This window comes from Verrucosispora sp. SN26_14.1, assembly GCF_004307965.1.
Taxonomy (GTDB): domain Bacteria; phylum Actinomycetota; class Actinomycetes; order Mycobacteriales; family Micromonosporaceae; genus Micromonospora.
In genome coordinates this window covers 1-57671 of the sequence record NZ_SISL01000004.1, presented here as the reverse complement: position 1 = coordinate 57671, position 57671 = coordinate 1, and the positions used below count along the sequence as shown (strand labels likewise).

Genomic DNA, 57671 nt, shown 5'->3' with positions numbered 1-57671 from the left:
CGACCTGGACGAAGCGGTTCTTCTGACCCGGGCCGCTGCTGCCGCTGAAACCGGTGTCAACGACCGGATCAGCTGCCTGGGCAACCTGTACGCCGCCCTGCAGCAGCTGTTCGCCCGGGACGGCGAACCAGCCCTGCTCGACGAAGCGGTGAACGCGGCCGCGGAAGCGGCACGACTGGCCGGTGGGACCGCGCACGCCGCTGTGACTCAGTCGAACCTGTCCGCCGCCCATGGACTGCGGCAGGAGGCGACAGGCGCACCGGCCGACGTAGAAGCGGCAGTGGACGCTGCGCAGCGCGCGGTCGCCGCGACAAGTCCTGGCGACCGCGCCCTGGCAGCCCGGTACGGCAACCTTAGTGCCGCCCGGCTAGCCCGGTTCACTCAGTTCGGTGCCCTGACCGACCTGGACGACGCGATCACCGCCGCCCGGCAGGCGGTCGCGGTCTCCACCGTTCCCGCCGTCCTGGCGACCTCCCGGTCGGGACTGGCAGCGGCCCTTTACCACCGGTTCACCGTCGTTCAGGACTGCGCAGACCTGGACGAGGCAGTGGACGCCGCCCGCGCCTCTGTCGCGGGTTCTCCCAAAGAGGCACCGGAGCGGCCTGGCCGTCGCGCCAACCTCGCCAGCGTGCTGATGGTCCGCGACCGCCCCGACGACCTGGATGAGGCCATCGAGCAATTCCAGGAAGCGGTCGCGGCGGTCTCCGGTGCGCCGGTCCTGCGGGCCGCGCTGCAGTCCAATCTCGCGCATGCGCTGAGCCGCCGGCACATGCTCACCGGCTCGGCTGCCGACCTGACCGCTGCGATCAGCGTGGGACGCGAGGCGCTGGAATCGGCGGGCAGCCGTCCAGTACCGGATCGGGCCACCTACCTGGTCAACCTCGCCCGCGCGCTGCACCTGTACGCCGAGCGGAACGATGACACCGCGGCCACCAGTGAAGCACTGAACCTACTGGCACAAGCGGAAGCGGCGGCTGAAACACCGGCCGAGGACCGACTGACCGCAGCCGTCGAACGGGGCCGCATCGCAGCCGTGGCCGGCAACTGCGAGCAGGCCCGCGCCGGATACTCGGCGGCAGCCCGATTGCTGCCCGACGCCGCCTGGACCGGACTGGACCGCCGCTCCCGGGAACGGCACCTGACCGCACCACCGCAATCGGTGCCGACGCTGCGGCCTGGCAGCTGACGGCGGCGGACATACCGGCTGCGATTGAGCTGCTGGAACTGGGCCGGTCGGTGCTGTGGACCAGCCTGCTTGATCAGCGGCCCGACCTGTCATTGCTGAAACACGAGCACCCAGAGTTGGTCCGGCGCCTGGTCGAGGTCGGTGCCCGCCGTCACCTACTGCACTGACGCCAGGACTGACCGTTTCCAGTTCGGCGTCGACCTGAGGCATCCGGTGGAACAGATGGGATGTTTGACTCTGTGGCGCGTCGTGGTTCACTTGGCTATCGAGCGCTTGGGGCAGAGACCCGCGCGACCGCGTTCGGGTAGCTCGGGCTGGTGCTCGGGCTTTGCCGCACCCAGCTCCAGGAGCATGGCCTCAGCTGCGTTGATGTCGTCGACTGTGAAGTCGAGGTGTGCTTGCTGGGGCACACTCTGTTCCGGCCAGCGTGGTGGCTGGTAGTCGCTAACTCGCTGGAAGCCGATGAACAACCCGTCTTCACGGGTGAGCCCGGCGAACTCGTCGTCGGACTTGGGATGCAGTGCGAGTCCGGTGGCCCGCTGGTAGAACGCGGCCAACTCCAGGGGGTCGGCGCAGTCGAGCGTGATCGCCGCGAGAGTCAGCGTCGAGCGCACGTGCCACTCCTTCATGACGATGTGCCGACAACGGGAAGGAGTGTAGGGCGGCGACAACGCACGGATCTGCCGCAGGTCGGGCGTCACGTTGCGTGAAAGGCGCCGGGGTGGGTCGGACGCTCCGTCGTGCCGTGTGTTCGGTCGGCCCATGCTGGCTGCTGGGGCTCGTCGTTGTGCAGGATGATGTCGGCGTGATCGGTCGGGCGGACCGTAGTGAAGTAGAACTTTTGGGAGGGGATGTACCGCTCGCGCCAGCGACGTTCGACCTCAGCCTGAGATGACACCCGGCTCTCTCGGATCACGGCACGATCCACCGTCGCGTCGAGGGCGGTCGACACGAAGATGCGCAGATCCCATCGGTCTATCAGTTCCGGACGCATGAGGAAGACGCCGTCGAAGACCAGCACGGCGTCGACGGGCGCGGTAATGACCGCTGGGGACAGGACCGAGTCCGAGGTGTGGTCGTAGACGGCGAGTTGGATGCGTCGATCTCCGTCCGGGCCGAGTGGATCGAGCAGAACCCGGTTCAGCGCGTCGTGGTCGTGGGTGTCGAAGTAGCAGCCTTCGGCCGAGTACTCGCCGCGCGGATAGCGCTGAGCCCGAGGGAAGAGGAAATCGTCGATTGTCGCCCGGATGACGTCCCGGCCCTGTGCGCGCAAGACGACGGCCAGCTCGTCGGCGAGCGTGGTCTTGCCGGCGGCGGGCGGTCCGTCGATGGCAACTCGCATCGGGTGTGCAGCCGTGACGGACCAGACTGCCGCGGCCAGGCGGCCGAGCATCTCGTCGCGGGAGCCTCGCTCCATGCCATTGCCCCGTCCTACCCGCGCGGTCGACAACCGCATCATCCTCTGCATCGTAGGATGCCGGTTGGTCAGGCTGACTGCCTTTGATCCGGTATCCGCACATGCCGCAGATCGTGCGGCGGGAGCTGTCGATCTGGCCGGATGAAGTGGCTGCCCGGTTTAGCGACGGTGGGCTGGCACGCCGTCGTCTGGTGTGCCAGGATCCTGCGGTGGTCGTGATCGAGATTGTGATGGGTGACATCACGCGGGAGCACGTGGACGCCATCGTCACGGCCGCGAACGAGTCACTGCTCGGTGGCGGGGGTGTGGACGGCGCGGTTCACCGCGCTGCTGGGCCTCGCCTGGCGCAGGCCGGGGGTGCGATCGGCCCCTGCGAGCCGGGCGACGCGGTGGCTACCCCGGCGTTCGACCTCGACCCGCCGGTGCGGCACATCATCCATGCTGTCGGGCCGATCTGGGAAGACGGCGGTCACGGTGAAGCCGACCTTCTCGCCTCCTGCTACCGCAGGAGCCTGCAGGCCGCCGACGAACTCGGCGCCCGTAGCGTCGCCTTCCCGGCAATCGCCACCGGCGTGTACGGCTTCCCCGCCGACCAGGCCGCCCGGATCGCCGTAGCAACGATCAGGTCCACTTCGACAAACGTCCAACTTGCAAGACTCGTCGCATTCGACGACGACACCCGCAAGCACCTACAAGCCGCAGTGACAGCCACGGGCTGACCGATCCGGCTCTGCCGCTGCCTGCCGCGGCACCAGATTCACGCCGTCAGGGAGGCTTCCAGATCGCGGCGTGTGAGGGCGGCGCGGAGCTGTAGCGCCGCGGCCGCCAAATTCTCACGGCCGCCCTGCTCGCGGTCGATAGCGCAAACCACCGTCTCCACCTGGGCTCCGATTACGCGTAGCTTCCGGCCCGACGCCAGTAGTGCACCTCCGGTGGTCACGACGTCCTCGATCAGTACGACACGCCGGCCGTCCACGGGGCCGCCCTCGGCGGCCTTGCTGGTGCCGTACTCCTTGGCTTGTTTCCGGACGAAGACGGTGGGCAGCCCGGTCAGCTGTGACATCACCGTGGCAAGGGGGATGCCGCCCATCTCCATCCCCGCCAGCACATCACACTCCGGCAGCAAGGCCACCATCGCTTCGGCGACCTCACGCAACAGATCCGGCTGTCCCTCGAACAGGTACTTGTCGAAGTACTCCTCGCTGACCTGGCCGGATCGGAGACGGAACCGTCCGGTCAGGTGGCAGGTGTCGTAGACGCGACGTGCAAGCGGGGAAGTCACCCGTTCAGCCTCGCATCTCGCCGGGATTGAGCCAGCATCCCCCTCAAGGGCATCCCCCTGGAGGTGCAGGAGGGTCTGCTCGGTGGGCTATAGCGCTTGGAGCCAGCGGGTGTGGATGTCCTGGTAGCGGAGCGGGTCGACGGCTGCCGGATCGAGCGCGGCTGTGGCGACGGCGGTTGTTCGGGCTCAGGTTGAAGGCTGCTTTTTCTATCGTCTCTGCTGTCGAGTCCGTACTGGCAGGTAGGCGGCAGTGGTCCCTGCGAGGCTGCCGAGGGACAGGGCGACGACCAGCGGCAAGAACACGTCCCACGGCGCCCGCAGCCCGCCTGCGACAACGATGCCGATCACCAGGCACGCTACCGCCGCGCCCACGAAGAAGAACGCCACTCGCAGTCGGTGTCCCCGGCGGACGCGGGGTGTCCCAGCGGCGGCCAGGCCGGCTATGCCCGCGTGTTCCGCCCACCCGAAGCCCACCGCCACCAGGCAGATCACCAAGCCGATGATGACGCCCAGCAACGAGTGGCACGCGGTACTGCGCAACGCCCTGGATAGCGGCGGATCAGGAATACCTGACCCCCCACTGAAGATGAGACGCCCGGCCCGGCCGTATGTCCAACCCTGCACCACCGAACCCGCAGGCTGCGACTCGCGTTGCCCGGGGGCACCTGCATTCATCAGCCCAGTGTCAGCCGCCCATCAGCCGATGTCGACCATGCCGACGCAACGGAAATCCGCCACACTCCCGTCATCCGCTCATGCCGCGATCCACATGCTTACCGGGATCATCGTGCGTCGTGCCTGTCCCGGCGTACGGAGCCGGACAGGAGGACGAAGTTCAGCCGATGATGGCGGCGAGATTTGGGTTCGCAGCTCGCGTCGTCGTCGACGGCTGCGGTGAGCAGTCTGGCGGTTGCTGAAAGAGCTGGGACTGCAGTTTCACCTGCCAGTTCGTCGGGAGCCGGGTCGCCGACCGCTACCCGTAGACCCAGAACTGCGGCGTCGGGTCGGCTGATCAGCCGGTCCGTCGACGGCACCGGGGCTGGAGAACGACACTGAAGGCGCTGCAGGACGGGAAGATTTCGGTGGCGGCCATTGCGACGCCGCGATCTGGGCTCCGGTGACCGGCAGGGTGGGCGAGATCTGGTCGAGTAAGCGCTGCGCCAGGGTGGCGTCGATCTCGACGTCTGCGCTGATGCGAACGTCGGCCTCGGTCGCCAGGTCCACGACGTCGTCGCTGGTGAACGCATCAGCTCCGAGAGTACTCAGCCGTCGCGCGAACTCCTGGACATTGATCATTTGCTGCCTCATCGTCGGATTGTTGATTGTTCACCGTAACCCCCGCTTCGGTCGGTGGATCCTGCGCCCGCCGTGCGGGCCACTGGGCCGACAGTCGGCGCCGACAACTGCGACCGCTGCGCGGAAGTCCGCAACTCTTCGGTGAGCTGATCGCGGGCCTGCAGGGTCGTCACGCTCTGTGTTGCCCATGCTGTCCCGCGACGCCCGGAAATGCCGCGACCGGCGTGCGGAGTGGTGCTCCACCGTTCACTGGCTGGTGGCGTGTGGCTCCATCGATGTGATCGCGCCCGCTGCGTCAGCTGCCTGGCGAGCAGCCGCATCTCGGCCGGCGTGCCGATGATCCCGCTGCTGGTGAGCATGTCGAATGCGCTGACGGCCTCACTGATCGAGGCTCCCTGCCTACGGAACTCATTGAGAAGACACCTTCGCGGCGAGCGGCTGGTATCCGGATCAGCTCGCAGCCGGACGAGACCAACGCGAGCTACCAACGCGGTCCGCAGCGTCGCAGGAACCTCGCCCCAGCCATTCGACTCTGTGGCGATGCCGCATCCGCTGCACCGAGTCGAGACCGCCCAGGCGACCCTGTGTTCGGCGACCGCCTTGTCAACGGCACCAACTGCCGCAGCACCGCACTCCGCACACGCCTCGACCAGCTCGCGTCCGATCGACTCTGCCCCGCGCCCCGACACGTCGGCGGCAACGGCTTCGGACTGCCGCAACGAGAGACTGGGACCTTTCGACGCCGGTGTGCCGCGACCCATGCAAGCGAGGGGCACCGGTGGGAGCAGACTGAGCAGCATGAACCTCGAAGAGTTCGACGCACTGGTTGAGCCGCTGCGTCAGAAATCGGCGGCCTCGATTGCCGCGTACGGTTTCACGCTCATCGAGGGACGCACCGCCACCACGGCCGAGATTGACGATCTAGAGAAGCGGCTCGGCGTGACGTTGCCCGAGAAATACAGGTCCTTCATGATGCGCTACGGCGGCGGCATGGTCGGCTGCGTCGAACTGTTCCCGATCGCCGGCGGCGACTCCGGTGACGACGTCAAGTCGGTCAACGACCGGGAGTTCCCTGAGCGGACATTCATCGCGATAGCGCCGGTGGGTTCTGGCGACTACTGGGGGTTCCCGGTCGATGATGGCAACTGCCGCGACGAGGTCTGGTTCCACTTCCACGACGGCGGCGACCCGGAGCTCGAGGCGCCCGACGTCCTGGGCTTCGTCGCGCGCCGTGGACTCAGGTTGTAGCCGCCGGCCCATACGCTTTTGCCCACTGGCACGTGGGAGTGCGGTGCGCCCGTCGTCGGCGACAGCCGAACTTCGCTGGCGCAGACGTTCGGCTTTGCTGGGGCAACGCGTGTCGGTGTTTCACGCGGAGGCGCCCGGAATCTTGCGGCGGCGTGGGTCGTGGCGGTTCGGGGTGGCTGGCGTGAGGTTACCGTTGCCGGTGTCGTCAAGGTGCGCTCAGCCATCGCTGAGCCCGGCGTACTTTGACGTCGGCGCCGGACCTCTGGGCTGTCGCCAGGAGGCGTCACCGCAGCTCTGCCGGGACTTTGGCGATGTCCATTTCCTGGTGGGTGCGGGCTTTCCAGCCGCACAGATGCCGTACCGCGCCAGCATCGATGTCGGTGTTCTCGGGCTTGACCGGCGGGTGAATCTGCGGAGACCAGTCCACTGGCGGATGATCGACGCAGACGCGACAGACGGGGACCGGAGATGACCGCTGAACGAAATTTCGCCGACGTTGAAACCCTGACCCCGGTGATACGGGAGGTCTTCGGCACCGACCGCCTCATCACCGCCGTCGACCGCCTGCTCAACGGCACCAAGAAGGGCGTCTACCGCATCATGCTGGACGACGCCACGAGCGTGGTGGTCTATGTCTGGAACGCCGACGAGGACTACTGGCACGGGCTGCTACCGGATGGCCACGACGACCCGTCGAACCTCTTCGCCCACGCCTCCGGCATCGACTACTTCGAGGCTGCCACCCGTCGACTGGCATCGATCGGAGTCCGTTCGCCGCGGCTGTTGCTCGCCGACCGTAGCAAGGACCTGTACCCGGCCGACATCGCCGTCGCGGAGGACGTCCGCGGCGGAACGCTGGAAACGCTGCTGGAACGCGACCCGGACGCCGGCCGGCACACGCTCGCCCACCTTGCGGACATGCTTCGGCGCATGCACACCTACCGCGCACCGGCGTTCGGGCGTGTCGCGTGGATCGACAGCGGAGGCGCACCGCCGGACACGACCTGCGAGCAGGCCTACCTGGAACGCGCGCTGGTGAACATCGCCACCGCCGTGTCTCGCGACGCCCGTGCGGCCGAAGCCGAGGCGATGCTGGAGGAGAAACTCCGCACTCTGCACGCCGCACTCGACCCACGGGCAGAGCACGGCGTGGTCCACGGCGAACTCTGCGCGGAACACACGCTCGTCGGACCGGACGGGGAGCCCGTCATCATCGACATCGAGGGCCTGATGTACACCGACATCGAAGTGGAGCACTGCTGGATGCGGATGCGCTTCGGCCCGCACTACGCGATGCTCCGAAACCCGGACCTCGACCCACTGCGGGTCAGGTACTACCAGTACGTCATGCATCTGGATCTGGTCGGCGGCCCGCTGCGTATCGCCGAGGGCGACTTCCCGAACCGGGAGTGGATGCTCGACGTCGCGCACTTCCACCTACAGAAGGCGCTCACCTACGAGACATGACCCGACGGTGAAGCCTTCCAGGATCGTGCCGAAGTCGCCACCAGGCCCACCGACAGCACACTCATCTGCCGCGAACCCTCCTCGCCTACGGGGCCGGTGCCGGCGTCGATGCAGACTCGGACTGACGATGGGTACGTGTTCAGCGAGGCGGTGTGAGATTTGGCAGGCTCCTCGTCATGCGCCTGATGGACAGTCGTGATGTCGACCAGGCCGTGGCCGAGATGGTACGGGTACTCGCACCGCACCAGTCCGAGGACTGGCGGCGCCCGGGCCGGCACGCTCGACGGGAACTACGGGGAACCGCCGCCCATGTCGCGCATGACCTTCTCGCGTACGCCGGACAACTCGCTGCCCGGCCCGACTCCGCCTACCTTCCCGCCGACCTGGTGATCCGCGATGATGCGTCTCTCCACGACCTGCTGCAGACAGCTGCCGGCGCAGGATGGTTGCTGAGCAGCGCGTTGGCCGCATCCGACCCTTCGGTACGAGCCTGGCACTGGGGCCCGACAGACCCGAGCGGTTTCGCGGCGCTGGGCGTGAACGACTCGTGAGGATCGAGAAAGAACCGTGGCACGAAGGTTGCTTCGGATACGGTCACGCACGGGTCGGTAATCCCCATGAAGCCCATCCTGCCGTCCGTGTGCGAGAGCATTTCCGGGCCCTGCGCGGCATCCACCCCTGCTGTTGAGCACACACGACCCTTAACCGCTGCGCGTGATCCCTGTACGGAGAGCATCGACGGCCAAGGGCGTGGCCCAGGTCCCGCAGAGGAGTGTCCAGCCGCGCGGCTTCCTCGACCGTGGGCGGGGTGATGGCCGCGCCAGCAGCGGTGTGCACTCCGGCCTCGTAGAACGCGGCGTACGGATCTTCCGCGGTTGCGCGGTCGAGCCGCAGAACGATGTCATCCCGCACGCGGAGATCCTCATCGCACGTCCCGCGGCATGAGTTGGACACGGCCGGATGCGCGGATCTGCCGCATCCGGTCGTGACGCCCTGCAACGTCGCGGTGGGTGAAGTCGGATGTTCCACTCGGTGTCCAGCCCGGCGTCCTGCGGTAGATTCGCTGCCGCGACGGCCGAGGATGGGGAGGGCCAGCGGGGGATGGACGCCAGTACCGAGGAGCTGCGGGACGCGCACAACGTGCTGTCGGAGTGGTATGCGGAGAACCTGGTCGGAGTGTTGGAGAGCATGCCGGTCGAGCGCGCCATGCTCGATCTGTTCGCCGAGTTGACCTTGACCGTGGGTGTAGAGGTCGCGGACGTGGGCTGCGGCACTGGGCGGCTTCTTCCGTACCTCGCGGGTCGGGGTCTGTCGCCGTGCGGGGTGGATCTGTCGCCGGGGATGGTGGAGGTGGCGCGGCGGGAGCATCCGGGTTTCGGCTACGAGGTCGCCGATCTGCGGGAGTTGCCGTTCGGGAACGCGTCGATGGCGGGGGTGGTGTGCTGGTTTTCGTTGATCTTCCTGGCACCGGACGCCCGGGTACGGGCGTTTGCCGAGCTGGCCCGGGTCGTGCGGCCGGGCGGCTATGTGGTGGCGGCGTTCAAGCACGGCGACGGGTCCGGGCATCGAAACGGTCCCGGGAGCCCCGTCGGGAGTCTTGGCGTCGACTTCGATCGGTACTGGCTCTCGGCCCGGGAGATGGAGGATCGCTTCACCGCCGCGGGGTTCGCCTCGGTCTTCCAGGGCAGCACGCCACCGGAAGGGACGGAGCCCCCGTACGGGTACTTGCTGGTCCGCAAGACCGGCTCCACGAACACGTAGGGCGCGCATTCGCCGCCGAGCGGACGCGCTGCCTGCCGGCTGCCACCGTCACGCTGTGTGTGGCCGGACGGTGGGTAGGGCCGAAGTCCCCGACGTGTGGTGGGGGCGGAGTTCGTTGAGTGAGTCATCGCAGTGCTGCGGCGAGGTCGGTGGCGTTGTCGAACGTGGGTGCCGCCCGTTCGGTTTCGTCTTTGGTGAGCGTGACGGACTGGGCGCGGGCCAGCATCTCGGCTGCGGTCTTCGGATCGTGCAGCACTATCGCGAGTTCGGCGCGGTAGACCAGGACCTCTACCTGCTCGACCGGGTCGTCGTCGGCCTGTGGCCGGGCCAACGCGCTGTCGAGGATCCGAACGGCCTGTCCGACGTTTCCCCGGGAGTCGGCCTGCACGACAGCATTCGCCAGCGCCTTGGCCAGCCGCCCGGCAGGCGTGGTGGCCGGCATGGGCGCGGTGGGGGCGTCGCGGAAGACGCGGATCCAGTTGCCGCCCGGGTCGATGACGCTGAATCCGCCCACCCCGTCGGCGTTCTTCCGCGCTCTCGGCCGGGTCATCCGTGGCGTTCCGGACACCAGCACCTTGCCGTACGCGGCGCGCATGCCGGCGGCGAATGCCCGGTGCAGCCCCTCGATGCCCGTGGTGAGTACGAGACACGAGCCGTAGGACTGCTCCGGGTCGAATCCGGGGATCTCGAAGAACTGTAGATGCAGGTCTTCCCGCTGCACCGCCACACACGGGTGGGGCTTGCGCTGCTTGTACGTGGTGCGGAAACCGAGAACTCCGTAGAAGGTCTCGATGTCGTCGATGGAGGCACACGGCAGCAGGGGAACGGTCCGCTCGTTGGTCATGCCTCCTTCCTAAGCGTCGCAGCGGGTCCGTCGCCCATGAAAATAGCCGATCATCGCCGTCAGCCATCCGATCGACCGATGACCCAGAACGCACCGCCGCCGCACCACGCCATCTTCGGTGCGTTCCTACCCGCCATACGACTCGCCACGATCAGGGTCAGGCGACGCCGAACAGCAGGGCGGCACCGATGGCCTCGATCCAGAAATACCACCAGATCGGATAGAACCCCGTTGCCCTGTCGCCGATCCGGGAGAACAACCGGCCCAGTGCCATCCCGGCAAGGGCCGCTGCGACGGTGATGACCGCGCCGGTCCGGATATCGCCGACATCGAGCGCCGCCGCAGCCAGTACGGCGGCGATCGCCAGGCCGAACCCGCCGTAGACCGCCCGGATCTCCGATCGGCTTTCTGCTGATTCAATGACGATGCGGAAGGGGCGGGCAAGTGCCGCAGGCGCGGCCAGCGCGTAGACGCCCATGCCGAGGAAGAACGTCCCGACGATGATGATGACCGTGGTCGTCATGCGCGCTCTCGAACCGGCGTCGTGCGGCGACCGCAGGGGCTGGACGCGAGCAGTGCCGTCCCCGCCGACAGGACGAGCAACGCGACGGCGTCGACCTGCGCCACCCGGACCACCTGCTGGTGCAGCGATGGGGTGGTCAGCACGAGAAGCAGGAAGGTGCCGAAGCTGGCCGCGTTGATGGCCACCGCGGCGGGGCGCAGGTGCGCGCGGAACGCCGAAACGATGATGGTGACGCCGACCAGAGCGAGCAGGAACGCCCGATGCCGCATGAGTGTCTCCAGGTCCGCGCCCGTGACGTCCACGCCGTAGGCCGTACGGGCCCAGGCCGGCGACACGGCACCAGCGCCGGGCAGCACGTTGAGCAATCCGGCCGCCACGAGGAGCCCTTGCCCCAGTCTCCGCCTGATCCGTCCTGGCGGGCGTAGCGTGCGCGTTGGTCGTTCCTCTGCGGTCATCAGCACGTGTGCGATCATCGGCCACGTGGTCGATGTCCCGCTTCCAGAAACGTGTCGGGCTGACCCGACGAGGATCTGGATCTGGCTCGGACAGGCGGCCTATCTGGGGCCCTCGATGAGGCTGAATGCGCACTCCGGTTCCGTGCACTGCTTCGCATTGGGCGTCGACGCACCGTTCACGCTACAAGCCGACGACATCGGCGAACGGCGCACCCGCAGCGCCCTCATTCCGGCGCGAACACGACACCGGGTCATCGTAGACGACGGTCGGATGCTGTTCTTCTACCTCGACCCAGGCTCGGGCCTGGCGGAGGGTGTCCGCGCTCGCATGACCGAACGCACCCCTTCGGTCGGGCTCGACTATCAGCACGAGTCGTCGCTGATCAGTCACGTACAGGAAACCTCGTTCCCCGATCCGGCCCGACTGCGGGAATTCGTCGACCCTCCGAACCCTGACGCGATGGACGAGCGGATCCGCACCGCGATCGGCATCATGCGTGTTCACCCTGACCAGAAGATGAGCGCGCCGCAGCTCGCTGCCGAGGTACACCTGTCGACGTCACGATTTCTGCACCTGTTCTCGGCGAACGCCCACACCAGCTTCCGCCGGTACCGGTTGTGGGCACGGATGCTGCACGTCGCACTCGCGGTCGGCGAAGGTGCGGACCTGACCCGGGCGTCCACCGAGGCCGGGTTCGCCTCGCCGGGACACTTCAGCGACAGCTTCCACGCCATGTTCGGACTGACCGCGAGCAGGCTGTTCTCCGAACACACCCGCCTCGTCGTGCTCGACACGCGGTGACATCCACCTTCGCGCCAACGAGTCCCTGGCCAGGGACGCTCTCCAGCGGGTACAGCGACAAGGCCGCCGCCACCGCACCTGGTGCTGCCGTCCTTGTCTTCGTGCCCCTTGCCGCGCCGGTCAGGTTGTTGGCCGAACGTCCGCTTCTGCCGCAGAGCGTGCGCGTCGCCAGCCGGGAGCCAGTCACGTCGCGCCGGATGCCGTGCGGCCCGCTGGCGTCCGCAAACCAGTCGAAGAAATATGACACAAGGTGTCAGGTTCTGGGGTGAGCATGGGTTCATCGGTCGGCGCCGGTGATGGGCGCGGACCAGGCACGCATAGATACGGAGAGACTAGGACTTCCATGCGCGAAACCCCAGAAGATCTCGAAGACCTCCAGGCCCTCCTTGACGCCTCCCTCGCCGGCTCTACCGCCCACCTCCGCTCGATCATCAGTACCGCACGCACACTGAACGCGGTGCAGCTCACCCAGGTCCTCACCGGCATGTGCACCCTCGCTCTGTCGAGCGTGACGGCGAAAGGCGAGCCGCGGATCAGTGGTGTGGACGGGCACTTCCTGCGGGGCAGGTGGTACTTCGGCACGGCGCGCGACGCCGCCAAGGCGCGCCATCTCGCGGCGCGACCCGCCGCCAGTGCCGCGCATATGCGTGGTGAGGACCTCGGCGTCTTCACGCACGGCACGGTGGAGATCCTCAACCCCCGCAACGGCAACCAGGCCACGGACTGGCCGGACGTACTCGCGTACTTGAAGGACTTCTACGGCGACGACCTCTTCGACTGGGACAACGACGTGGTCTACTACCGGTTGCATCCGCACTGGATGACCGTCTACGCCCCAGACATCGCCAAGCTCACCGTGGCGTCCCAGCCCTGATCCACAGTATCGAGGTCTCCGGGTGGACGAAACTCGCATGGCGGCCACCGCTGACCCACGCGGAGTTGGCACCCGCGTGGGTCAGCGGCCCGGTCAGGGCCTCTACTGGAACTGGGAGAAGAAGTTCCAGGCCAGCGCCGGGACCCAGGTCCGGGGTCCGCTGTCACCGGGAGCACCGTCTTGGGGTGCGGCGATGTGGCCGCCGTCGAAGGCGGCCCAAGCCACCGGGTATCCCGTCCGGCAGCCGGAGTAGGTGGTGACGACGTGCGTCAGGCTGCCGGCAGCCGGTTCGCGGGGGCTCTGCGCGGTGCAGCCGTTGTTGCGGACGAACCGGTCCCGCATCGCCCGTGCGCTGGCCGGGTTGTCACCGATGCCGTGTACGCCCAGGTAGGCGACGGGCTGGGTGCCGCCACTGCATCCGCTCAGTTCCCGGGGTGCGGACTGGACCACGACGGCCCGGAAGACGTCCGGCCGGGCGCAGGCGAGGGCGTAGCTCATCGCACCGCCGTAGCTGAACCCGATGGAGAACCGCTGTCGGGTGTTGACGCAGAGCGCCGACTCGATCCGGATGCGGACGTTGTCGATGAAGGTGACGTCCTCACCGCCGGTGTTGGCCCAGCCGTTGCCGATGCCCTGCGGGGCGACGAAGATCGTGCTGTTGTTCGCCAGCCGCTGGAGGCCGTAGTAGGACCAGGTGTTGCGGTCCACGGTCTGGCCTGTGTCCACGTCGACCGCGGTGCCGCCCCACCAATGCAAACCGAAGACCAGGCGGTACGGGTTGTTCTGGTTGTAGTTGGCCGGGATCCGCAGGATGAAGCTCCGGTTCGCGCCGTTGCTGCTGATGGTGTGCGTGCCGCTGGTGATGCCCGGTGCCTTGCCGCAGCCGGAGGTGCCGCCCGGCGGGGACGGGGTGGTCGGCCCTGGGGTGGGGTTGGTCCCGCCGTCGACGCGGACGAGTTGCCACTGCTGGTTGGTGCCGTTCCAGTCGTCGTACTGGACGATGTTGCCGCCGTCGGCGGTCGACGCGCCCTGCACCTCCAGCGCCTTGTTGCTGTTCCGGTTGATCAATCGCACGTGACCGCCGTCGGAGTCGGCGAGCCGGAACTGCTGGTTGGTGCCGTTGTGGTCGGCCCACTGCACGACGGCCGCGCCGTTGGCCGTGGAGAAGTTGTGCACGTCCAGCACCTTGCCGGACAGCCGGGACTTCACCCGGTAGTAGCCGCCGCCGGAGTCGACGAACTGCCACTGCTGCTGGTTGCCGTTGTTCCGCGACCACTGGGTGATCCGCGCGCCGTCGTTGGTGGCCAGGTTGTAGACGTCCAACGCCTTACCGCTGTTGCGGTTCACCAGTACGTACCACGCGTTCGTGTCCACGGTCGCCGCCGAGGCCGGCGACGGTGCCACGACGGCCAGCCCGGCGGCGGCGAGGACCGCCGCGACCGCAGTGGCAAGCGCTGCGGGCCAGCGACGTCCGGGTGGAGAGGCGGGACGAGCCTCTTCCGTGACCTTCATGGATCCACTCCTTCGATCAGGGCGGGCTCAGCTCCGCGACCACTGCATGCTGGTCGCGGTGCCGCAGGTCCGCTGTTCCAGGGCTGCGCCGGCGGTGGTGGAGCCGCCGACCACGTTCAGGCACTTGCTGCTGTTGATGTTGACCAGGTGGTGGTAGCCGTCGCCGGTCGGGCGCCAGTTGAAGACCTGGTTGAGGCCGCTGTGGCAGGTGTATTGGATGACCTGGGCCCCGTCGGCGGTGGAAAAGTTGTTGATGTCGACGCACTTGCCGCTGTTGACGCTCTGTAGGCGGACGTTGCCGTTGCCGGCGTCGAGGAAGCGCCACTGTTGCCAGGTGTTGCCGTTGCTGGTCCACTGGCCGATCACGGCCAGGTCGTTCAGGTTGGGTGACTGGACGTCGATAACCTGCCCGCTGTTGCGGTTGGTGATTCGGTACGCCGAGGGCGTGGGCGTGCCGCCGCTGGTGAACTGCCACCAGTCGACGTTGAACAGGAAACCGGAGCCGCCGGTGAACCGCAGGTAGAGGTCACGGGTGCCGGTCGCCCCGCTGGTCGCGCAGGAGGTGTCGACCCAGTTCTGCCAGCCGCCGGTGCCGGAGACCCGGCAGGTGCCGACCAGCGGACCGGTCGCGCTGTCGAGGCGTACCTCGATGGTGCCACCGGCGGTGGCAGAGGCCACCCGGGCGGTGAAGGTGGTCGCGCCGGTGCCGAACGCGACGCCCTTGACCTTGATCCAGTCGCCGTTCTCGATCGATGCGACGTTCATGCTGCCGCTGCTGGCGCGTTCGGTCTCGATGCCGGAACCCCAGGCGATGGTCTCAGCCTCCTGCCGGACGAACGGGTTGAGGGTGCCGACCTGCGGGACACCGGCGGTGGTCATGTTCATCGACGGGATCGTGCCGTCGGCCCGGTAGGTGAACTTCTCCACCGCGACCGAGCGGGTGAATCCGCCGCCGCCGGGAAGCGCGCCGTTGTGATAGAAGAAGTACGACCCACCGGCGAAGTCGATGATGCCTGGATGGTTGGTGAAGCTGGCGCCCTGCCGGGGCATGACCGTGCCGCGGAAGGTCCACGGGCCGGTGGGCCCGGGGGCGGTGGAGTAGGCGATGTATTCGCCGCAGCACTCGGCGGCCCAGATCATGTAGTAGGTGCCGTTGCGCTTGTAGACCCACGGTCCCTCTTCGTAGAGGGTGGGTCGAGTGGGGTTGCCGGTGCGGGTGCCGAAGCCGGCTGTGGTCAGCGGGATCTGGGTCAGGCCGCCGGAGTACGAGATCATGTCGCTGTTGAGCCGGACGTACCACAGGTTGGGGTTGCCCCAGTACAGGTACGCCTGGCCGTTGTCGTCGATGAAGGCGTGCGGATCGATCTCGGCGTTCTCGAGTAGCGGTCGCCCCAGGGCGTCGCGGAATGGGCCGGTGGGGCTGCTGGACACGCCGACACCGATGGCCATCCGGCCGGTGGCACGGTTCTTCACCGGCACATACCAGTAGAACTGACCGTTGCGTTCGATGACGTGACCGGCCCAGGCGTCGGCGCTGGCCCAGCTGAACGTGGCCAGGTTCATCGGCACGCCGTGGTCGGTCCAGTTCACCATGTCGGCGGAGGAGAAGACCCGCCACTCGCGCATCGTGAAGTACGTCGAGCCGTCCTCGTCGCGTCCGGTGTAGACGTACAACCGGCCGTTGTGCACCAGCGGAGCCGGGTCGGCGGTGTAGACGTGCTGCACGATCGGGTTGTCGGCCTTGGCGCTCGTCCCCGGTAGCACCGCCGTGACGGCGGCGCAGACGCCCAGCAGCAGGGCGATCAGGACGCTGGTTGTGCGGCGACTCGCAAGGGAGCTGCCCATGATTGTTGTCCTCACCTTGTCGTTACGGGGTCAGGTCGCGGTGGCTACGAGGTGACGCGGAAGGTGGCGTCCTGGCGGTCGGCGGCGGCGGATCCTGCGCTGAGCGGATCGATGCGCAGCAGGTAGCCGGCGTGCCGCAGGTAGTACGTGGGGAAGTTGTACGACCGGAACGACGACCAGGAACTGTCGGCCAGGCCGGCGGTGCGGTAGAAGGTGGCGTCGGCGCGGAAGGTCGAGCTGCCGTCGTTGGCGGCGAGCCGCGCGACGTAGCCGCTGTGCCGGAGGTAGTTGCCCGGCCGGTTGATCGACTCGAACGAGACGCCGGTGGAGTCGGCCAGGCCAGGGACCATCCGCCAGAGCTGGTCCTGGTGAGGGTCGAACGGGTATGGGTCGAGCCGGATGGCGCCGTTGCTGTGCCGGACGAAGTAGTCAGGAAGGTTCGACGACTTCAGGCGGACCCAGTTCGGCAGCCCCCAGCGGTTGACGGCGTTCTGGTATTCGACGTCGGTGATGCCGACGATCGAGCCGTGCTTGGAGTTCAGCGGCGGCGTGTAGTCACGTTGGTTCGCCACCGCCCACGAGTTGCCGCCGACGTTGCTCGTTGACCAGAGGTACATGTCGTTGTTGATCGGGCCGAACGAGTCGCCCCACAACCACCAGGCGCCGCCGTCGTTGCGCGGGACCAAGTGTGCGCCCTCGATGGCGGTACCCTGGCGTAGCCCGCTGGTGAAGGTGGTGAAGCTGTTCGGGGCGCCGGTACTGGAGCGGGCACCGTACAGGTTTCCGTTGGCGAGGTTCTTGTAGAACATGTACGTCACGCCGCCGCTGACCCGGATGTCGGCGTCGAGCACCGGGAAGCCGGGGCTGAAGTAGGTCTGCGGGACACTGACCGTGCGGAAGTCGCTGGTGTAGTTGACCAGGAACAGGTCCGTGGTGGTGTTGGCGGAGTAGACGATGCCGTACTGGCCGCGTGACGCGTCCCAGAACACCGTCGGCGCCCAGGTATGGACGTTGCTGTAGGTGTGCATCCTGAGCAGGCGGTACCCGGTGAAGCTTGTCAGGTCCGTCGAGTCCCAGACGTGCAGGTACTGGCTGTTGCGCCCGAAGTTGAGCCCCCTCAGGTCGGTGGCGACCACCACGAAGGTGCCGTCCTGCTTGCGGTGGATGTAAGGGTCGCGCAGGCCGAGGTCACCGGCGGTCGGCGTGACGACGGGGTTGTTCTGGTTCAGCGGGATCCAGTTGAGACCGTCCCGGCTGACCGCGAGATGCAGGCCGTAGCTTGACCCCGACTGGTTCGGCGTCTCGGTGAAATAGGCGTTGAGGTATGCCGTGTTGGGTGCCGCCAGGGCAGATCCCGGGCTGACCGTCAGTCCGGTCGCAGTGAGCGCGCCAGTGGCGAGCGCGCCCAGGGTGAACTGTCGTCGATTCAAGGGCATGGTGGTGGCCTTTCTCGCGGTGGTTAGTGCCTGTGGCCAGAGAGCTGACGGCGATCGGTCGCCTGTGCGGCGTCCAGAAACCCATCCGCAGGCTTCGATGTGAGCGCTAACATATCAGTCCCTTAACATGCCGGCAAGACACCCGTAATTGGTCAGACGTGCGATGTAACCGCAGGCGAAGGTGCGGACAGCGGGTGGCACAGGACCGTGAGCGGATACTGGGCGCCGACCACACCGCATCGCTGAACGCGCGCCGCAATCTGGGACTCGCACTCGCGATAAGAGGCCAGCACAATCGGGCAAGAAGCGTCCTAACGGACGTACTGGCCGACTACATACGCGTGCTGGGCGCAGCGCACCCATAGACCGCGAGCGCCCAGTCGAGCCTGGACCGGCTGCCATCGCTACACGAGTTCACTTGGTGAATGATCATGAGCCGGGTGCATCTACGTGTCGCGGCGGTCCGTGGATCTTTAGAACTGACCATAGCCGGTGGCAGGGTCGGTCACCTCGACGGAGACTCCCACAGCTCAGCCGCCAGAAGAGGCGGTACGGGGCCTGGAGCCGTACCGCCTCGTCTGTTCGTAGGGTGGTGGGAGCCGCGCCCGCAGCGGGCCGGCTGTCCGTTCCTCGTTCGCGCCGTGGGAGAGACACCATGACATCCACGTCTGTCCGACGGTTGACGGGTGTGGTCGGTCAGGTCGTGTTGGGCGTGCTGCTGCTCGTTGCCGGCGCCGCCCACCTGACCGTCGCGCGCGAGGAGTTCCGGGCGCAGGTGCCCTCCTGGCTGCCGCTCGATGCTGACCTCGTCGTCGTTGTTTCCGGAGTGGTGGAGATCTGTCTGGGGCTGGCTCTGCTCGCCGCGTGGAGGCAGCCCGTGCGTGGCCTGACCGGAGTGGTCGTAGCGGCTTTCTTCGTCGCGGTGTTCCCGGGCAACATCGCTCAGTTCAGTGAAGGGCGTGACGGATTCGGCCTGGACACCGACGCGGCACGGGCGGTCCGCCTGCTCTTTCAGCCGCTGCTCGTGCTCTGGGCGCTCGCCGTCACCGACGCGGTTCCCGCGCTGCGCTCACTGCGCCGTCGCCCCGAATCCTGACGTCCCGACCATGTCGAGGGCTGACCCGAACCTTGGGCCAGCCCTCGACGGTGTAGCGGCCAAGTCACAGCCATTTTCATCCTGCGTAGGGTTGGCTTCGATGTGGTGCAGCGCGAGGATGGCCTGCACGATCGAGGTCGTTCGTTGTGGGCAGCAGCGCAGCTTGGCCAGGATCTTCCAGGTCATGAGGGTGGCGATCGCGCGTTCGCCCCGGGCGGGGATTGTCGCGTGGGCTCGGTTCACGGCCTTCTGCCGGTGTGACGGCTTCGGCCGGAAGCGGTGCCGCTTTGACAGACCCTTCGCTCAGCGGTTTCCATCTGGGTAATGCAGTTGTTGGGTGTCACTCGCGGGTGAGTCCCGGTGGTAGCGCGTCTTCGTCGGGTCGGACTCGGCGGGTGTTGGCCAGAGGGTTCTGTTGGAGGGTGTTGATCAGCGGTTCCGGGCCGCCGAGGCAGGTCCAGGTGTCGTCCCAGAGTGCGGAGACCAGCCATGAGCGATCGGCGGGGAAGAACAGGTCGGGTAGCGATCCGTCACCGTGGCGCATGTGGCCGGTGCGCCAGGTGAGTGCCTGCTCGGGTCCGGCCTCGACCAGCACGTAAGGCCAGTTCCAGTAGAGCGACACCCTGGGGCCGCGGGGAAAGACGATGTCGTGGGGGCCGGTGTCGAGGTAGGCCAGCCACCAGGGCTGCTCGGGGGTCTGTGCGGTGAGGTCCTGGACCAGGGCGTGTTCATAGGCGGCGACGGTGACGCCGTCGGGCTGGTGGGTGGTGGCGTAGGCGTCAAAGATCGGCGGGATGGCGGTGGTGATCGAGGTGCCGGCGGTGGTGTGACCGGCGATCCACTCCACCTCGGCGGCGGCGCCGATCCGCCACTTCCGCCCGTCCTTGCTCAATTGCACACCGCTATTCAAGCCGCTGTGGTCGCGGTTGGCGCGGGAAACAGGGTGTTCTCGGCGGGGCCGACGGCGCCGCCGGGGCAGCCGCGAGATGCCGAGCCGGATGAACCTGGCGGGTGAGCCCGGATGAGCAGCCTCGGCGACAATCCCTGCAGGTCGGATGACCCGTACTTCAGCGGGAGTGACATTCCGACTGGGCCGAATCGAGTTCAATCGGATCTGTTGGCTCGGGCAGGATGTGTACGTGGTGTCGCGGTCCTGCGTCCTCAACTCGGCAAAGCCGTGAGTGGCTGATCATGTTCCGGAGGCCATGTAGGCGGCGAGGATGTAGTTGGGGTGGCGGTCGAGGTTCTTGCGGGCGCGGTCGTAGCGCATGGTGGTGCGCGGGTCGGCGTGGCGAGCGGCGATCTGCACGTCGCGGAGGCTGACGCCGGCGTCGAGCGTGGTCGTCACGAACGTGTGGCGCAGCATGTGCGGGTGCATCCTCGGCATCTGGATCCCTGCGGCGTGGGCGAGGTGTTTGAGTCGGCGGGTGGCGGCGTGCCGGTCCATCCGCCCACCATGGATGTTGCGCAGGATCGGCCCGGCGTTGCGGTCGTCGACGGCCCGGTCGATGGCTCGGGCCACGGCTGGCGGTAGTGGGACGAGGACGACCTTGCCGCCTTTGCCGTGTACGCGTAGGACCCGGTGGCCGTGTTCCTCGCCGAGGTCGGTGATGTTCGCCCCGCAGGCTTCGAAGATCCGCAGCCCGAGCAGGCCCAGGAGCGCGACCAGGGCGAAGTCGTTCGGGTTCGAGGAGTTGCGGGCGGTGGTGATCAGGGCTTCGAACTGTAGGTGGCCCAGTCCGAGGGTCGGTGATTCGGCTGGCACGGTGGGTCGGCGGACGTAGTCGGCGGGCGAGTGTTCCAGGATGGCGTCGATGACGCAGACCCGGTAGAAGCCGACCACGACGGACAGCCGACGGGAGACGGTCGATGGCTGGTACCGGCGGATGTCTTGCAGCGATCGCACGTACCGCTCGATGTCCACCCGCGCCGTAGTGAGCGGGTCCAGGTCGTGGTCGGCGCACCAGCGCAGGAAGACACGTAGGTCGGACTCGGTGTGCACGCGAGTCTGGCCGCGGTAACGGCCCAGGAAGGCCGACACCGCGGCGCGCACAACGAGTTGATCGGCCGGTACCACAGGAGACGCGGAAGCAGGAGAGGTAGCCATACATCACCGTGCGTCACCACCGGTGATGAACACCAGTCCACCCCGAGCGGCAGATGCGGGCGTCGGGGTCCACTTGGCACGTCGGGTCAGGCCGTCGTCAGCTCAGCCCCAGATTGTGCTGTTCGAGGGCGGCCTCAATGATGTCCAGTGCTTTCGGCCCCATGCCGTGCAACCTGGCAAGCTCCGCGCGCGGCACACCCGCGAGCTGGCGTAGCGCGGTGTAGCCGGCAGCGTCCAGCGCCCGCGTCGCAGGTGCGCCGATCTTCGGCAAGGTGTCAAGGGACAAACTCACCGCTCGATGCTAGACCGCCGACCCCACCTCCGATGCACTTGTCGCGGCAGAAGCGGACGTGGGCGGGCACGCTCGCCGTCAGTGTGTCCTGCATGATGGTTGTCGCCGACGTATCCCCCGGCCGCATGGACGACAGTCGTACCTCAGCGGATGCGGCGATGCTACGGAGTGCTCTCCTTCCGCATGGGCTCCACGCTGTCGGCCGGCACCGTCGCAATCATGTAACCCTCGGTCAGGTCTGGCTGCACGTCGACCATCGCGTTCTTACCGACGTAGCGGACGACGAACCTGGTCTCGCGCAACCACGTCTCGTCATAGTCGGCAAGACTCTCCGGCGCTTCACCCACGAATCGCACTTCGTCACCCGGCTTGACCGCAGCATCCGCCGGAGCCTCATCGCGTTGGATGGCCGTGATCGCCTGGATGAGAGTCTTCAGCGGTTCGGTGTCCGCGCCTTAGTGAACCAGATGGCCTGCCTGGCCGAAGATGACATCGGCCTGGGCTCTGCTCAAGTCGGCGAGCGCCTCGGCCGCACCGGCCGCCAGAGCCGGTCCCCCCGACGTGTCGAGTTGCGCCGCCAACGCTAGGAGCAGGCGATCGATGATACGTTCCGTAGTCTCCTCGTCCGTCACCCGGCAAGCCTATGACCCAGCCGACGGCACCGTTGTCGGCCAGCGCCTGCAGGGCAGATCCGGTGTCATGCAGACGGCCAGTCCGTCGGCATCCGCTCATCGGCTCGTCCGGGACGTCGGCGACCGGCACCGGCGTCATCTTCGATGACGCACACCTGGTGCGGCAGATCCGGTCGATACGGGAACAGCGCTGAGGTTGGGGGTCTCCATCTTGGTCGAGTGAGGTCTTCGGCGGCTGACCTGGTGCTGGCGAACCGGGCCGTGTGGTTGGCTGTCGTACCCGTGTGTGAGGCTTCGGGCATGGCGACTTTCGTTCTGATCCACGGCGGTGGGGGCAGCGCCTGGGACTGGCATCTCCTGATCCCTGAGCTGGCTGCCGCGGGCCATGACGTGGTGGTGCCGGAACTGCCGATCGAGGACAGGTCTGCGGGGTTTGCCGAGTTCCGCGAAACGGTCGTCAGCGCGGTCGGCGACTGCGGCGACCTGGTGGTCGTCGGACACTCGTACGGGGCGTTCACCGCGCCGCTGATTGCCGACATGCTGCCGGTGCGGCTGATCGTCCTGCTCACGCCGATGATCCCGCAGCCCGGTGAGAGGCCCGGGGACTGGTGGGACAACACCGGTTACCGCAGCGTGGAAGGGCTCAGCGAGGAGCAGCAGTTCTACAACGGCGTGCCGGCCGAAATCGTGGCGGAGGCCGCGGCGCATGGCCGGGACCAGGTCAGCGCGGAGTGGAACGAGCCGTGGCCCCTGGACGCCTGGCCGGACGCGCCGACGAAGGTGCTCATCGCCCGCGAGGACCAGTTCTTCCTGGCGGACTTCCAGCGCCGGGTGGCCGCCGAGCGACTCGGCATCACCCCGGATGAGCTCGACGGTTGCCACTCCATTGCACTCAGCCACCCGAAGCAACTCGCCGACCGGCTGACCGCGTACCTGCTGCACTGAAGGCGCCAGCAGCCTGTCCCACGGCCCTGACGGCTCAGTGTTTCGGCACCGCATCGCGGCATGAGCGGTTTTCCTATTGCTGGATATCGAGTACTGGCCGATGATCGACGTCGTAGTGGATGCGAACCGGCTGTCGACGTTGTGGGACCAACGGTGGCCGGGTTGCTCGAAGCTGCCCTATGAAGTGCGGGAGATCCGGGACCAGTGGGTGCGGTTCCACGCCTTGCCAGGCTCGCAGCGTTACCCCGACACGGAGATCGAGTACGGCATCGTTCTGGCTCGACACAACACCGTCTTGGCGGAGTTGGTGACCGGCCCCGCCGTGCTGGTGATAACCGCTGGCTATTCGGACCAGCCCGACCCGCGGGAACCCGGCCGATCAGCTGAAACCATCGAGGCGCACCGGTCCGGGGCATATTGGACGAGTAACTGCATCGATGACGAGCCGGGCTTCGAAAGCTGGATGCATCTCTATGCCAGCGAAACAACCTGGTCGCCCGGCTGCCTCGACCCGCTGCTACGCCACGTATCCGACGGCGTCATCGGCAACGTCCTTGTCTGTGACGTAGATCTGAGCTGGCTCTATCACCCGTACGACGGGGGCATGGACATCGTCCTGCCCACCACCGCTGACCGTGACGCCCTGCGGAGCCGACACCAGGACTGGCTCTCCGCACACCCACGAGGCCTGTAGGACTCATGTCCCAGATACTGCCAAGCAGCGCGAGTACCGAATGGCGCGTCGCGTCTCAGGTGCTGGCGGGGCGGTACTCGATGCCGTCGGGGCTGGGCGTCAGGATCGCGTGATAGCGCTGGTCGCCGTTGTTGCCGTGGTCCTCATGGACTTCGAAACCGATGAGTGCACGGTGGAACGGCACCTCGCCGTGAACGGCGATCGCGATGTCGGCCAGCCACCGGTCGAGCGGGCTACGCCAGGTCGACGATTCCACGCCGCTGGATTCGTCGAAGGGGTAGCCGCCGACGCGGCGGTCGACTGGGGCCAGCGCGCCCAGCGGTAGGTAAAGCTCCAAGGTATCCGTCCCCTCGTACCGGGACAGGAAAGCACCGCAGACGACGCGGGCGCCCGAGGGCAGCGTCAGCGTTCCGCGTACGTGACCATGCTCGTGGAGAGCCACCACGCCAAGGTCGACTGCCGCGAACCCGGTCCCGTCGCCGCGAAGACGATGGCAGCCCTGGACGTCGGCGGCACGCCACAGGCACGATAAAGCCCGGCCGACCGTGGCATCGTCAGATGCGCCGAGCACCAGGCACAGTTCGTAGAAGCCACCCGTCCAGTTCTCGTCGTCGTTCATATCGTCCGCGATCCGCACCGCATCACCATCGCCGATTCGCCCGCAGACGTCACCCTGGTTATCCGTGCCGCACCGCGTCGCGGCCATGAGCCGACGAGCCGGTACGCGACGGATGGCCCAGCGGATCAAGCTGTCTGTTCCCCGTGGTCGAGCCAGCGGCGCACTGCCGCGAGGTCGAGGTCGGTCAGTCCCACGTGCGGGTCGACACGGTTCAGCAGCGCCGGGTGTGGGTGATGTGCGGCGGCCCATCGCCGGTCGGCGTCGGTGATCTCGTCGTCGAGCCAGACGAATGGACGTTCTGCCGCCCACCGCGCCACCGACGCGGTCTTCCAGTGCACCCCGCTCGGTGGTTCTTCGTCATCGTCGATCCAGTCGACGACGGGCAGAGCAGGTAGGCCGAGCCGAGGTGCCACCACCTCGTTCGCCTCGGCCATCCACGTACTCGCCCAGACCAGCTCACCCGGCAAGGCGAGGAGCCGGCCACCGTCATCGGGATCAAGACGATCCAGCAGGGGATTGCCGTAGCAGTCGGGGCCGTCTCCCGCGCTGCCGCTGCGCTGACGACCGGCAGCGCCCGGCCGGGCCCGAAGCGGGATGAGCACACCGTCGATGTCAACAAAGATCAGCGGTCTTCCGTCGCTGGCAGACACCGCCGAACCGTACCGCTCGTCGGCGGTCAGCGATCGTCGCGGCCAGCTACCCGAACCTGACGTAGCGCGTCCTGCGGCAGAAGCGGATGCAGGGCAAGGCGCTGACTTGGCGCACTCCGCGTGGCGTTGATGACGGACACGACCTCGACGAGCGCCGGCACATGGCCGGCCTAACCCTGGGCGATACGGCAGGCCGCCCAACCATGACTACGTCGGGGCGCCACCGACCGGGCAGCCCACCTCACCTCCTGCCGGCGGCGAATGAGCGAAACTCTTTGCAAGATCGCTGTGCGTGAGGATGCTGGCCTCGGTCAGGCGGTGATTGGTGGGCGCTGGGCGTTTTGAGTCGGTAAGGAGTGGCGGCGGGTCTGCTACTGAACATTGCCTGTCGATGCGGAGAGTGTTTGTCCCTGGTGGACCTTCGTTCGGGTCACCTCGGTGAGGTCTTGTGTCGAGGCTTGGCGATGTCTAGCGTGTCGATCACTTTCTTGATCGACGGGGAGTGTTGCCATGCTTGCTGGCCGCCGCGGGGGCACCGCATTTGACCGTTTTGGCGTACGTGGAAGGGTCAGGGCGGGAGTTCTGGCGGTGGCGGTGCTGGCGGCGTTGCTGCCGGTGGTGCAGGTGCGGGAGCCGGCGGCGGCTGCTGCGCCGACCTTAGCGCCGGGTGATTCGGCGTCGGTGGCGAGTCGCGGTTTGCGGCAGGTGGAGCAGGGCCCGGATCCGGACGATGAGCATGCGGTGACTGAGCCGTTGCCGGAGGCGGAGTTCCCGGCCGGTGGTGAGACGGTGCTCGATCTTCAGGACGAGGCTGCTGCGCGGCAGGCGTTCGGTGTGACCGTGGCGCAGGCAGGCGACAGTGTGGCGGGGCGTGGTGTCGCCGTCGATGAGGTCGGTGCGGTGCGGGTGCGGGCGTTCGACCGGGCGGCGTCGGTGGCGTTGGGTAATGCGGGTCCGTTGTATTCGTTGGCGCGGGCGGATGGGTCGACGGCCACTGGTGCGGTGCGGGTGGAGATCGACTATTCGGGTTTCGCGCAGGCGTTCGGTGGTTCGTTCGCGGATCGGTTGACCTTGGTGCGGTTGCCGGAGTGTGCGGCGTCGACGCCGGAGGTGCCGGAGTGTTCGGCGGGTCCGGTGTGGGTGTCGTCGGTGAACGATCCGCATGCGCAGAAGCTGACGGCGGTGGTGGACGTCGGTGGTGACCCGAGCGGTGCCGGTGGTCGCACTGGGGTGTTCTCGGGATTCGCGACGGACAGTGCGGTGGCGTCGGCGGGCGTGTACGCGTTGGCGGCGTCGACGTCGGGTGGGTCGACGGGGTCGTACACGGCGACTGACTTGAAGGAGTCGGGTTCGTGGCAGGTAGGGGAGAGCGCGGGGTCGTTCTCGTACTCGTATCCGTTGCCGGAACCGCCGCTGCCGTACGGACGTGCGTTGGGGTTGGGATTGTCGTACAGCTCGTCGGCGGTCGACGGAATGACCCACGGGACGAACAACCAGTCGGGTCCGGTGGGCTTGGGTTGGTCGTACACGCCGGGGTTCATTGAGCGGGCATACAAGCCGTGTCCGGCGCATCCGACGGAGATGTGTTGGGAGTCGCCGGACGACCATGATGGTGAGGCGGCCACCAACGATCAGGGCTCGGCGTTGATGACGATCTCGTTGCAGGGTCAGTCGACGCATATCGTGAAGACCACGACCGGGGTGTGGAAGACCGTCGATGACCTGGGTTGGCGGGTGGAGTTCCTTGCCGGTGGTGCGGAGGACGACGGCTACTGGAAGGTGTGGACGCAGGACGGCACGGAGTACCGGTTCGGGTTCGAGCGGGATTCGGTGTGGAAGATGTCGTTCCTGGGCGATGAGGCGGGGGAGCCGTGTCATGGCTCGTATCCGGGTTCGTGTCGGGATCCGTGGCGGTGGAACCTGGACCGGGTTCGGGACGCGAATGAGAACGACACGGTGTTGTCGTGGACGCGGGAGACGAACCATTACAAGCGGGCGTTGACCGGGTCGGTGTTGGAGTACGACCGTGGTGGCTACCTGTCGGAGATCCAGTACGCGAGGAACTCGACCGAGGCGGGTGCGGTCCCGGTCGGCCGCACGGTGCTCAGTTGGGCGAGCCGGTGTGTGGAACGCACCGCCGAGGACGACCCGTTGAACAACACGCCGGCGGCGTGTCCGTCGATGTCGTCGAGCCCGTCGTCGTATCCGGACGTGCCTGCTGATCTGAGTTGTGGGTCGTCGTCGTGCGGCAACTACAGCCAGTCGTTCTTCACCAGCCGGATCCTCGATCGGGTGACGTCGTATCAGTGGAACGCGGGTGCGGCGGCGTGGAACAACGTCGGTCGGGTGCAGTTGTCGTACAAGGTGATCAACCCGCCGGGGCTCACGGAGCGGGTGTTCATCCTGGACTACATCCGGCCGGTGGGGTTGATCGGCGCGGACGCGAACAAGATCGATCTGCCGCCGGTGAACTTCGACTACGTCGACGGGGTACAGCCGGACTACCGGGACGGTCGGGTCGACTACGACGAGGCCGGGTTGGGCGTGTCGGCGATGCGGATGCCACGGCTGCTCGTGGCCCGTAACGGCATGGGCGGCCGTACCGAGGTCACCTACGGCACGCAGCGGCCGTGTCCGCAGGGCGGGTCGAACCAGTCGGGCTACACCACCTGGCACAACAGCAAGCAGGGCAACTGGGACGTCAACACACAGGACTGCTACCCGATCTTCCACACCCCACCCGGCGCGGACCCGGGCTTCGGGATCTTCCACAAGTACCTGGTCAAGAAGGTCGTGGTGAAAGACCAGGTGGGTGGCTCACCGGACCAGGTCACCCAGTACGACTACTCCGTCGGCACCCCGGCCTGGAAAACCCCCCACAGCCCGCTGGTCGCCGACGAACACGAGACGTGGAACCTGTTCGCCGGCTACAACAAGGTCCGCGTCGTGCAGGGCTCAGGCACGGACCCGTCGAAGTACACGGTGTCGACATCGACGTTCTTCCGCGGCATGTACCACGACTACTACGACCCCGGCAGCGGCGGCGGCCTCAAAGAAACCACCGTCACCGACTGGGCCGGCAACACCTACGACGACCACTACGCACGCGCCGGACGGGTCCTGCAGACCCAGCAGTACCGGATGACCACCTACAACGCCAACCCCGCCAACGCCTCCTACACCGAGGTCGGCAGCACCCGCTACGACCACGTCATCCAGGGCAACCTCAACGGCCCCGGCTGGTGGAACCCCCGCCAGGTCCGCGTCGGCCTGGAAAACCACCGCGTCAAACTCGAGGACGGCAGCTGGCGGGAGACCTCCCAGCACACCGTCTACGACGCGACGTACGGCCTACCAGTGCGTTTCCACCAGTACCACCAGACCGGCGTCGCCGACAACACGTGCACCTCCTACACCTACGCCCGACGCAACGAGCCAGGCTCCTTTTACCTGGTCAACTACCCGGAACGGGTCGAGACCTGGTCCGGCGACACCTGCGGCTCAGGAACACTCCTGTCGCGCACCGTCACCTTCTACGACACCTACACCGTCGAAGGCTCCCAGACGCCGTTCGACGGCAACGTCGCCGAGGTCCGCACCTACCACAATCCGACCACCTACGTCTCCAGCGGCCGGAGCACCTACGACAACACGGGTCGGATCCTGACCTCTACCGACTCTGTCGGATTGACCACGACGACCAGCTACAGCCCCGCGATCAACTGGCCGGACAACGGCATCACGAGCGCCACTGGTGGAGGCTTCAACCACAGCGCCACCACTCTGGTCGACCGCCACACCGGGCAGCCCTCGAGGATCACCGACCCGAACGGCAAGGTCACCGACTTCGTCTACGACCCGGTCGGCCGTCTTACCGAGGTGTACCTACCCGGGCAGGCCAAGTCATCCGGGGTGCCGTCGCTGCGGTTCAGCTACCAGATCACCTCCAGCAGCACCGGCCAACCCACCGCACCATCCCGCACCAGGACCGAAACGCTCCAGTCCCACAGCGGCAGCCCCGTCTACCTGAACTCCTACCAGTACATCGACGGTCTCGGCCGGGTCAGGGAAACCCAACAGCCCGGCCCGAACGGCGGACGCATCGTCACCGCCACCACCTACGACGCCCGCAGCAACGTCGCCACCACCACCGCCCCCTTCCACAACACCTCCCCGGCGGGGGCCGGACTGGTCAACCCCAGCCTCGCCACCGTCCCGGCTGTCCATGAGACCAGCTACGACCACCTCAACCGGGCCATCACCCAGGTGGACAAGAAACTCGGCACGGCATGGCGGCAGACCACCGCCACCTACTACGGCGACCGCGTCATGACCGTGCCCCCCGCCGGAGGCACCAAAACCGTCAGCCACCTCGACGTACGCGGCAACGTCACCCGTTTGGACCAGTACACCTCAGCCACCAACCCGAACACCTACCAGAGCACCACCTACACCTACGACCTCCTCAACCAACTGACCGCCGTCGTCGACCCAGCCGCCAACACCTGGACCAACACCTATGATCTCGCCGGCCGCCCAACTCAGAAGACCGACCCGGATGCTGGCACCAGCTCTAAGCACTACGACGCTGCCGGTCGGCTCTCCTACACCATCGACGGCCGCGGGCAAAAGCTCTCGATCCAGTACGACGGCAAATCCCGGACCACCGCGCGCTGGTCTGGCGACGTGGGCACCGGCACCCGACTGGCGAGTTACGTCTACGACAGCCTCGCCAAGGGACAGCTGACCTCGGCCACCCGCCACGACGTCGGCGGCAGCTACACCACCACCGTCACCGGCTATACCGACCGGTACCAACCCACCGGCACGAGCATCACAATCCCGCCAGCCGAAGGTGCCCTCGCCGGCACCTACACCAACACACTCACCTACGACAAAGCCGGAAACGTCACCACCAGCACCCAGCCAGCCATCGGTGGACTACCCGCCGAAACACTGACCTTCGGCTACGACAACAACGGCTACCCCACCACCATGACCGGCCTCGACACCTACGTCGCCGCCACCAGCTACTACGCCCACGGCCCCACCCACCAACTCCTCCTCGGCGCCACCGGCAAACGGCTACGCCTCACCCACACCATCGACCAGCAGACCGGACGACTCGACGCCACCAACATCGACCTCGAAAGCAGCCCCGGCACCTTTACCAGCAAGTACGCCACCGGCTACCGCTACGACGCCATCGGCAACATCACCTCGATCCTCGGCAGCACCGACGGCACCGCCGACCAGATCGAATGCTTCCGCTACGACCCCCTCCGCCGACTCACCACCGCCTGGACCGGTAACACCCCCGCCACCACCACCTGCGACCAAACACCGCAACGAGGCGGCGCCATCGACCCCTACTGGCGCTCCTGGGAATTCGACACCGTCGGCAACCGCACCACCCAAACCGACCACAACCCCGCCGGCAACACCACCTGGACCTACACGCACCCCAGCCCCGGCGCCACCCGACCCCACGCCGTCACCAACATCACCGCCACCGGCCCCCTCGCCACCACCCCAACCCGCTCCTTCACCTACGACAGCAGCGGCAACACCCTCACCCGCCACACCGACAGCGGAGTGGCGCAGCAACTGGTGTGGGACGCCGAAGGACGCCTCGACACCGTCACCGAAGGCACCGACGAAACCACCTACATCTACGACACCGAGGGCAACCGCCTCATCAGCCGCGCCCCCGACAAAACCACCCTCTACCTCGGCGCCACCGAACTGACCCTGAACGCCGGCACCACCCAAACCGACGGCACCCGCTACTACAGCAACGTCAGCGGCACCATCGCCGTCCGCACCCACACCGGCCTCGTCTGGAGCACCGGCGACCACCACGGCACCGAACAGGTCCAAATCAACGCCGACAACCTGACCACCACCCGCAAAAGACTGCTGCCCTACGGCGAAAACCGCACCACACCACCGTCCATATTCCTCGGATCCCGAGGATACGTCGGAGGAACCCAAGACGAAACCGGCCTTACTCACCTCGGCGCCCGCGAATACGATCCCACCACCGGACGATTCATCAGCGTCGACCCCATCCAGGACCTCGCCGACCCGCAACAATGGAACGGCTACGCCTACTCCAACAACAACCCCATCACCTTCGCCGATCCCACCGGCCTCATCTTCTGCGAAGACGGCGAATGCAGGCGAACCGAACCGAGAGCACCTGGCGGCGGCAACGGTGGCGGCGGCAACGGCGGCGGCGGCAACGGCGGTGGTGGTAACGGCGGTGGTGGTAACGGCGGTGGAGGTGGCGGCTCACGCGGCGGCCTCGGCAACTCCACCCTGGGAGGTGAAGAAGGAGTCCAGGAGATCTGGACACCCAACCTCATCTCATTCCACCTCTACGGCACCTACTTCGACGAACTCCCGTCGTACCGCCAGGACGATCTGCTGCGCCGAGTCTGGTGCAACAACAATCCGAAATCCTGTGCCCAATCCGACCCGGGGGGAGTCGAGTCCGGAGCAGAGTTCATAGCGCAAATCAGCGGATACGCCGACGTAAGGGACTGCGCAAAAGGCGGTGGATCGAGTTGCGTATGGGCGGCAACAAGCCTCCTCCCTGTCAATCTTCTGAAAGGCGTCGTGAAAGGACTGCGGGGCGCGGAAAACGCGGTTGATGCCGCGAGAGCCGCATGCAGTTTCGGTAGTGACACCAAAGTCCTGCTCGCGGATGGAACCACAAAAGCGATCAGTGAACTCAAAGTCGGCGACGAAATCTACGCAACCGACCCAGGGGTTGGCGTAAGCGGCAAGCGAAAGATAACCCACGTCTGGACCCACGAAGACGACCTCCGCGCCCTCGGCATCGAAGGCGCTGATCTCGCAACGACCGAAGACCATCCGTTCTGGAACCAGACGGATCGCGAATGGCGGCCCGCCGCGGCTCTCAAGCCCGGCCACCAGCTCGCTACCCCCGATGGTGAAGTTGCGACGATTACCGAGAGCGTATCGGCATCCGCATGGCGAGCCCTTGCCTATAACCTCACGATCGCCGACATCCAAACGTACTATGTGCTCGCCGGCAGCGTCCCGGTCCTCGTGCACAACACGAGCCGGTGCGGGATCTTCAGCGGGAAACTAGACAACCTTGAGACTCACCTGACGCCTCGCGACTTGGACGCTGCTCGGCGAGAGCTCGCAGGCGAGGTGGTAAAAAGAAAGGCGAACGGAACTCCTTGGGATCATATCGACGAAGTTAGAAATGCACAGCGCGGGCTACTGAATGTCATCGATAGAATTAATCGACAGTTGGCGTATCCCGGAGTTTCCGATGCTGACCGCCTATCCCTGATGGCTGATCTTTCTCGCGCTAGTAGGATGCTGGACCATAGTGAGAAGTTCGTTCCGAGGCCCTGATTGTGATGCAAATGGATGAACGTTTAGATCTTGAAGATTTGGTTCGACGCGCAAAAGTTGGAGAAGTCTCGAATCGTGAGGTCGGGCGGGTTGCCGAAGTGCTGCGTGGTCCTGGCGGTTCGGAAACTTACCGTCTCCTCTATGTCCTCCTGAGGGTTGGCGCGCGCGAGCACGAGGATTTGGCTGCTCGGTATATTCGCTACTCGCCCGACCCGCAAGTCGCTGCTCTAGCTCTCAATTTTCTTTGTGTGCACTGGAAGCTCTTTCGCCGGTACCGTTCTGAAGTTGTTAAGGCGTTGAATGGAATGGAATGGGATTCACTGGATGAGCTGAAGCAGGCGGCGATATCTGCGACAGGGGAGTATCTGAGGTCGGCATCTGACCAATTCCTGCTTGACAAAATAATCAAACTGGCGGAATCGTATGAATTTGACCTGAGTGGCCGGTTTGCTGTCGAGGCGCTTGCTAGGGCGCTTGGGGAGCCGCGTGCGACGGCAGTATTTCCGCGAGGCGCAGAAGAGGGCCGCGAATGGGCTCAAAGTATCTTGCAGCGTGCGAATGCCAGATTGAGAGTCGATCCCCTGGCGGGATAGGTCCGTGCCCTTCAGCTTGTAACTCGGGTGGCAAACTTTGGAAGCACCTAGTGCCCCCGTTTGCCCCCAGAAACCCCAGCCAACGGTTGACCGGTGGCGACAATTGTTGATCACCATGGCCGGTTGTTTGCGCAGGTCAGCGCCAAATCTTGACAGTCGTTGACAACCCCGGTTTACAGGGTTCGAGAACCGTGTGTTAGAAGTTGAATCTTGCTTGTGATTCCGGGAGCTTGCCAGTCCGCAGGGGCAGGGCCCGGCAAAGTCGTGGACGTGTCCGAGATGAGGCATTCAGCTGAGAAGCGCCGGATTTGCGGGCAGCAAGGCGGGCATGGCCGGTTCAGATGATCATCAGGGTGTCGAAGCCTTGATCGTCCGAAGTGAGCCATGCCCGCGCTGCCATCATCGCTGATCTCGTCCTTGCCCTGCGCACCGGCTGTCACGGTGCCCGAAACCGCTGCTGGGCTGGCCGCTGCGCTGGCCGGCCTGCCGGATCCTCGCGCCCGTCGGGGCGTGCGGCACCGGTTGGCGGTCGTGGTGACTGCGGCGGTGTGCGCCGTTGTGGCCGGCTATCGCTCGTACACCTCGATCGCCGAGTGGGTCGCCGACGTCCCGGCCGCGACCGCGCTGACGTTGGGCATCGCACCGGACCGGCGTCCGTCGGAGGCAATGATCCGCAGACTCCTTCAGGCCCTGGACCCGGAGCAGCTCACCAGGGCGATCGGTGTCTGGCTCGCCGCACGGTCGACGACTACGCCGTCAACGGCGCGGCGGGCGATCGCCGTGGACGGCAAGACCCTGCGCGGCTCCCGCACCACCGATACCGCAGCCCGGCACGTTCTCGCTGCCTGCGACCAGACCACCGGCGTGGTCCTGCTCCACCGGCATCGACCTTCCGCACGCCGTCCAGGCTCTACAGGTCCGCCGCCGCAGACACCGCCTCGATCAGCCGAAACGCTTCACCACCGAAACCGTCTACGCCATCACCGATCTCCGCGTCCACCAGGCGAAACCCGCCCAACTGGCCAGCTGGATCCGCAACCACTGGTCGATCGAGAACAAGGTCCACTGGGTCCGCGACGTCACCTACGACGAAGACCGCAGCCAGATCCGCATCGGCACCGGACCCCAGGTCATGGCCGCCCTACGCACCGCCGCCATCGGCGCACTCCGCACCGCCGGCGTCACCAACATCGCCGCCGCCGGGGCCCCCAATTCGGATTGCGCGGTAGATCGTCCGGTGGCGCGGCGCGGCGCGTAGCGCCGGCGCCGGGCAGCACCTTCGCCCAGTTACGAGACGTCCTTTAGGGTCTAGTACTCCAGCCGCACCTGGTGGAGTTGGAGTCTTCGCTGGTAGTGGGCCGTTCTGGCGCGGTACTGGTGTCGGCGTCGCCATCGTGACCATCGATGGATGTGGTCGAAGGGTCGGGTGGTGGTGATCAGGTGTGCCAGGAGACGGCGGACCTCGCCGAGGGTAAGAGGAATGAGACCGTTATCGGATTCGGTGCCCCCTTTTTTGGCCTGCGCGGCGGTGGCGGTGAGGTAGGCGTGGGCGCATAGAACGAGCGTTATGTGCCGGTACCAGGCGTCGTACCGACGCACCTGGTAGTGATCCAGACCAACCTCGGTCTTGGCGGTCTGGAAACACTCCTCGACCGCCCACCGGGTCCCAGCGATGCGGATCAGATCCTCGTCCGGGATGCCTGCGGGGCCAAAGCACAGGTAGTAGGCCAGGTCCGTGGGGTCGGTGATGCTGCGGCGGATCAACAGCCAATGCCCGTATCCGTCGACGGTGCCGGGCAGAGAGGCCACGGCCCAGTCGTAAAGCCGTGGCCCTTTCGCACCGTCGCCGCAGCTACGACCCTTCCACGCCAGAGCCGGCGCGGCGGCGGCGAGAACGTCCGGACGAGAGTTGCCGGCCGTGGTCGGAACTCGCTGGTTGCGGGGCACGGCAAGGACATAGCCAACGCGCTGCTGCTGCAACCACGTCCGAAACTTCGAGTCCTGCCCGTATGCCTCGTCCGCGGTCACCCAGCGCGCCGGCAGCCCCGCCGCGACAGCGCGCTCGACCATCCGCAGCCCCAGCGCAGGCTTCGTGGCGAACCCGACGCCTGCCTCGATGCCAGCTTCGGCGCGGCGGGCGGGATCGTCGCACCAGCGGATAGTATCGACATCCGCAGCTATACGGCGGCCGCAACTCCGACGTCGATCATCCCCGCGAGCTGCTGAAACGTCAGATCAGGCAAGTGCGGCTGGAGTACTAGTACTCCAGCAGCATCTGGTGGAGGTGGAGTCTTCGCTGGTAGTGGGCTGTTCTAGCGCGGCATTGGTGTCGTCGTTGCCATCGTGACCATCGATGGATGTGGTCGAAGGGGCGGGTGGCGGTGATCAGGTGTGCCAGGAGACGGCGGAACTCGCCGAGGGTAAGGGATGAGGTCGTCATCGGATCTGGTGCCCCTCTTACGCGGCGGCGGCGGTGACGGCGAGGTAGGCGTGGGCGCACACATCGAGTGAGCGCCGACATCCCCCGGCGTGGTACGGCGGTACCACGCCGGATGGGCACCGTGGTCGGATGGCGGGCCGCCCGACCGTCCGTAACGTCGGCCCGGTGATCGAAGTTCACGACCTGACCAGGAGGTACGGCGGCGTCTCGGCAGTGCAGAACGTGTCGTTCCGCCTGGAACCCGGTGTCCTGCACGGGATCCTCGGTCCGGCCGGCGCTGGCAAGTCCACGACGCTGCGCCTGATGGTCGGGCTGGAACGGGTCACGTCCGGCCGGTGCCTGTTCGACGGCCGGTCCTACCGTGATCTGGCGTACCCGCTGCGGGAGGTCGGCGTCCTGCTCGCCCCGCCGCCGGCCCATCCCGGCCGCACCGGCCGCGACCACCTGCGGATCCTCGCCCGGACCCACGGGATCCCGGACCGCCGCACCGATGAGGTCCTGGAGCTGACCGGGCTGGCCGACGTCGCGCGGCTGCGGGCCGGCGTCTATTCTCCCGGCCTGCGGCAGCGGCTCGGCCTGGCCGGCGCGCTGCTGGGTGACCCGCCGGCCCTGCTGCTCGACGATCCGGCGGCCGGACTGGACCCGGACGGTGTCGCCTGGCTGCGTGCCCTGCTCCGGACGCTCGCCCGCGAGGGCCGGGCCGTCCTGGTCACCGGCCGCCTGACCGGGGAACTGGCCCGCGACATCGACCGGCTGATCATTCTGGGGCGGGGCCGGGTGCTCGCCGACGCTCCGGCGGCCGAGGTGATCGCACGGAACACGGTCCCGGCGGTGTGGGTCCGCCCGGACCGCTCGGGCGACCTGGAGAAGTTGCTGCGTGGGCACGGCGCGGCCGTCGCTCTGCGCCCGGACGGCCGCTTGGAGATCACGGGGCTGACCTCGGCCGACATCGCGGGGCTGGCCGCTCGCGCCGGGATCCTGCTGATCGAGAACACCCCGGTGGACGCCTGCCTCGATGACGTCTACCTGGCGCTGGCCCGCGGCCGATGATCCGCCTCGTCGCCGCCGAGTGGCTGAAACTCCGTACCCTGACATCGTTCTGGATCTGCGCGGCAACCGCGCTGGTCCTCACCCCCTCGGCCGCGGCGGTGTCCGGGCTCCTGGCCCCTGTGGTCCTCCAGACGGTGATCGTCGTGCTGGCGGCTGTCGTGCCCGGTGCGGAGTACGCCACCGGAACCATCCGGACGACCTTCCTGGCCACACCTCGCCGGGTCGCCGTGATGACCGCGAAGGCCCTGGTGGTGGCCGTGGTCGCGGCGGTGCTCGGGGCCGTGTGCCTGATGCTGGCGTACGCTGTCGTGACGCCGGTCGATGTGCGCTATGGCACAGTCGTGGGCCGGTGGGCCGTCGATATCGGATACTGCGTGCTCGTGGCGCTGTTCGCGTTCGCCGTCACGCTCGTCGTCAAGCACACGGCGTCCGCTGTCAGCCTCGCCCTCAGCGTCGTCCTGCTGGTCAGATTGGTGCTGATGGTGGTGAGCATGATGGTCGGGGCCGACCCGTCGACGGCTTTCTGGAACCTCTGACCCGTGGAGCCCGACACCGGGATCCGGGTCTTCTGGGCCCACCATCCCCACCTGGCCACCGTCATCGTCGTCGGGGTCAGCCTCACGGCCGGCCTCGACTTCGACATGCTGACCGGCGACATGACCCGCGCCAGTTGGTGGGCGGTGGCCGTCAACACGGTGATCTCGCTGGCGCTGATCTGGCGGCGGTCGTGGCCGTGGGCGGTGCTGGCGGTGACGGTGACCGGCGACGTCCTGTCCGGCGACACCCAGCTGATCGCGTTCGCCGTGGTGATGTATGCGCTGGTGGTACACCGCTCGTTGCGGGCTGCGACGATCGGCGCGGTGCTCTCGGTGGCCGTGCTCGGGGTGGTCACCTTCCAGCATGAGGGCCGCTACGGGCTCGGCCCCTTCATCGGCCTCTACGGCCTCGCGGTGATCATTCCGGTGCTGGTCGGCGCGACCGTCGCCACCCGCCGCCGGCACGTGCGGTCACTGGAGGACCGGGCCGCCCGGCTGGCCCGTGAGAAGGAGCAGGAGGGCAAGCTGGCCGCCGCCCGCGAGCGCGTGCGGATCGCCCACGACATGCACGACATCGTCGCCCACAACCTGACCATCATGGTCCGCCTGGCCGACGGCGCGACCGCGGTCGCCGACACCGACCCGGAGCGTTCCCGCAAGGCCGTGCAGCGGGTCGCTGCCCTGGGACGGGAGGCGATGACCGACATGCGCCGGCTGCTCGGCGTGCTGCGCGAGGACACCCCGGACACTCCTGGTGACCTGGAGAGCCTGATCGAGACGTTCCGGATCGCCGGCCTGCCGGTGACCCTGCGCCGCCACGGGCCGGATCCGTCCTCACCGGGTCTGCAGCGGGTGGTGTTCCGGGTCGTGCAGGAGTCGCTGACCAACGCGCTGCGCTACGCCGACAGGCCCACCGACGTCCTGGTCGACCTGGACTACGGCGACGACCCGATCCGGATCATGGTCGCCGACGACGGCCGGGGCACCACGCCGGCCCCGTCGGTCGGCAGCGAGCAGGGTCTGAACGCGATGCGCGAACGAGTCGCCATGTACGGCGGCACCGTCGAAGCCGGCCGTCAGGTGGTCGGGTGGACCGTCCGAGTAAGCCTGCCCCATCCCGCGGAAGGCGCCGATGTCTGAGATAACCCTGCTGCTCGTGGACGATCAGGAACTGCTGCGCGAGGGCATGGCCATGGTCCTCGGCGCGGCACCCGGCCTGCGTGTCGTCGGTGAGGCCGGCGACGGCCGGGCCGGTGCCCTGCTGGCCCGGGAACGCCGCCCCGACGTGGTGCTGATGGACGTCCGGATGCCGATCATGGACGGGATCGAGGCGACGCGGGACATCGTCGCCAACTGTCCCGGCACCCGGGTCCTCATCCTGACCACCTTCGACCTGGACGAGTACGCGTTCACCGGCCTGCGCGCCGGGGCCAGCGGCTTCCTGCTCAAGGACGCGCCCTCGGCCGACCTGATCGACGCGGTCCGCACCGTCGCAGCCGGCGCGGCGGTGGTCTCGCCCCGGATCACCCGCGCCCTGCTCGACCACTACCAGGGCGGGCGGGCCCCCGACCCGGCGGGCACGGGCCTGCTGGAGGAGCTGACCGCCCGGGAGCGCGAGGTGCTGGTCGCGATCGGCCGTGGACTGTCCAACCCTGAGATCGCCGGGGAGTTGTTCCTGTCCGAGTCGACGGTGAAGACCCATGTCGGCCGGGTGCTGGCCAAACTCGGGGCCCGCGACCGGGTGCACGCGGTGATCTGGGCGCACACGAACGGGCTCGTCTGAGTCGTGTGGTACCGCGGTACCACTCAGGATGAGCACCGTGGTCGGATGGCTGCCCGGCGGGGCGTCCGTAGTGTCATTCCCATCGACGAGGTCGATGAAAACGGCCTCTGAGCAGGAGAAACCCACCCCGCGTCGCGCCGGAAGAGGAATGTGTCATGACCACCAGAACCCGCGTCAACCCCCTCGTGATCTGGGTGCCGGTCTCGGTCGCCGTGCTCGTCGCCGCGTTCGTGGCCTGGATCGGCTGGCCGGCCGGACCTGCCCAGCTGCCGCAAGGCGCCTCGACTGTCGACGTCTATCTGATCAGTGACGAGCTGAGCGAACCGGCCGAGCGCGGCCAGACCGACGGTTGGTTCGGCGGTCTCGGCCTGCCGTGCGGCACCGACGCGTGGTACGTCGAGGCGAACAACACCGCGATGTGCGCGGCGCTGGACGGCCCGAAGGGCACCGTCGTCGTGAACACCAGGGACAAGCAGATCTCGCTGCCCGACGCGTCGCAGGCCGCGCTGAAGGTCTGGGCCACCGAGGCCGACGCCGGCACCGAACAGCACACCACCCGCGTCCTGCTGGTGCAGGACAGCACCGCGGTCGCGATCGTCGCCCTGGCCAGTCCGGCCACCGCCGCCCCGGTCGACTAGCCCCACACCCGAATCGCGTGACGGGCGCCACCGGCGTCCGCGGCCCAGTCGCGCCCCTTTCCGCAGACAGGAAGTCCGATGAAAACAAAAATCCCCCTATTTGTCCGCAGCGTGTTGAGTGCGCTTCTCGCCGTGGTGCTGGCCCCGGTCGCCGTCGTGGTTCCGGCACGTGCCGCCGCTGACTTCACCTGGCGATTCGACGTCCGCTACCCGGCCGAGCAGGAACACTTTGTCGAGCGGGCGCTCGCGAGCGCCTACCCCGCCCGCTACTACGACCTCGATGCCGACGACATGCCGCTCGACCCGGACGAGCTGGTCAAGCGGGACCTGAACTGCGATGTCGGCAGCATCGCCGACAAGACCGCCGATGAGCTCATCTTGTGCGGCCTGAGGAAGAAGTACAACGCGAACCCGGACGGCACGCTGCCGAAGAAGGTGGAGATCGAGCTCCATCAGGGCACGGACACGACCACGATCGAGATCAAGGACACCACGCCACCGGACGCGAACGGAGGAGAGTGGGCGTCGGCCGGAATGTCGATCGTCGGTAATGTCCTGCGGGTCTTCCTGGAGGCAGCCTGCCTCGACTACCGCGTCAACCGGGGGCACGTCGCTTCTGACCCGGTCGTGGTGGCCACCTGTGCCACCTTCGGCGAGGCACTGTCCAACTTCATCAGTCGTACTGCGGAGAACGCGAGGACCGGCCTGATCAACGACCTGCACGCCTGGGGCGCTGATGTCATTGCCGTGCTCGTCGCCGCCGGGGTTGCCGGCCTGTGGGAGTGGAAACTTGTCGGCCAGGTGGTGGACGATAAGGGGGAGTTCTTCCGACAGGTCGTGGCCGTCATCGACCGGATGGCGAGTGGTGTCGGCCGGGTCTGCCCGTTGTGCAGGACGTACCTCGGCTCCGTCTACAAAGCGCTGTACGACAAGTTCATCAGGTCCGCCCCGCCGGTCCCGGCGATCCCGCGGGGGCTGGCCGCGTTGCGGGTGATGCCGCTCGGTGACTCGATCACCTACGGCGTCGGTGTCGACAACCCGGACGGCACGGGATATCGCGCACGCCTCTTCGACGGGCTGAAGGACGACGCGGTGCTCGACCTCGTCGGCTCGCAGAGTTCGGGGACCCTGCCGGACAAGAACCACGAGGGCCATCCGGGCTGGCGGATCGACCAGATCGACCGGCTGGTGGAGTGTGCGATCCCGCGCTACCGGCCGAACGTGGTGCTGCTGCACATCGGCACCAACGACATGTCGCGCAACTTCGAGGTGGCCGGCGCTCCGGCTCGGCTGGACGCCCTGATCGGCAAGATCGTCACGCTGGCCCCGGAGACCACGCTGCTGGTGGCGCAGCTCGTGCCGGCGTACAACGCGGGCACCAACAACCAGGTGCAGGCGTACAACCGGGCTATCCCCGGCATCGTCGCCAAGCACGCAGCCGCCGGCAAGCGGGTCCGAGTGGTCGACATGAGCGCCGTGACCCGGGACGACCTGACCGACTCGGTCCACCCGAACGCCGACGGCTACCGCAAGATGGCCGACGCGTTTCTCGGCGCCGTCCGGGCCGCCCGCGCCGCCGGCACCATCGTCGACCCGGTCGGTGGGAGAGCCGACGCGTGCGCTGGTGAGGTCGGCAAGGCGCCCGACTCGATCTCAGACGGCAGCACCGCGTCCGGTACCGGGTGGCGCTGGGAGGGCATCGTCGCCCCGGGCGTCGGCGCACCCCGCAACCGGGTGCAGTTCGCGGACGTCGACGGCGACGGCCTGGACGACTACCTGGTGCTCGACGATCAGGCCAGGGTCAAGGCGTGGACCAACGCGCACACCCTCGGTGGCGGGTACGGCTGGAAGTATCGCGGGACGGTCGCGACCGGGGTGGGGGCGGTTCCGGAGAACGTCAGGTTCGCCGACGTCGACGGGGACGCACTCGACGACTACCTCGTGGTGGACGGCACCGGCCGGGTGTCGGCGTGGATCAACCAGTTCACCCCGGCGGGCGGGTTCGGCTGGTCGTACGCCGGGGTGATCGCCACCGGCGTCGGCGCCACCCGCGACCAGGTGCGGTTCGCCGACATGACCGGCGACGGCAAGGACGACTACCTGGTCGTCGACGATCAGGGCCGGGTCACCGCGTACGCCAACGCGTACTCGACCGCCGGCGCGTACGGGTGGTCTTCGATGGGGCAGGTGGCCAGCGGCGTGAACGCGACCCGGGACCGGGTCCGGTTCGCCGACGTCAACGGCGACGCCCGGGACGACTACCTGGTCGTGCACGACGAGGGGCACGTCAACGTCTGGTTGAACACGCTTCCCGCCCTGACCGTCCAGGCACCGGGAACCCGACCCCCGAGCATCGTGTGGCAGAACCACGGCCGCACCCTGACCGCCGCCGGCGTGAACCGCGACCAGGTCAGGTTCGCCGACATCAACGGCGACGGCAAGGACGACTACCTGTTGGTCGACTCCGCCGGCCGGGCCGCCGCCGCGCTCAACGACAGGTACGGCCGCCCGGACGTGTGGGACTGGCAGGGCGTCATCGGCCGCAACCCGGACCCCACGACCCGCAGCGGCATGGTCGACCTGACCGGCGACGGCCGAGCGGACTGGGTGGCGATCCGCGCGGACGGCAGCGTCGCCGCCTGGGTCAACCGGGTAGGCCAGGGCGGCGGTTACGGCTGGGACTACGCCGGAGCGATCACCACCGGCACCACTCCGGGCCGGGACCGGGTCCGGTTCGCCGACGTGGACGGCGACGGCAAGGACGACTACCTCGTCCTCGACGACAACGGCGCGACCCGGGCATGGCTCAACAGGTACACGCCCGACGGCGGCTTCGGTTGGAACTACGTCGGTGTCATCGCCCCGGGTGTCCAGGCACCCAAGGAACAGGTGCGGTTCGCCGACATGGACGGTGATCGCAAGGACGACTACCTCGTCCTCGGCGACGACGGCGGAGTGAGGGCCTGGCTCAACAGGCGTACCGCATCCGGGTGGGGCTGGGACTACGCCGGGTCGATCGCGCCGGGCCCGCACCCGGTGCGCGACGAGATCCACCTGACGGACCTCAACGGAGACTTCCGGGCCGACTACCTGCTGGTCGACGCCGCCGGACGCGCCTGGGCCTGGCTCAACGCGTACGGCAACAACCGCTTCACCTGGCGTTTCGACGGACTGGTCGCCTCCGGGGTCGGGGCGAGCGGCTCGCAGGTCAGGTTCGCCGACCTGAACGGCGACCGTCGGGCCGACTACCTGGTGGAGAGCCCGGACGGCCGGATCAAGGCGTGGACCTTCCACGGGTACGTGGTGAACGAGCCGGCGTCGCAGACGCCGATGCCCGGCGCACCGACCGCCCCAGACGTCGACATCACCTTCGATCCGTGTCTGCTGGAGGTGGCCAACCGGCTGCCCTGCTGACTCTCTCAACGAGCGCGACCGTCACCCGCCCCCGTCCGGCGGGTGACGGTCGCGCCACGACTGCGCCAACTCCACGCCGAGACGCTCGGCGGGGGCGAGGGTCGTCATGGGTACCGACGGCAGCCAAGACGACGTGCCCTCCGTCGGCGGGTCGTCCTCCGATTACGGGAGCAGGATGAGTTTGCCGCCGGGCCGCCCGGAGCAGCTGAGTTCGGCGGCCTCCTGGATGGCGTCGAGGGTGACGGTGCGGGCGATCGTGACGGTCAGGACGCCACTGCCGGCCAGCCGGGCTATCTCGTTCATCAGGTCGAAGCGCATGTCGATATACGTGATCCGGGTACCGAGTTCAGCCGCGACGGCGAAGTCCGAGATGGTCAGGACCCGGTCGGGGTTGCCGGTCAGGTCGATCAGGGCCGGCAGCGAACTACCGGACGGGCCGGTCTGGCCGGGGCGGTCGGCTCGGCCGGCGATCGGGGTGGTGGCGTCTCTCATATCAGCGAGGATCAAGCCACCCGTGATGCCTCACCGGCAGCCGACAAGGACTGGTCGGGGCGGTCAGCGGTAGGGTGTTGCGGGGCTCGCCAGCGGGGGAGCGATAGGCTGCATCCGGTTATGCCTTGAGGTTCGGAGGTGAGGTGCGCGGTGGGTACCGGCTACGAACCGATGAGCCTGGTGGTGTTGGCGACCCATCTGGCGGCTGCGGACAGCGATCGGATCCGTTGGAAGCTGGTGTGGGAGTTCCTGGAGGAGTATCGGTGGGAGCCAGCCGACGCCAAGGTAGGTCTGTTGCAGGATGAGCCCGGGCCCACCGGGGACGTGCGGTGGGATGCGCTGTTGGCAGCGCTCGCGGAGCATCTGCTCGCGCAGGCGGATCTTGCTCCGCCGGCGTGGGTCGAGACTCGGGTGCTGCGTCGGGCCTGGTTCCCGGCCGAGCTGGCCATCCACCGCGCTGATGCTCTGGCTTGGGCTCCGGCGGCGTTTCGGAAACATGGTGTGTATGTGTCGGTGCATGATTTGGCGGCGGCGTGAGCGGGTCGGACGGCGTCCTGATGGGGCGCGCGGAACTTGAGCGTGCGTTCACCCGCCTGGGCGAGCGGCTCGTCCGCCGTGGCGTCGTGGCTGACATCTTCGTGGTGGGTGGTGCCGCGATGGCGCTGGCCTATGACGCGAAGCGGGTGACCCGAGATGTCGATGCGATGTTCGTCCCACACGGCGTGGTTCTCGACGAGGCCCGTGCGGTGGCCGACGACCTGGGACTGCCGCCCTGGTGGCTCAATGAGCAAGCCAGTGTCTACGTCTCCGGCAAGACCGATCCGGGCCGACGGCGGGTCTTCGACCATCCCGGGCTGCGCGTCATGGCGGCTTCGCCGGAGCACATCTTCGCGATGAAAGCACTCGCGGCGCGGGCCCGCGACGTGGACGATCTCCGTACCTTGGCGGCGCTGGCCGGCGTCGAGTCGGTGGACGACGCCGTACGCCTGTGCAGTGACTTCTACCCAGACGAGGTGATTTCACCACGGGCAATGGGAGTCATCCGCGAACTCTTCGAATGAGCCTGCGCAGCGGTCCCAGCACTCGCCGCACGCCTCGGAACCAGTTCTCTTGGAGTTGCACCAGGCGTGAGCCGGACTCTTCGGCGCTGCCCGATCACTGCCGCTACTCGGCCTGACCTACCCCATGACTGACTTCAGTCACGCCTGGCGAACCGTCCAGATCCACGTCACCCAGGCACTGGACATCATCCGGCAGGACCTCCAGATGGCGATGCCGCCATCGGTAAACCCCCGACCGCCATCGCCGAGAGGTGGCCGACGTCGCAAGCCATGAGCACATCGACCAGCCCAAGCATCCCTTCGCCGCGATATCGGTCGATGACGTGACGCCCGTCCGCCAGCGTGACGGACCCGGCCAGCCGCCTCACGGCGGCGACAGCGGCTCCCTCGGTCGGATTCGTGGGCCGGTCTGTTCGGTGACGAGCAGGACCTGCTCAGCCTCGACCTGACGAATCCAGGCGCGCTTGGAAGCGCGGAGCCGAGCCCACCGGGGTGGGCATGTTGAGCGGCACCGCGGGCACTCCCGCGATCACCGTGCAGGTTGCCGACGACCTCGGCGGATATCCCCACCGATTATGTGAACACGCGCAACGCCTGCCCGACCGGATCAGAGGTACGTCGTGGCAAGCCTGGTGGGCGGCAGGTACTACCGATGTGCTGGAGAGCGGACACCCACCGCTGAGTGATCCATCCGATTCCGACCGTCGTTGCAACAGATCCTCCCGGCGGGCTGGCGGGTGCAGGCCATCCTCGCGCTGCACTACATCGAAGCCAACCCCTACGCAGAATGAAAATGGCTGTCCCGTACGTCGGACACCCTGGCCCGGATGGTGCCCTCGGGCCCGTACGATGGCCGGTGGTGCTGGTTCGTCCCGTCCGTACGGGCGGGACGTCGTAAGAGGGAACCCGGTGGGAGACCGGGACTGCCCCGCAGCGGTGAGTGGGAACGACCGCCGTCATTTGAGCACTGGGCCGTGAGGTCTGGGAAGCGACGGCCAGTAGGCGACCTTGTGTCATGCCCGCGAGTCCGAAGACCTGCCAGCGCTGCGTACACCGCCGGTGTGCGCCGCCGGCGGCCTCTCGGGAGGGCCTGGGCGGAAAGCCGGTACCCGAGGTGTACCCGTTTTCCCTCCCGTGTCCGCCGGGCACTTCGAGGGAAGGACCCCCTTGGTGAGTACCGCATTCGGTCAGAGCACCGTGCTCGGCTACCCACGCATCGGCGCCAATCGTGAGCTGAAGAAGGCTGTCGAGGCGTACTGGAACGGCAGCATCGACGCCGACGGCTTGGAGAGCACCGCCGTTGGGCTGCGCGCCGAGGTCTGGCGCACGCTGCGCGACGCCCGTCTCGACGCGATCCCGTCGAACGTCTTCTCCTACTACGACCACGTTCTCGACACGGCCTTCGCCGTCGGCGCGATCCCGACCCGGTTCACCCGGCTCGGCCTCTCCACGCTCAACACCTACTTCGCCATGGCCCGCGGCGTGGACGCCGAGCCGGCACTGGAGTTGACGAAGTGGTTCGACACCAACTACCACTACCTGGTGCCGGAGATCGACTCCGACACCGTGTTCACGGCCGATCCGGCCAAGGCGCTCAGGGAGTACGCCGAGGCCGCTGAGCTGGGCATCACCACCCGGCCGGTGCTCGTCGGTCCGGCCACGTTCCTGCTGCTGGCCAAGGGCGACGATCCGTTCGCCCGCCTCGACGACCTGGTCGAGACGTACGCGCGGATCCTCACCGCGCTGGCTGAGGCGGGCGTGGCCTGGGTGCAGCTGGACGAGCCCGCGTACGTCGCCGACCGCACCCCGAGCGAGATCGACGCACTGCGCCGCGCCTACACCCGACTCGGCGAACTGGCTGCTCGGCCGCGGATCTTCGTCGCGACCTACTTCGGTGAACTCGGCGACGCGCTGCCGGCGCTGCTGGGCACTCCGGTCGAAGCCATCGGTCTGGACCTGGTGGCCGGGCCGGGTAACCTGCATCGGCTCGCCGCCGCCGGCCCGCTGGGTGGCAAGACGATCGTCGCCGGCCTGGTCGACGGCCGCAACATCTGGCGTACCGACCTGCGGGCCGCCGTCACGGCCGGCGCGACGGTCGCCGGCCTCGCCGATCACGTGGCGGTGTCCACCTCCTGCTCGCTGCTGCACGTCCCGGTCGACCTGTCCGCCGAGACCCGCCTCGACTCCCGGCTGGCCGAGCGGCTCGCGTTCGCCCGGCAGAAGGTCGACGAGGTCGTCGTGCTCGGCCGTGCGCTGCGCGACGGCACCACGTCGCTGCCCGCCCCGGTGTCGCCCAGCCCGGCGCAGTGGCGTCACGACGATGTCCGTGGCCGCCTGACCGCTCTGCGGCCCACCGACCGGCAGCGCGGCGACTACGCCACGCGGGCCGCCCGCCAGCAGGAACGGCTCGGGCTGCCGGAGTTGCCGACCACCACCATCGGGTCGTTCCCGCAGACCGGTGAGCTACGCAAGGCCCGTGCCGCGCACCGGGCCGGCAGGCTCGACGACGCTGGCTACGCGTCGCGCATGCGCGCCGAGGTGGAGCATGTCATCCGCCTACAGGAACAGTGGGGCCTGGACGTGCTCGTGCACGGTGAACCGGAACGCAACGACATGGTGCAGTACTTCGGCGAGCAACTCGACGGTTTCGCGGCCACCGAGCACGGCTGGGTCCAGTCGTACGGCTCCCGCTGCGTCCGCCCGCCGATCATCTACGGCGACGTGGCGCGTCGGGCGCCGATGACGGTGGAGTGGTCCACCTACGCGCAGTCCCTGACCAGCAAGCCGGTCAAGGGGATGCTCACCGGTCCGGTCACCATTCTGGCCTGGTCGTTCGTCCGCAGCGACCAGCCGCTGGCGGACACCGCCGACCAGGTCGCGCTCGCGCTGCGCGACGAGTGCCGTGACCTGGAGTCCGCCGGGATCCGCGTCATCCAGGTCGACGAGCCGGCGTTGCGGGAGACCCTGCCGTTGCGCAAGAGCGACCAGAAGGCGTACCTGGACTGGGCTGTCGGCGCGTTCCGGTTGGCCACCAGTGGTGTCGCCGACGACACCCAGATCCACACCCATCTGTGCTACTCGGAGTTCGGTGAGGTGATCACCGCCATCGACGCCCTCGACGCCGACGTCACCAGCATCGAGGCGTCCCGGTCGAAGATGGAGGTCCTCGACGATCTGGCCGCGATCGGCTACGGCCGGGGTGTCGGACCCGGGGTGTGGGACATCCACTCGCCCCGTGTGCCGTCGCGTGACGAGGTGGTCGAGGCGCTGCGTCGGGCCGTCGCGGCCGTGCCGGCGCGGCGGTTGTGGGTGAACCCGGACTGCGGGTTGAAGACCCGCGCCTACCCCGAGGTCGAGGCGTCCCTGCGGCATCTGGTCGCGGCCGCCGCTGAGGTCCGCGGCAACTGACTTCGCTACGCCGGGCGGTCCCGTCGCGGATCGCCCGGCTCGACCCGGGAGTGGATATTGAACGTCGAATCGACTGCTTTCCGTGCCGCGATCGAGATGGTCCGCGCGGTGGAGCCGCGTATCGCCGATGCGATCGCCAAGGAGCTGCACGATCAGCGGGAGTCGCTGAAGTTGATCGCCAGCGAGAACTACGCCTCACCGGCGGTGCTGCTGGCGATGGGTAACTGGTTGTCCGACAAGTACGCGGAGGGCACGATCGGCCGCCGCTTCTACGCCGGCTGCCAGAATGTCGACACCGTCGAGGCGGTCGCGGTGGAGCACGCGACAGCGCTCTTCGGCAGCCCCTACGCCTACGTCCAGCCGCACTCCGGCATCGACGCCAACCTGGTGGCGTACTGGGCGATCCTGGCCGACCGGGTCGAGGTCCCGCATCTGCGCCGGTTCGGGCGGCGGCAGGTCAACGACCTCACCGACACCGAGTGGGCGCAACTGCGGAGCGCGTTCGGCAACCAGCGGATGCTCGGCATGTCCCTGGACGCCGGCGGCCACCTCACCCACGGCTTCCGGCCCAACATTTCCGGCAAGATGTTCGACCAGCGCAGCTACGGCGTGGACCCGGCCACCGGGCGCATCGACTACACGGCGCTGCGGGAGACGGCCCGCGAGTTCAAACCGTTGGTCATCGTCGGTGGCTACTCGGCGTACCCGCGTAAGGTCAACTTCGCGGTGCTACGGGAGATCGCCGACGAGGTCGGGGCGACCTTCATGGTCGACATGGCCCACTTCGCCGGGCTGGTCGCCGGCAAGGTCTTCACCGGCGACTTCAACCCGGTCGCGCACGCACACATCGTCACCACCACGACCCACAAGAGCCTGCGTGGCCCGCGCGGCGGGGCGGTCCTGGCCCAGCCCGAGCTCGCCGACCAGGTCGACCGCGGCTGCCCGATGGTGCTCGGCGGCCCACTCAACCATGTCATCGCGGCGAAGGCGGTCGCGTTCGCCGAAGCCCGTCAACCCGCGTTCGCCGCGTACGCCCAGCAGGTCGTCGACAACAGTCAGGCCCTCGCCGACGGGCTGATGCGGCGCGGCGTACGCCTGGTCAGCGACGGTACCGACAACCATCTCGTGCTGATCGACGTGCACCCGTTCGGCCTGACCGGCCGCCAGGCCGAGCAGGCCCTTCTGGACAGTGGCGTGGTGACCAACCGCAACGCCATTCCCCGGGACCCCAACGGCGCCTGGTACACCTCGGGCATCCGTGTCGGCACCCCGGCCCTGACCAGTCGCGGCCTCGGCGTCGGTGAGATGGACCAGATCGCCGACCTGATCCACACCGTGCTCACCAGCACCACGCCGGCCGAGGGCTCCAAGGCGAAGTACCAGATCGACCCGGCCCTGGCCGGCCGGGTCAGCAAGCAGGCCACGGAGTTGCTCGCGGCATTCCCGCTCTATCCCGGTGTCGAACTCGCCTGAGCGGCAACGGTCCGGGTGGCACCACCTCGTGTGCGTGCCACCCGGGCCGTCGACTCCTCCCGGATTTCCGGCCCGCGCGCCGCTTCAGATCAGGCCTGCGACGGTGGCGACCGTGTCGGCGAGGTCGCGGCACGGACCCACCACCCCCACGGCCGGTGTACTCGGGGGTGACCACCCCTTGCCGGCGATCACGACCGTGGGCCGCCAGCCCGACACGTCGGCGAGCGTCCGGAGGACCTCCGGCCCGCGGCAATGGCGGTCGTGACTCCACACCACGACGACGGTGGGTCGGCTCCGGCCGACCACGTCGGCGAGCGCGGCGGGTCGCAGCCCGGCACCCAGGTGCACCGAGGCGATCCTGTCCTCGGCGAGCGCGGCGGCCACGGCGTCCAGTGCCACGCCGTCGCGGCGTTCGTCGATGGCGACCAGGAGGACCCGCACCGGCGACCCGGCGCGCGGTCGAGGCACGGTGGCGAAGACCTCGCTCAGACAGCGGGCCAGCACACGCCGGGTGAGCGCTCGACGTGCCTCGCTGTATCGGGCTCGGCTGATCAGGATGAAGGCGGGGCCGGCCAGGGTGTGCCAGGTGTGCACCACGCCCTGTGCGGCGACCGCCGCGGTCAGCGTCTCCCGCAGGGCCAGCACATCCAGGCGGCGAGCGGCGCGGGCGATTCCACGGGCGGCGGCCTGGGTGTGGTGGTCGCCGGCAGGATTCTCGACGGGCTGTAGCGTCGCCTGTCGGCGAGCCTGCAGGGCGGCTTCCGCCGCGGACAGGCCACGCGCGGTCAGCTGGGCCATCACCGTGAGCACGGCCACGTCCTGTGGCATATACCGGCGGTGTTGGCCGGGATGGTGACCGCTGGGGCCCAGCCCGTACCGCTGGTGCCAGGACCGCAGTGTCGTGGGGGCCACGCCGAGCCGGCGGGCGAGTGCCCCGGCGGGCAGTGGCGATTCGGTCCTACTATGCGGGGCGTCCGGTACCGGGAGGTCCGGCGGTTCGGCGGACGGTTTGCGGTGCGGTGACCGGTCCTCGTTCATCGGTGTCCTCGCCGCATGGTCAGCGACCAGGTCTGCGCGGGTGGCGGTGCCGTGAGTGTCGCGGTCGCCGGGAGGCATGGAGTGGGCGGTGGCTCATGGTTTCGTTTCGGGTGCGGACGCTGGTCGAGGGAGTCGCTGGGCGCGCAGCAGGTCGCCGATTCGGCTGTCGACATCGCGCCGTGTGTCGCAGCAGGCGGGTGTGTCGAGGAGGACCTGCTGGATCTCGGTGAGCAGGTCGGTCAGGACTCGCATCTGGTCGGTCAGGCCACGGAATCGGGCCTCGCGCGCCCCGAGTTGCCGTCGCGCGGTGGCGAGACGTTCGTAGTCGGCGACCGGCAGGATGACGAGGTCTTCGCCGTTGACCGTCGCGCGCCGGGGCCGCAGGGGCTTGCTCATGGGGTGCTCCGCTCGTCGTGCGGGACAGGGGTGCCCGGCGTGTGGGCGGTCCGGATCTTCGAAGGGAAGGTTTGCGGTGCCCGGTTGACGATGTCTCGGGTGCCGGGGCCGCCGGTCCGGGTGGGTGTCCCCACCAGAACGGGGGCAGCGCACAGGCTGACGTCGAGGCGATCTCCGCAGCGTGCGCGGGTGCGGCCCCTGCGGGGCCTGCTCTTGAGCGTGATCAGCAGACGGTGGGGCCCGCCGATGCCGGCCGCCATGTGTTGCTCTCGGATCGGTGGCGCGCGCACCTCGGTCTCCTTCCGGCCGTGAAGACTCGGCACGGAGGGTGCGATCGAGCGCAGCACGGGTTACGTGCTGCGCTGATGGTCGACCCGCCCTCGAAGGTCACCGAGTCCGCCACATGCCTGTGCATGTGGGCAGCGGGCAGGTCTTCGGACTCGTGGGCGTGGCCGGGGATTCCGGGCTTCCTAGTGACCGTCACTTCCCGGACCCGGATGGGTCCAGTGTTTTCGACGGCGGTCGTTCCCACTCACCGCTGCGGGGCAGTCCCGGACTCACACCGGGTTCCCTCTTGCGCCACTACGACTGGATGCCGCAGCGGACCGGCTGCGAGGCAAGGATATCGCGTCAGAGACCGCGGACCGGCGGGCACGGGCACGCCATTGCTGTCGTGGACGAAGCGCTCGGCTGCGTCGTGCTAGACCTGCGGACGTCCAGGGTCGAGTAGACCGCTGGAGCGCATCGTGCGACGCACCGCTGGATGGTCGGCCGGCAGACCGTACCGGTGTCGGTACACGGCCAGGACGGCGTCCCGGAGGTGCGTTGCGGGCAGGGTAGCCGTCGACGCCGCGTGGGTGTCGGCGGCAAGCAGCCGCAGCCGGTGTGTGGCCGCCTGGTGTGGTGGCGCGTAGTCCCGAATCGGCAGTACCCGAACGCCCAGCCGTTGGTAGAAGGTGATGCGCCGCCGTCGCAGTGTCTGCTCGTCACGGTCGATGCCTGCCTCGTCGGGATCTTCGACGTCCAGCAGGACTTGGCTGCGGTGCTGTGCCGCCCAGCGGTGGCACAGCCGACGCCACAGGTGTGTGCCGAGTCCACGACCGCGCGCCGCGACGGCGAAGTAGCGCAGGAACACCCACGGCGTGTCGGCGAGGTCGCGGGAGACGGCGAGCCCGGCCACGGCGTCGTTGATGACCGCCACGATCACGTCATCCTGGAACAGGTCGCTGAACGGTGCCCGCAGCCCGTCCGGGAAGCTGCTGACGTACAGGGCTTCGACGTCGCCGAGCATGGCACTGTCTTGGGTGTCGGCCGGGATCAGGTCCATCGGAACGTGCCACCGATCATCGTGCGCAGCACCGGGATGTCCGCGATCCGGTCGGCCGCGACGGCCGTGAGGTCGTCGCCGAGGACGGTCAGGTCAGCGAGTTTGCCGACGGTCAGCGAACCGGTGCGGTGCTCCTGACGGGACGCGTACGCGGAGCCGAGGGTGTAGGCGCGCAGCGCCTGCCGGACCGTGATCTCCTCCTCGGGTGCGAACGGTGCCCCCGATGCGGTATGGCGGGTGACCATCGACTGGATGCCGAGCAGCGGTGCGCCGGCGACCACCGGACGGTCGGAGCTGCCGGGCAGGACCATTCCTGCGTCGAGCAGGGACCGCAGCCGGTAGGCCCAGGACACCCGGTCGGCGCCGAGTGCGGTGCGCATCCCGTCACCGATCTCGGCCACGAACCGTGCCTGCGGCACCGGCACCACCCCGAGCGCGGCAGCGCGGTGGACCTGGTCTGGTCGGGCCACGCCGAAGTGTTCGATCCGGTGACGTGCGTCCGGGCGGGGATGCCGGCGTTGCGCCTCGGCGTAGGCGTCCAGAGCGAGGTCGATGGCCGCGTCGCCGATGGCATGGGCGGCGATCTGCCACCCGCTGGCGTGTGCGGCCAGGATCGTCGCGCGCAGGCGAGCGGGATCCTGCTGCAGGTAACCGGTCTGGTCGGGCCGGTCGGCGTAGGGTCGGGTCAGAGCTGCGGTGCGTCCGATCAAGGAGCCGTCGAGGAAGATCTTCATCGGGCCCAGGCGGAGGAAGTCGTCGCCGAAGCCGGTGCGGATGCCGAGGTCCAGGCCGAAACTGATGTCGTCCTGCGGGTGGCCGCTGAGCGGGTGAAGCGCGTCGGCGGTGACCATGAGTTCGGTCCGTACGTGGAGCCGGTCCTGCTCTCGGGCGTTCTGGTACGCGGCCGCCTCGATGGGGCTCTTGCCGATCCAGCCGCCGCCGATGCCGGCCTCGACCACGCTGGTGATGCCCTCGCGCAGGTACTGTCGGCCGGCCCGGTCGATGGCGGCGGTCAACGCCTCGACCGGGTAGGGCAGGACCAGGTCGTGGGCCAGATGCTGCGCCTGCTCCTGAAGAAGGCCGGTGGGTCGGCCGTCGCGGTCGGTGACGACGCTTCCGCCGGGGACGTCTCGTGCTCGTTGGTGCAGGCCGAGGTGGTGCAGTACGCGGGAGTTGACCACGCACATGTGTCCGGACACGTGCTTGAGGAGCACGTGGTGGCCGGCGGCGACGGCGTCCAGGTCGTCGCGGTGCGGGTGCCGACCGAGGATGTTCTCGTCATACCCGCTGCCGATCAGCCAACTGCCGACGGGCGCCTGCGCGGCTCGTGCGGCGACGGCGGCCAGCAGTGCCTGCTGGCTGGATACCCGCAGGTCGATCTCGTCGAGAGTGAGTCCGTACCAGGCCATGTGGTGGTGCGCGTCGTGGAAGCCGGGCACCACGGTCGCCCCGTCCAGGTCGATCACCTGCCGGGCGGGAATCGCGTCGAGGGCGATGATCCGGTCACCACTGATCGCCACCGCATGGGCGTCGGCGCCGTCGACCGTGATGACGCGGGCGTTGGTCAGTAGGAGATCCGCGGTGCTCATCGCATGGCTTCCAGGAGAGTTCGGCACCAGTGCGGGTCGTTGCCGCACCGGCCGGGGCAGCCAACCCTGGTGGGGCCGGTCACGGTGACGGTCATGGGGCGCTGCGGTCGAGCTGGTCTTTCGCGACCCGTTCGGAGGGGGTGCGGGGTAGGTCGTCACAGAAGGTCCAGTAGCGCGGCACCTTGAACGCCGCCAACCGCTGCGCGCACCACTCGCGGAGTTCGTCGACTGTCGCGGCGCCCACGACGTAGGCCCTGACCTCCTCGCCGCGCAGGTCGTCGGGCACACCCACCACCGCGGCGAGGCGCACCTGAGGATGTGCCATCAGCACGTGCTCCAGCTCGGCGGCGGCGATGTTCTCACCACTACGGCGGATCATGTCCTTGATCCGGCCGACGTGGTACACGCGGCCCTGCGCGTCGAGGCGGGCCAGGTCACCGGTGGGCAGCCAGCCGTCGCGCCAGGGCGGCGGGTGACCGAGGTAGCCGTCGAACATGCCGGGGCCGCGCAGCAGCAACTCCCCGTCGGCGGAGATCAGCACCTCCCGGTGTGCTGCCGGCCGCCCAAGGCAGCCCGTACCGCGCAGTTCGTCATGCTCCTGCGGACCCACGCGGATGTCGGCGCCGGTCTCGGTCATGCCGAACGCCTCGTACCACTGCACGCCCCAGCGCTGCTCCAACTCCGCGTGCCGGTGGGCGGGGATGGCCGAGCACTGCACCACGCGGACCCGGTGATCGTGGTCGCGAGGGTCCGCAGGCATGGCCAGCAGCAGCGCGGGCATCGCCCCCAGACAGTAGAAGTAGGTCGCCCGGTAGCGGCGGACGTCCGACCAGAAGCTGCGCGGATGAAAGCCGTCGAGGACCACCAGCTCGGCGCCGGCCATCAGCGCGGTCACCACGTTCCACTGGGGGTCGACATAGCTGAACGGCTGCGCCGTGAGCATCACGTCCTTGTCGGTGATGTGGGGAAACTCCTCGACCAGGCTGGTGGCGAGGGTCAGCCAGTACCGGTGTGACAGCAGGCAGCCCTTGGGCGGGCCGGTGGTGCCGGAGGTGTACTGCACGTTGACCGTGGCGGCGGGATCGATCGGCTGCTGCGCGAAGCCGCCTTCCGGTGTCAGCTCCTCGACCAGATGGATCGACAGTGGCGTGGGTAGTGCGTCGAACAGCCGGCGGTGCGGACCGGTGGTGATGACGGTGCCCGCCCCTGAGTCGACCAGCACGTGCGCGGCGTCAGCGCTGCGGTACCTGATGTTGAGAGGAATGGTTGCCGCGCCGAGACGGGCCAGCGCCAGCCAGACCAGCGCGAACTCCGGCCCGTTGGGCAACATCACCGCGACCCGGTCCTCGGCGCGGACACCGCGGCTCCGCAGCGCCTGGGCGTATCCGGCGGTGAGCCGGTCCACCTCGGCGAACGTGACGGCGACCGGGGACGGGTCGAATCTCCAGGCGACCCGGTCGGGCCACCGCTGGGCGGCACGGCTGATCAGGGCGACCAGGTCAGCCGGTGGTTCAGTGACCATCCGAGAACTCCGTGCGGGGACCGGCGTGCTCGCCGCTTCGCGTGGTCAGCAGCGCATGGTCGACCTCGATAGTCAGCGCCTGCGCCAGAGTCCCGTCGAGGCCGAGGTCGAGCGCGCGCCGGGCCAGTTGCAGCGCCACCGGGGGCCGGCCTGCCAGGACGGCGGCGAGTTCACCTGCCACCTGCTCGTGTCCGCCGGCCGGCGCCAGCTTGCCGACCAGCCCGATGCGCAGTGCCTCGGCGGCGCTGACCCGTTCACCGAACAGCAGGAGTTCGCGAGCCTTGGCCAGCCCGACGAGATGCGGCAGCAGCCGGGACACACCGCCGGTCACGCTGAGTCCCACACCGACCTCCGGGAACCCGAACTCGGCGTCCTCGCTGGCGACCACCACATCGCAGGCGAGGGCGAACTCGCAACCGGCACCGAGCGCATAGCCGTGGACGGCGGCGAGGACAGCACCGGGATAACCCCTGATCCGACGGGTCACCTCCTGGATGCGGTCGATACGCGCCCGGACCTGTGGCAGGTCATCGCCGGCGGGCGGCTCCTTCAGGTCGTGCCCCGAGCAGAAGGCTCGGCCCCGACCGGCGAGCAGCACCGTGCGCGCGCCATCCACCTCCGCACGGTGCAGCGCGGCAAGGAGCCCGTCGACCAGTGCGGGTACGACCGCGTTCAGTCGGCCGGGTCGGTTCAGCCAGATCCGGGCGATCGGAGCTCTGTACTCGTAGTCCACTACCACGCCGCCACTCTAGCCACTCCCGATCGATCGGTCGATCGGGAGTGGGTGCGATAAGGTCGGCCCACGTCGAGTGGGGGAGGCGTATGGAGGCGCGGCACAGGGTGCGGGCCGCCGCGCTGGAGCTGTTCGCCGAGCGCGGTTTCCACGGCACCGGGATCCGCGACCTCGCGCAACGCGCCGGCCTGTCGACCGCGACGCTCTATCACTACATGGGTACGAAGGAAGAACTGCTCGCCGAGATCATGCGCAGCAGCATGGACCTGCTGCTGCAGGCGGCCACCCGGGTCGGCGTGCAGGGCGCCGCAGTCGACCGGGTGACCCGGCTGGTCCATGTCCACGTGCTGGCTCACGCGGCCCGGCCACTGCACACGCGGGTCGTCGATGACGAGCTCCGCGCCCTGTCCCCACCGCTGCGTGTCGAAATCATCGGGTTGCGGGACCGCTACGAGCGACTGTGGCAGGCCGCGATCATCGATGGTGTGGCCGACGGCGTCTTCCACCTCCGGGCGCCGGACGTGGCGCGTCGGGCGCTGCTGGAGATGTGCAGTGGCGTCGCGCGATGGTATCGGCCGGACGGGCCGCTGTCGGTGGAACAGATGGCCGCGCGCTACACCGAGCTGGCGCTCAACCTGCTCGGTGTGGCCGGGCCGGTTCCCGACCTCGACACGGCCATCGCCTGCGACGCGTACCGCCTGGTCGCCGAGTTGTGGCCGGAGGACGCCGCGTAGCGGGCGTCACCACGGACGGAGTGGCGGCTCGGCTATCGGCGGTCCACCGCGTAGGGGATGACGGTGTGCCGGTTCTCGTCGATCAGGAGTCCGCCGGCGGCGGGTGGACGTGCGCGTTGGGCGCAGTCGCGGCGTTCGCAGATACGGCAGCCGAGGCCGATGGGGGTGGCGGTGCGGGGATCGTCGAGGGTGATGCCGTCGCTGTAGACGAGCCGGTGGGCGTGGCGCAGTTCGCAGCCGAGGGCGACGGCGAAGGTGCTGCGCGGGCTGTGGTGTCCGCGTCCGCCGTGGGTGACGGTGCGGGCGATCCAGAAGTAGCGTTTGCCGTCGGGCATCTCGGCGACCTGAGTGAGGATCCGTCCGGGGGCGGCGAACGCCTCATAGATGATCCACAGTGGGCAGGTGCCGCCGAAACGGGAGAAGTGGAAGTCAGTCGCGGACTGTCGTTTCGAGATGTTTCCCGCCCGGTCGACGCGCAGGAAGGCGAAAGGCACGCCTCGTAGTGTCGGTCGCTGCAGGGTGCTGAGCCGGTGGCAGGCGGTCTCGAAGCTGACACCGTAATGCCCGGCGAGCAGTTCGACGTCGTAGCGCACCTGTTCGGCCTGGCGGTGGAAGTCGGTGTAGGGCATCAGCAACGCGCCCGCGTAGTAGTTGCCCAGGCCGATGCGGGCCAGCGCGGTCGCCGGCGGTGAGGTGAGGCCGGCGGCCAGCTCACGGATCTGCTCTCCGTGTTCGAGGAACGCCAACTGTGTGGCCATCTGGAAGGCGCGTTGGCCGTCGGTGTGGTTGGCGGCCAGGTGGAGTACGCGGCTGTCCGGGTCGTACCGGCGTGACTCGGCGGTGGGAGCCGTGATGACCACCCGGACGCCGTGTTGGTCGCGTAGGTGTCGACCCATCGCCTCGGTCGCCCGGCCTGGCGTCAGACGCAGTCGGCCGGCGAGATGCTCGGCAGCGGTGTCCAACGGGTCGAAGTGGTTGTAGTGCTCGTAGAAGAAGTCGCGCACGGCGTCGTGCGGCTCGCCGAGCAACGGCGGGCTGCCGGTGGGCCCGGCCAGGGCGGCGGCCC

Annotated in this window: 52 protein-coding genes, 2 pseudogenes and 2 riboswitches (1 of these 56 running past the window's edge); of the genes and pseudogenes, 27 read left to right on the top strand and 27 right to left on the bottom strand. The window is 68.0% G+C overall.

Features of this window, described 5'->3' with window-relative positions; all coding sequences use genetic code 11:
* Nucleotides 1–1186 carry the 3' portion of a hypothetical protein gene (locus EYA84_RS00880; RefSeq protein ID WP_131051049.1) on the top strand. 536 nt of this gene lie to the left of the window's left edge, so only the last 1186 of its 1722 coding nucleotides appear in the window; its start codon lies beyond the left edge, outside the window; it ends in the stop codon at nucleotides 1184–1186.
* 254 nt (nucleotides 1187–1440) lie between these two features.
* On the opposite strand, the gene EYA84_RS00875 is transcribed toward EYA84_RS00880, so the two are convergent.
* Together EYA84_RS00875 and EYA84_RS00870 are read right to left on the bottom strand one after the other, a co-directional pair.
* Nucleotides 1441–1800: a VOC family protein gene (locus EYA84_RS00875; RefSeq protein WP_131051048.1), complete on the bottom strand. Its 360-nt coding sequence runs from the start codon at nucleotides 1798–1800 to the stop codon at nucleotides 1441–1443.
* A gap of 83 nt (nucleotides 1801–1883) precedes the next feature.
* Entirely contained in the window at nucleotides 1884–2603 is a 720-nt protein-coding gene (locus tag EYA84_RS00870) for a cytidylate kinase family protein (protein ID WP_131051058.1), read from the bottom strand.
* 209 nt (nucleotides 2604–2812) lie between these two features.
* Here EYA84_RS00870 and EYA84_RS00865 point away from each other — a divergent pair, with 209 nt between their 5' ends.
* Nucleotides 2813–3322, top strand: a complete 510-nt coding sequence (locus EYA84_RS00865) for an O-acetyl-ADP-ribose deacetylase (RefSeq protein WP_131051057.1) — start codon at nucleotides 2813–2815, stop codon at nucleotides 3320–3322.
* Nucleotides 3323–3360: 38 nt separating this feature from the next.
* Here the strand turns inward: EYA84_RS00865 and pyrE are convergent, their stop codons facing one another.
* On the bottom strand, nucleotides 3361–3885 hold the full coding sequence (gene pyrE, locus EYA84_RS00860) for an orotate phosphoribosyltransferase (protein ID WP_131051047.1): 525 nt from the start codon (nucleotides 3883–3885) through the stop codon (nucleotides 3361–3363).
* Nucleotides 3886–5979: 2094 nt separating this feature from the next.
* Between pyrE and EYA84_RS32325 the strand changes: the two genes are divergently transcribed.
* A complete protein-coding gene (locus tag EYA84_RS32325; RefSeq protein WP_161594873.1) occupies nucleotides 5980–6429 on the top strand; it encodes an SMI1/KNR4 family protein in 450 nt (149 codons plus the stop codon).
* A 283-nt stretch (nucleotides 6430–6712) separates the two neighbouring features.
* On the opposite strand, the gene EYA84_RS32320 is transcribed toward EYA84_RS32325, so the two are convergent.
* Nucleotides 6713–6856: a hypothetical protein gene (locus EYA84_RS32320; protein WP_161594872.1), complete on the bottom strand. Its 144-nt coding sequence runs from the start codon at nucleotides 6854–6856 to the stop codon at nucleotides 6713–6715.
* Between the two features lie 41 nt (nucleotides 6857–6897).
* Here EYA84_RS32320 and EYA84_RS00850 point away from each other — a divergent pair, with 41 nt between their 5' ends.
* From EYA84_RS00850 to EYA84_RS00835, 3 genes are all read left to right on the top strand, one after another.
* Nucleotides 6898–7896 carry a phosphotransferase gene (locus EYA84_RS00850; protein WP_131051045.1) on the top strand — a complete coding sequence of 333 codons (999 nt, stop codon included), beginning with the start codon at nucleotides 6898–6900 and terminating at the stop codon, nucleotides 7894–7896.
* 176 nt (nucleotides 7897–8072) lie between these two features.
* Complete coding sequence (locus tag EYA84_RS00845; protein ID WP_236145525.1) at nucleotides 8073–8447, top strand: hypothetical protein; 375 nt, start codon at nucleotides 8073–8075, stop codon at nucleotides 8445–8447.
* Between the two features lie 550 nt (nucleotides 8448–8997).
* Nucleotides 8998–9657, top strand: a complete 660-nt coding sequence (locus EYA84_RS00835) for a class I SAM-dependent methyltransferase (RefSeq protein ID WP_131051044.1) — start codon at nucleotides 8998–9000, stop codon at nucleotides 9655–9657.
* A 124-nt stretch (nucleotides 9658–9781) separates the two neighbouring features.
* Here the strand turns inward: EYA84_RS00835 and EYA84_RS00830 are convergent, their stop codons facing one another.
* From EYA84_RS00830 to EYA84_RS00820, 3 genes are all read right to left on the bottom strand, one after another.
* Nucleotides 9782–10501 carry a VOC family protein gene (locus EYA84_RS00830; protein ID WP_131051043.1) on the bottom strand — a complete coding sequence of 240 codons (720 nt, stop codon included), beginning with the start codon at nucleotides 10499–10501 and terminating at the stop codon, nucleotides 9782–9784.
* Nucleotides 10502–10658: 157 nt separating this feature from the next.
* Nucleotides 10659–11024: a DUF4345 family protein gene (locus tag EYA84_RS00825; RefSeq protein WP_131051042.1), complete on the bottom strand. Its 366-nt coding sequence runs from the start codon at nucleotides 11022–11024 to the stop codon at nucleotides 10659–10661.
* Complete coding sequence (locus tag EYA84_RS00820; protein ID WP_131051041.1) at nucleotides 11021–11401, bottom strand: hypothetical protein; 381 nt, start codon at nucleotides 11399–11401, stop codon at nucleotides 11021–11023. The genes EYA84_RS00825 and EYA84_RS00820 overlap by 4 nt, the downstream gene beginning before the upstream one ends.
* A gap of 103 nt (nucleotides 11402–11504) precedes the next feature.
* Between EYA84_RS00820 and EYA84_RS00815 the strand changes: the two genes are divergently transcribed.
* Nucleotides 11505–12281: a helix-turn-helix domain-containing protein gene (locus EYA84_RS00815; RefSeq protein WP_201272254.1), complete on the top strand. Its 777-nt coding sequence runs from the start codon at nucleotides 11505–11507 to the stop codon at nucleotides 12279–12281.
* Between the two features lie 457 nt (nucleotides 12282–12738).
* Complete coding sequence (locus EYA84_RS00810; protein WP_236145524.1) at nucleotides 12739–13155, top strand: pyridoxamine 5'-phosphate oxidase family protein; 417 nt, start codon at nucleotides 12739–12741, stop codon at nucleotides 13153–13155.
* 102 nt (nucleotides 13156–13257) lie between these two features.
* Here the strand turns inward: EYA84_RS00810 and EYA84_RS00805 are convergent, their stop codons facing one another.
* Genes EYA84_RS00805 through EYA84_RS00795 form a run of 3 tightly spaced genes read right to left on the bottom strand, consistent with a single transcriptional unit; the run spans nucleotide 13258 to nucleotide 17948 of the window.
* Entirely contained in the window at nucleotides 13258–14667 is a 1410-nt protein-coding gene (locus EYA84_RS00805) for an RICIN domain-containing protein (protein WP_131051039.1), read from the bottom strand.
* A 27-nt stretch (nucleotides 14668–14694) separates the two neighbouring features.
* Nucleotides 14695–16512: a family 43 glycosylhydrolase gene (locus tag EYA84_RS00800; RefSeq protein WP_131051038.1), complete on the bottom strand. Its 1818-nt coding sequence runs from the start codon at nucleotides 16510–16512 to the stop codon at nucleotides 14695–14697.
* A gap of 44 nt (nucleotides 16513–16556) precedes the next feature.
* Nucleotides 16557–17948: a glycoside hydrolase family 43 protein gene (locus tag EYA84_RS00795; protein WP_131051037.1), complete on the bottom strand. Its 1392-nt coding sequence runs from the start codon at nucleotides 17946–17948 to the stop codon at nucleotides 16557–16559.
* Nucleotides 17949–18106: 158 nt separating this feature from the next.
* Between EYA84_RS00795 and EYA84_RS34015 the strand changes: the two genes are divergently transcribed.
* Nucleotides 18107–18313: a tetratricopeptide repeat protein gene (locus EYA84_RS34015; RefSeq protein WP_394347539.1), complete on the top strand. Its 207-nt coding sequence runs from the start codon at nucleotides 18107–18109 to the stop codon at nucleotides 18311–18313.
* Between the two features lie 323 nt (nucleotides 18314–18636).
* On the top strand, nucleotides 18637–19044 hold the full coding sequence (locus EYA84_RS00785; RefSeq protein ID WP_201272253.1) for a hypothetical protein: 408 nt from the start codon (nucleotides 18637–18639) through the stop codon (nucleotides 19042–19044).
* Between the two features lie 90 nt (nucleotides 19045–19134).
* Here the strand turns inward: EYA84_RS00785 and EYA84_RS00780 are convergent.
* The 6 genes and pseudogenes from EYA84_RS00780 to EYA84_RS33230 all read right to left on the bottom strand — a co-directional run.
* Nucleotides 19135–19332 (bottom strand): annotated as a pseudogene (locus tag EYA84_RS00780) (transposase family protein); the annotation flags it as partial.
* A gap of 52 nt (nucleotides 19333–19384) precedes the next feature.
* Nucleotides 19385–19942, bottom strand: coding sequence for a hypothetical protein (locus EYA84_RS33100; protein ID WP_201272252.1), 558 nt, complete (start codon nucleotides 19940–19942; stop codon nucleotides 19385–19387).
* Nucleotides 19943–20233: 291 nt separating this feature from the next.
* Nucleotides 20234–21046, bottom strand: coding sequence for a tyrosine-type recombinase/integrase (locus EYA84_RS00770; RefSeq protein ID WP_201272251.1), 813 nt, complete (start codon nucleotides 21044–21046; stop codon nucleotides 20234–20236).
* A 202-nt stretch (nucleotides 21047–21248) separates the two neighbouring features.
* Nucleotides 21249–21443, bottom strand: a complete 195-nt coding sequence (locus EYA84_RS00765; protein WP_131051034.1) for a DNA-binding protein — start codon at nucleotides 21441–21443, stop codon at nucleotides 21249–21251.
* 161 nt (nucleotides 21444–21604) lie between these two features.
* Nucleotides 21605–21790 (bottom strand): hypothetical protein, encoded by a 186-nt coding sequence (locus EYA84_RS33235; protein ID WP_236145523.1) that lies wholly within the window; start codon nucleotides 21788–21790, stop codon nucleotides 21605–21607.
* Between the two features lie 108 nt (nucleotides 21791–21898).
* Nucleotides 21899–22075 (bottom strand): hypothetical protein, encoded by a 177-nt coding sequence (locus EYA84_RS33230; RefSeq protein ID WP_236145522.1) that lies wholly within the window; start codon nucleotides 22073–22075, stop codon nucleotides 21899–21901.
* A 300-nt stretch (nucleotides 22076–22375) separates the two neighbouring features.
* Between EYA84_RS33230 and EYA84_RS00755 the strand changes: the two genes are divergently transcribed.
* Together EYA84_RS00755 and EYA84_RS00750 are read left to right on the top strand one after the other, a co-directional pair.
* Nucleotides 22376–23020: an alpha/beta fold hydrolase gene (locus tag EYA84_RS00755; RefSeq protein WP_131051053.1), complete on the top strand. Its 645-nt coding sequence runs from the start codon at nucleotides 22376–22378 to the stop codon at nucleotides 23018–23020.
* Between the two features lie 100 nt (nucleotides 23021–23120).
* Nucleotides 23121–23714, top strand: coding sequence for a hypothetical protein (locus EYA84_RS00750; RefSeq protein WP_131051033.1), 594 nt, complete (start codon nucleotides 23121–23123; stop codon nucleotides 23712–23714).
* Between the two features lie 55 nt (nucleotides 23715–23769).
* On the opposite strand, the gene EYA84_RS00745 is transcribed toward EYA84_RS00750, so the two are convergent.
* Both EYA84_RS00745 and EYA84_RS00740 read right to left on the bottom strand, forming a co-directional pair.
* The gene (locus EYA84_RS00745) at nucleotides 23770–24420 is read right to left on the bottom strand and encodes a hypothetical protein (RefSeq protein WP_131051032.1); all 651 of its coding nucleotides are present in this window, start codon (nucleotides 24418–24420) and stop codon (nucleotides 23770–23772) included.
* A gap of 38 nt (nucleotides 24421–24458) precedes the next feature.
* Nucleotides 24459–24983 carry an HAD domain-containing protein gene (locus EYA84_RS00740; protein WP_236145520.1) on the bottom strand — a complete coding sequence of 175 codons (525 nt, stop codon included), beginning with the start codon at nucleotides 24981–24983 and terminating at the stop codon, nucleotides 24459–24461.
* A 594-nt stretch (nucleotides 24984–25577) separates the two neighbouring features.
* Here EYA84_RS00740 and EYA84_RS00735 point away from each other — a divergent pair.
* The 4 genes and pseudogenes from EYA84_RS00735 to EYA84_RS00725 all read left to right on the top strand — a co-directional run bounded on the left by EYA84_RS00735 (nucleotide 25578) and on the right by EYA84_RS00725 (nucleotide 34229).
* A complete protein-coding gene (locus EYA84_RS00735; RefSeq protein ID WP_236145529.1) occupies nucleotides 25578–32378 on the top strand; it encodes a polymorphic toxin type 28 domain-containing protein in 6801 nt (2266 codons plus the stop codon).
* A gap of 11 nt (nucleotides 32379–32389) precedes the next feature.
* The gene (locus EYA84_RS00730) at nucleotides 32390–32971 is read left to right on the top strand and encodes a hypothetical protein (protein WP_131051030.1); all 582 of its coding nucleotides are present in this window, start codon (nucleotides 32390–32392) and stop codon (nucleotides 32969–32971) included.
* A gap of 384 nt (nucleotides 32972–33355) precedes the next feature.
* A pseudogene (locus tag EYA84_RS33225) lies at nucleotides 33356–33643 on the top strand (transposase family protein); the annotation flags it as partial.
* A 49-nt stretch (nucleotides 33644–33692) separates the two neighbouring features.
* Complete coding sequence (locus EYA84_RS00725; protein ID WP_236145530.1) at nucleotides 33693–34229, top strand: hypothetical protein; 537 nt, start codon at nucleotides 33693–33695, stop codon at nucleotides 34227–34229.
* 50 nt (nucleotides 34230–34279) lie between these two features.
* On the opposite strand, the gene EYA84_RS00720 is transcribed toward EYA84_RS00725, so the two are convergent.
* Nucleotides 34280–35089 carry an IS701 family transposase gene (locus tag EYA84_RS00720; RefSeq protein ID WP_236145528.1) on the bottom strand — a complete coding sequence of 270 codons (810 nt, stop codon included), beginning with the start codon at nucleotides 35087–35089 and terminating at the stop codon, nucleotides 34280–34282.
* A gap of 487 nt (nucleotides 35090–35576) precedes the next feature.
* Here EYA84_RS00720 and EYA84_RS00710 point away from each other — a divergent pair, with 487 nt between their 5' ends.
* The 6 genes from EYA84_RS00710 to EYA84_RS00685 all read left to right on the top strand — a co-directional run bounded on the left by EYA84_RS00710 (nucleotide 35577) and on the right by EYA84_RS00685 (nucleotide 42832).
* Nucleotides 35577–36461, top strand: a complete 885-nt coding sequence (locus tag EYA84_RS00710) for an ATP-binding cassette domain-containing protein (protein ID WP_236145519.1) — start codon at nucleotides 35577–35579, stop codon at nucleotides 36459–36461.
* Nucleotides 36458–36997, top strand: coding sequence for a hypothetical protein (locus EYA84_RS00705; RefSeq protein WP_131051026.1), 540 nt, complete (start codon nucleotides 36458–36460; stop codon nucleotides 36995–36997). Before EYA84_RS00710 ends, EYA84_RS00705 begins: the two co-directional genes overlap by 4 nt.
* Nucleotides 36998–37000: 3 nt before the next feature.
* On the top strand, nucleotides 37001–38137 hold the full coding sequence (locus EYA84_RS00700; RefSeq protein ID WP_131051025.1) for a sensor histidine kinase: 1137 nt from the start codon (nucleotides 37001–37003) through the stop codon (nucleotides 38135–38137).
* Nucleotides 38130–38780: a response regulator transcription factor gene (locus EYA84_RS00695; protein WP_131051024.1), complete on the top strand. Its 651-nt coding sequence runs from the start codon at nucleotides 38130–38132 to the stop codon at nucleotides 38778–38780. Before EYA84_RS00700 ends, EYA84_RS00695 begins: the two co-directional genes overlap by 8 nt.
* Nucleotides 38781–38935: 155 nt before the next feature.
* Complete coding sequence (locus tag EYA84_RS00690) at nucleotides 38936–39418, top strand: hypothetical protein (protein WP_131051023.1); 483 nt, start codon at nucleotides 38936–38938, stop codon at nucleotides 39416–39418.
* Between the two features lie 111 nt (nucleotides 39419–39529).
* On the top strand, nucleotides 39530–42832 hold the full coding sequence (locus EYA84_RS00685; RefSeq protein ID WP_161594870.1) for an FG-GAP-like repeat-containing protein: 3303 nt from the start codon (nucleotides 39530–39532) through the stop codon (nucleotides 42830–42832).
* A 162-nt stretch (nucleotides 42833–42994) separates the two neighbouring features.
* Here EYA84_RS00685 and EYA84_RS00680 read toward each other — a convergent pair whose 3' ends face one another.
* Nucleotides 42995–43324: a zinc-binding dehydrogenase gene (locus tag EYA84_RS00680; RefSeq protein WP_131051021.1), complete on the bottom strand. Its 330-nt coding sequence runs from the start codon at nucleotides 43322–43324 to the stop codon at nucleotides 42995–42997.
* Between the two features lie 150 nt (nucleotides 43325–43474).
* Here EYA84_RS00680 and EYA84_RS00675 point away from each other — a divergent pair, with 150 nt between their 5' ends.
* The 4 genes from EYA84_RS00675 (at nucleotide 43475) to EYA84_RS00660 (ending at nucleotide 49266) form a co-directional block, all read left to right on the top strand.
* On the top strand, nucleotides 43475–43861 hold the full coding sequence (locus EYA84_RS00675; protein WP_131051020.1) for a hypothetical protein: 387 nt from the start codon (nucleotides 43475–43477) through the stop codon (nucleotides 43859–43861).
* On the top strand, nucleotides 43858–44385 hold the full coding sequence (locus tag EYA84_RS00670; protein WP_131051019.1) for a DUF6036 family nucleotidyltransferase: 528 nt from the start codon (nucleotides 43858–43860) through the stop codon (nucleotides 44383–44385). Before EYA84_RS00675 ends, EYA84_RS00670 begins: the two co-directional genes overlap by 4 nt.
* An 846-nt stretch (nucleotides 44386–45231) precedes the next feature.
* A riboswitch (cobalamin riboswitch) is annotated at nucleotides 45232–45443 on the top strand.
* Between the two features lie 112 nt (nucleotides 45444–45555).
* Nucleotides 45556–47793 carry a 5-methyltetrahydropteroyltriglutamate--homocysteine S-methyltransferase gene (gene metE / locus EYA84_RS00665; RefSeq protein ID WP_131051018.1) on the top strand — a complete coding sequence of 746 codons (2238 nt, stop codon included), beginning with the start codon at nucleotides 45556–45558 and terminating at the stop codon, nucleotides 47791–47793.
* A 57-nt stretch (nucleotides 47794–47850) separates the two neighbouring features.
* On the top strand, nucleotides 47851–49266 hold the full coding sequence (locus EYA84_RS00660) for a glycine hydroxymethyltransferase (RefSeq protein WP_394347538.1): 1416 nt from the start codon (nucleotides 47851–47853) through the stop codon (nucleotides 49264–49266).
* Nucleotides 49267–49350: 84 nt separating this feature from the next.
* Here the strand turns inward: EYA84_RS00660 and EYA84_RS00655 are convergent, their stop codons facing one another.
* The 6 genes from EYA84_RS00655 to EYA84_RS00630 all read right to left on the bottom strand — a co-directional run bounded on the left by EYA84_RS00655 (nucleotide 49351) and on the right by EYA84_RS00630 (nucleotide 55877).
* Nucleotides 49351–50304, bottom strand: coding sequence for a MerR family transcriptional regulator (locus tag EYA84_RS00655; RefSeq protein WP_131051016.1), 954 nt, complete (start codon nucleotides 50302–50304; stop codon nucleotides 49351–49353).
* Between the two features lie 93 nt (nucleotides 50305–50397).
* Nucleotides 50398–50700: a hypothetical protein gene (locus EYA84_RS00650; RefSeq protein WP_131051015.1), complete on the bottom strand. Its 303-nt coding sequence runs from the start codon at nucleotides 50698–50700 to the stop codon at nucleotides 50398–50400.
* Nucleotides 50701–51107: 407 nt separating this feature from the next.
* A riboswitch (cobalamin riboswitch) is annotated at nucleotides 51108–51325 on the bottom strand.
* Nucleotides 51326–51400: 75 nt separating this feature from the next.
* Entirely contained in the window at nucleotides 51401–52027 is a 627-nt protein-coding gene (locus EYA84_RS00645) for a GNAT family N-acetyltransferase (RefSeq protein ID WP_131051014.1), read from the bottom strand.
* Nucleotides 52018–53616, bottom strand: a complete 1599-nt coding sequence (locus tag EYA84_RS00640) for an amidohydrolase (RefSeq protein WP_131051013.1) — start codon at nucleotides 53614–53616, stop codon at nucleotides 52018–52020. The genes EYA84_RS00645 and EYA84_RS00640 overlap by 10 nt, the downstream gene beginning before the upstream one ends.
* A gap of 91 nt (nucleotides 53617–53707) precedes the next feature.
* Complete coding sequence (locus tag EYA84_RS00635) at nucleotides 53708–55138, bottom strand: AMP-binding protein (protein WP_131051012.1); 1431 nt, start codon at nucleotides 55136–55138, stop codon at nucleotides 53708–53710.
* Nucleotides 55128–55877, bottom strand: coding sequence for an enoyl-CoA hydratase/isomerase family protein (locus EYA84_RS00630; RefSeq protein WP_131051011.1), 750 nt, complete (start codon nucleotides 55875–55877; stop codon nucleotides 55128–55130). Before EYA84_RS00630 ends, EYA84_RS00635 begins: the two co-directional genes overlap by 11 nt.
* Nucleotides 55878–55960: 83 nt before the next feature.
* Between EYA84_RS00630 and EYA84_RS00625 the strand changes: the two genes are divergently transcribed.
* Nucleotides 55961–56605: a TetR/AcrR family transcriptional regulator gene (locus EYA84_RS00625; protein WP_131051010.1), complete on the top strand. Its 645-nt coding sequence runs from the start codon at nucleotides 55961–55963 to the stop codon at nucleotides 56603–56605.
* A gap of 32 nt (nucleotides 56606–56637) precedes the next feature.
* Here EYA84_RS00625 and EYA84_RS00620 read toward each other — a convergent pair.
* Nucleotides 56638–57671, bottom strand: a 1034-nt coding sequence (locus EYA84_RS00620) for a short-chain fatty acyl-CoA regulator family protein (RefSeq protein WP_131051009.1), incomplete at its 5' end; no start/stop codon positions are given.

Bases quoted from the DNA above. Each gene is read 5' to 3' on its own strand.
- EYA84_RS00745 (WP_131051032.1), bottom strand. From the start codon at position 24,420: ATGGCCGCGACGCGGTGCGGCACGGATAACCAGGGTGACGTCTGCGGG.
- EYA84_RS00645 (WP_131051014.1), bottom strand. From the start codon at position 52,027: ATGGACCTGATCCCGGCCGACACCCAAGACAGTGCCATGCTCGGCGAC.
- EYA84_RS00805 (WP_131051039.1), bottom strand. From the start codon at position 14,667: ATGAAGGTCACGGAAGAGGCTCGTCCCGCCTCTCCACCCGGACGTCGC.
- EYA84_RS00870 (WP_131051058.1), bottom strand. From the start codon at position 2,603: ATGGAGCGAGGCTCCCGCGACGAGATGCTCGGCCGCCTGGCCGCGGCA.
- EYA84_RS00845 (WP_236145525.1), top strand. From the start codon at position 8,073: ATGCGCCTGATGGACAGTCGTGATGTCGACCAGGCCGTGGCCGAGATG.
- EYA84_RS00625 (WP_131051010.1), top strand. From the start codon at position 55,961: ATGGAGGCGCGGCACAGGGTGCGGGCCGCCGCGCTGGAGCTGTTCGCC.
- EYA84_RS00800 (WP_131051038.1), bottom strand. From the start codon at position 16,512: ATGGGCAGCTCCCTTGCGAGTCGCCGCACAACCAGCGTCCTGATCGCC.
- EYA84_RS00705 (WP_131051026.1), top strand. From the start codon at position 36,458: ATGATCCGCCTCGTCGCCGCCGAGTGGCTGAAACTCCGTACCCTGACA.
- EYA84_RS32325 (WP_161594873.1), top strand. From the start codon at position 5,980: ATGAACCTCGAAGAGTTCGACGCACTGGTTGAGCCGCTGCGTCAGAAA.
- EYA84_RS00825 (WP_131051042.1), bottom strand. From the start codon at position 11,024: ATGACGACCACGGTCATCATCATCGTCGGGACGTTCTTCCTCGGCATG.
- EYA84_RS00795 (WP_131051037.1), bottom strand. From the start codon at position 17,948: ATGCCCTTGAATCGACGACAGTTCACCCTGGGCGCGCTCGCCACTGGC.
- EYA84_RS00655 (WP_131051016.1), bottom strand. From the start codon at position 50,304: ATGAACGAGGACCGGTCACCGCACCGCAAACCGTCCGCCGAACCGCCG.
- EYA84_RS00695 (WP_131051024.1), top strand. From the start codon at position 38,130: ATGTCTGAGATAACCCTGCTGCTCGTGGACGATCAGGAACTGCTGCGC.
- EYA84_RS00850 (WP_131051045.1), top strand. From the start codon at position 6,898: ATGACCGCTGAACGAAATTTCGCCGACGTTGAAACCCTGACCCCGGTG.
- EYA84_RS00730 (WP_131051030.1), top strand. From the start codon at position 32,390: ATGGATGAACGTTTAGATCTTGAAGATTTGGTTCGACGCGCAAAAGTT.
- EYA84_RS00830 (WP_131051043.1), bottom strand. From the start codon at position 10,501: ATGACCAACGAGCGGACCGTTCCCCTGCTGCCGTGTGCCTCCATCGAC.
- EYA84_RS00650 (WP_131051015.1), bottom strand. From the start codon at position 50,700: ATGAGCAAGCCCCTGCGGCCCCGGCGCGCGACGGTCAACGGCGAAGAC.
- EYA84_RS00680 (WP_131051021.1), bottom strand. From the start codon at position 43,324: ATGAGAGACGCCACCACCCCGATCGCCGGCCGAGCCGACCGCCCCGGC.
- EYA84_RS00835 (WP_131051044.1), top strand. From the start codon at position 8,998: ATGGACGCCAGTACCGAGGAGCTGCGGGACGCGCACAACGTGCTGTCG.
- EYA84_RS00640 (WP_131051013.1), bottom strand. From the start codon at position 53,616: ATGAGCACCGCGGATCTCCTACTGACCAACGCCCGCGTCATCACGGTC.
- EYA84_RS00750 (WP_131051033.1), top strand. From the start codon at position 23,121: ATGATCGACGTCGTAGTGGATGCGAACCGGCTGTCGACGTTGTGGGAC.
- EYA84_RS00635 (WP_131051012.1), bottom strand. From the start codon at position 55,138: ATGGTCACTGAACCACCGGCTGACCTGGTCGCCCTGATCAGCCGTGCC.
- EYA84_RS00690 (WP_131051023.1), top strand. From the start codon at position 38,936: ATGACCACCAGAACCCGCGTCAACCCCCTCGTGATCTGGGTGCCGGTC.
- EYA84_RS00755 (WP_131051053.1), top strand. From the start codon at position 22,376: ATGGCGACTTTCGTTCTGATCCACGGCGGTGGGGGCAGCGCCTGGGAC.